The sequence below is a fragment of the Collinsella aerofaciens genome (assembly GCF_964243765.1).
Lineage (GTDB): Bacteria > Actinomycetota > Coriobacteriia > Coriobacteriales > Coriobacteriaceae > Collinsella > Collinsella aerofaciens_BU.
Window position 1 is genome coordinate 1 of sequence record NZ_CAXTGI010000006.1, and the last position, 57671, is coordinate 57671.

Genomic DNA, 57671 nt, shown 5'->3' on the forward strand with positions numbered 1-57671 from the left:
AAGCCGTTCCAGGGATTAGTTCTCCTTCCGGTAAGGGCCCAGGTAGACTACCTGGTCGATAGACGGCAGGTGCAAGGGCGGCGACGTCCTCAGCCGAGCCGCACTAATCGCCCGAGCTCTTCCGGAACCGCACCTCGCGGCCCGCGGGACAAGCGCTCATGCGCGGTCCGGGCACGAGGATGCCCCCGAGTCACCTTTCCTATGCGCCATGCGGCCCCCAGGGCACGTGAAGAGACACCGGACACCGTAACGGTGGGCGCCGCCCACCGGTCAGCGGCCAGAGCATGGGGGGCACGCCCGGTCCCGTTCCGAACCCGGAAGCTAAGCCCCATCGCGCCGAGAGTACTGCGGGGTCAGCCCGTGGGAGGCCAGGGCGCCGCTGACCGGTGGACGGCACCGAGCCGCCATTGGGAATGTAGAAGGGGGAGGCCTCGCGGCCTCCCCCTTTTTTGCGTTTGGTCGATATGAGCTAAACGCCTCTATGGCCTAATAGCCTTTTCTATTTGAAGAAAACAAAATAAATGACCAGCGCGATTGCCACGATGGCAATGATCAAGAGCGCAATTTGGAGACGGTGCTGTCTGCGCCGTCTGTTTGACGATGTAAATATCGATTTCCCCTGCTTAGGCGTCTCGAGATAGCGGGCGGAATGCGTTAGAGTTTGCTTGGGACGGGGCCCTCTACGATGTTGCTTTGTGGGTGTTTGTGTCTGCTCCTGGCTGCATGCGCTGTTTTTGGATAAGGGGGCATCTTTTAGATACACCGGATCGCTCGAGGCGACACCCATGTGTCTACGCGCTGAATGAGATTCTTCTAGGGTTTGATATCGATTGCGAGTTACATACTCAGGCTCTGCATCGCTAATGGGCTCTTGGGAAATATGGGGACGATGGTAGCGTATGGGCTGTGAGTAGGCAGAACTATCGTTCTGCAGCGGCTCAAACGAATTGTCGGAGGTCTGATCGTCCATGATGCCCTTAGGTTGTCATTAACAACGAGTATGCGCTCATTGTAAGCCCCCTGCTTCGTTTTGACAGGCGCGTATTTGGTATTCAGGGCTCTGTTCAAATAACCTTAACCTCGTTAAAACCTTAGTCAACCAGACTTAGATATGCTTATAGAAAGAGACTTAAAAAACTTTATAGCAAAATGTATATATACGTAATCGTTGGGCATATATTAGAGCGTCAAACGAAGTCCCTGCCACCTGGAAGATGGCTCGGCAGTCCCTTAAAGGAGTGGTAGTCATGGCAAGCATGGTTCCTTATCGTTCGGTCTTTGGTGTTCGTCCCTCTGCTAGCTCGTTGTTTGATCTCTTTGATGATATGAGCGACCTAGCGAACAGCTCGATTGCCTCTAAGGCGTTCCCCGTTGACGTTGAGGATAAGGGCGATGGCTATGAGGTCAAGGCTTATCTGACCGGCGTCGCCAAGGACGATATCGATGTCGAGCTTAACGAGGGCCGTCTGTCCATTAGCGTGAATGTCGAGGAAGACGAGGAGAACGAGGGTAAGAACTTCCTGCAGAAGGAGTTCAGCTCGTACAGCGCGACGCGCGGTGTGTACCTGAAGGATGCTTCGAGCGAGGGCCTTTCTGCAAAGTACGCTGACGGCATCCTTACCGTTACGGTTCCTAAGATTGTCGAGAAGAAGAACGTTACGAAGATTTCCATCGACTAACGCTATCGGCTATTAGCATCGGTGCCTGCGTTAAGGGGGCTGGGAAGTGATTCCCGGCCCCCTTTTCTATTTGGGCTGGCCTATTGAATGGTCATGGGCCGATATTGCCCGGCGGGACGTATTGTGAGTTTATGCAGCCCCTCAACGCGGGTGGCGGCGCTGCCAAGTTCGTTGTCGAGTGTTGCGCCGAGGGAGCTTGCGTAGCTTTTGACGGTCAGACTTGGGCGATTGTTGTCTTGGCTAATGTGCATCGCGATAAGTTGCTCGGTGCGATCGGTTACCAACGCGCGTGCGGCATCGGCGGCCTGATCGTTGGAGAGATGTCCTTTTACAGACAGGATACGTTCCTGAAGAAAGCGAGGATAGTCGCCTTGACGCAGCATGGTTACATCGTGGTTGCTTTCGAGTGCGAGAATGCGACAGTCCTTGAGCGTATCGATGGCATGCTTCGACAACTCGCCGGTGTCGGTGGCAAAGCCAATTGAATCACCCTGAGCGTCAAACCGGTAGCCGACGGGATTAACGACGTCGTGGGATGTCGAATATGTTTGAATGTGGACTCCGGCAATAGAGAGGGCGTCACCTGGGTCGAATTCCTCGACAGGTAGATGTGCGAGGCTTTCTTTGGACGTGAGCGTTCCTCTGCTGGAAAAGACTGGGCCATTCCAATGCTTGCACCATACCTCAAGCCCCTTGATGTGGTCGCTGTGTTCATGGGTGACAACAAGGGCGTACACGTCGTCTACCGACAGTCCGAGTTCCGCCATGCGTTTGAGCGTTTCGCGGCGAGACAGTCCGTCATCGACCATAATGAGCCCCTGCGGGCCCTCGATGAGTGCGCAGTTGCCTTTAGAGCCACTGCCGAGGATATGAAGGTGCAGACGAGACATAAGATTCCAAAGGATACAATGGGTGCGGACGAATAGAGGAGGAAGCAAATGCCTACGGTATCTCAGCATTATGGACACCATGCCGTGCCTGGGGCAGTCGATGAGACCCGGACGAGGCAGCAGGCTGCTCCTGTCGTGCTCATGGTATCAGGCGGCGCGGACTCGACGGCACTGCTTCTTATGGCGTGCACATCAAAGCTGGATATCCAAGACGGACGCGGTGTTGCCCCCATTGCTCGCGAGCGCCTGCATGTGCTGCATGTAAACCATCATCTGCGCGGCAAGGCGTCCGATGGCGACGAGGCCTTTGTGCGTGAGCTCTGCGCGAAATATGGTTTACCGCTGTGCGTGGAGCACGCTTATTTTGATGGGGAGTCGGGCAATATTGAGGCCGCGGCCCGCGAGGTGCGCTATGCCGCGGCGCGGAGGTATGTTCGCGAGCTCTGCGCCCAGACGGGGGCACCGCGAACGGCGGCTCGTATCTGCACCGCGCACACGTCTTCGGATCGCGCGGAAACGTTTTTGATGAACGCGATTAAGGGTTCAGGGCCCGCTGGCCTATCGAGCATTCCTCACCGGAGGAATATCGTGGTGCGCCCCTTGCTCGACCTAACTCATGGCGAGCTCGTGGGCTATCTACAGGTACATGGTCAGCCGTGGCGTGAGGACGAGAGCAATGAGGATATCTCGTATCTGCGAAACTACGTGCGCCATCGGGTAATGCCAGTGGTGGCACAGCGTAATGCGAGCGTGTGCAAGACGATTGGCGCCGCCTGCGAGATCCTTGGTGACGAAGATGCGTTTCTATCCCAGCTGTCGGCACAGGCGTTTCGAAGCTGCCTGCGCAAGGAGGCGGCGGGTGCGCTAGTGCTCGATGCCAGACGCCTTGCTGCGGCCGAGGTGGTAATCGCGCGGCGCATCGTGCGACTGGCGATCAAACGCATCGATCCGGACGCTCGTCCAGAGATGCGACATGTGGAGCGAGTCCTTTCCTGCGTTGCCGAGGGCGCAGGCTCGGTCACGCTTCCGGCGGGGATTGACGCACGCGTCGAATTTGGCATGCTGGCGTTTAAGGCTCCGGTGGCTCGCGAGGGCCTGGTCGCGGACTGGGTTACCGTACCCGGTCGTTTGCCGTTGGGCGGGGGACGTATGCTGGTCGCAGAGCCGATGGCCGTTGAACCGGGATGCGATATCGTGCGCCGCGCCCGTGAGCTTGCGGCTGCCGGGGAAGTGGCAGCTTTGGTAGACGCGGCTGCCCTGGGTTTTGCCGACAGCGATAGCGAGCGGATCCTGGCGGGCTCGCGTGGCGAGATCCCTGCCGAGGCGCGATTGGCGCGCCTATGGGTGGACGGTCCCGCACCGGGAGACGTGATGTGCCCGTTAGGAATGAGTGGCCGAAGCAAGAAGGTATCCGACTTGCTAGGAGAGGCTCGCATTCCCGTTTCCGAGCGCGCCGGCGTGCCCATGGTGAGGACGGCGCCGGGAGGTGCCGTGGTGTGGGTCGCCGGAGTTCGCGCGGACGAACGCTTTAAGTGCACGGCGGCGACGCGTGTGGCCTATCTGCTTCGCGTGGTTGACGCGGATTAGCCCCTCGTACCAGCTTTTCTGTGCGGCGTTGACGGTATTCCAGCGCTGATGATGCGCGGGCTGGAAAATATACCCCGTGCGCTGCTAGAATGTGTAGTTCGCGTCCATACGGCGGTGTGTGGGCGATTAAGCACAAGAAAGGGTTGTCATGGCTTCTCAACATCCGGATATCGAGAAGGTTCTGTTTACGCAGGAGGATATCGAAGGTATCGTTTCTCGCCTGGGCGAGGAGATTACGCGCGACTACGCTGGTAAGGATCTGGTGTTGATCGCGGTCCTGCGCGGCGCCGTTGTCTTTATGGGCGACCTGATGCGCAAGATCGAGCTGCCGACCAACATCGATTTCATGGCTGTTTCGAGCTATGGCGACGGTGTGAAGTCTTCGGGCATCGTGCGTATCATTAAGGACCTGGATATCGACATCCGTGGTCGCGACGTGCTGATCGTCGAGGACATTCTGGACTCGGGCCTGACCCTCAAGTACCTGATGAAGAACCTTGAGAGCCGCAAGCCCGCCTCGCTGGAGGTCGCTGCCTTCCTGTGGAAGGACGTTGAGGACCGCACCTCGGCCATCACGCCCAAGTATGTTGGAACCCATTGCCCCGATGCCTTTGTGGTGGGCTACGGCCTCGACTATGCCGAGCGCTATCGCAACCTTCCGTATCTGGGCATTTTGAAACCGGAGGTTTATTCGTAAGATGCCCGACGACCGTAACGACAACAATTCCCAGACTCCCCGGGAGCCTAAGATCCCGGGGATGCCCGGAGGCAAGAAGCCCACGCGTACGGGCTGGCTGTATTTTCTTTTGGCTTGCGCGCTTCTGGGCTATGCCTTCTTTAATATGGGCTCCGGTTTTGCCAGCTCCAGCAATACCGTTAAGCTCGCGACGAGCGAGATGGTCAGCGCCATTAAGCAGGATCGCGTCGAAGATTTGACCTATACGGTTCAAGACGGAAGCGTGGCGGGTCATTACTGGAAGACGAAAAAGGACAAGGGCGACACGAGCGAGCTCAGGAGCTTTTCCTCGACCTATGTCGGCTCCGATTCGCTTGCCGAGCTCATGGCGGAGCACCCCGACACCAAGTATATCGTCAACACCAATGACCCCGATTTTTGGGGCGACTTGGCGATGAGCGTGCTGCCGACGATCGCCCTGATCGCCATCATGTTCTACTTTATGCGCCAGATGATGGGCGCCAATAATAGGAACATGCAGTTTGGCAAGACCAACGCCAAGACTAACGAGGCTACGCGTCCCAAGGTCAAGTTCGAGGACGTGGCCGGCGTGGACGAGGCCGTCGAGGAACTCGAGGAGATCCGCGACTTCCTGAGCGATCCGGACCGCTATCGCAAACTGGGTGCCAAGATTCCGCGCGGCGTTTTGCTGGTGGGCCCTCCGGGTACTGGTAAGACGCTGCTGGCCAAGGCCGTTGCCGGCGAGGCGGGTGTGCCGTTCTTTAGCATCTCTGGCTCTGACTTTGTCGAGATGTTCGTGGGCGTCGGCGCCAGCCGCGTGCGCGACCTTTTTAAGGAGGCTAAGTCTCAGGCTCCGTCGATTATCTTTATTGACGAGATCGATGCCGTGGGACGTCAGCGCGGAGCCGGCTTGGGCGGCGGTCACGACGAGCGCGAGCAGACGCTCAACCAGCTGCTAGTCGAGATGGACGGTTTTGAGGAAAGCGAGTCGGTCATCCTGATCGCCGCAACCAACCGTCCCGATATTCTGGACCCGGCATTGCTGCGCCCCGGTCGTTTTGACCGCCAGGTCACGGTCGACCGCCCGGACGTAAAGGGCCGCGAGCAGATCTTGCGCGTGCATGCTGAGAACAAGCCGATGGACGAGGACGTTAAGTTTGAGAAGCTCGCCCAGATGACCGTTGGCTTTACCGGTGCCGATTTGGCGAACCTGCTCAACGAGTCTGCGCTGCTGGCCGCTCGCCGTCATCGTTCCGTGATCTCGATGGACGAGGTCGAGGAGTCGATGGAACGCGTGATTGCCGGACCGCAACGCAAGGGTCGCGTGATGACCGAAGCCGAGCGCACCACGATTGCCTACCATGAGAGCGGCCATGCCCTGGTGGGTCACATCCTGGAGCACTCTGATCCGGTTCATAAGATTTCGATTGTCAGCCGCGGCCAGGCTCTGGGCTACACGCTGCAGCTTCCGCAGGAGGACCACTTCCTCAAGACCAAGAACGAGATGCTCGACGAGCTCGCCGTGTTCTTGGGCGGCCGCGTTGCCGAGGAGCTCATGTGCGATGACATCACGTCGGGCGCGAGCAACGACCTGGAGCGCGCGACCAAGATGGCGCGCGAGATGGTTACGCGTCTGGGCATGAGCGAGGAGCTGGGCACGCAAGTGTTTGGCGAGGCGCAGCATCAGGTGTTCCTTGGTCGCGATTACGCCGATCACCAGGATTACTCCGAGGAGACGGCGCGCCGCATCGATATTGAGGTTCAGCGCATCATGCGCGAAGCCCATCGCCGAGCGGTCGAGATTTTGGATGTCCGTCGCGATCAGCTCGATCTGATGGCGAAGGTGCTGCTTGAGCGCGAGACCGTCGAGGGTGATGCCGTGAACGCCCTGCTCGACAACGAGTGGGATGCCTACCTTGAGCGCGAGGGCGATATCCTGGCGGCCAAGGAGGAGCGCAATGCCAAGGCGGCCGGCATGCCGACCAAGAAGCGCGCGCCTCGCATGAGCGAGGAGGAGCTGGCGGCTGATGCCGCGGCCTTTGCGCAGGCGGCCATGCAGGAGGATGCCGAAGCCGCATCCGATGATGCTGACGATGACCATGCCGTCGTCGATGCTGATGCCGACACCGACGCCGACAAATAGTCCTTCTAACGAGAGCCTCCGCGGGGAAACCTGCGGAGGCTTTTTCTTTTGAGCGATATGGGGCCGTCTGTTGATTGGGGACAGACTTAAATGAGCGTTTTCACGCATTTAAGTCTGTCCCCAATCAACACCCTGGAGGCTGCCCGGCGCTTACTGGTGAAGCCGATAAATTTTGGGCCACATTGCTGCGGCACTTTGCTCGGCTAAAGCGTACAATAGCGCCTATGCGAAAGGGGAACAGATGATCAACGAAACTATGTATGCTCGTGGTGCGGAAAGCTCCATCATCCGCGAGATCTTTAGCTATGGTCTAGAGCGCAAGGCGCAGATCGGTGCGGAGAACGTATTCGATTTTTCGTTGGGCAACCCGAGTGTTCCGGCGCCCGCTGCCGTGGCGGAGTCCATTAAGAAGGCCTTAGAGCTGCCGAGTGACCAGCTGCACGGCTACACTCCCGCGCCGGGCCTGCCGCAATGTCGAGCAGCCGTCGCCGAATCGCTCAACCGCCGCTTTGGCACGAGCTATGAGGGCAAGGACGTCTTTATGACGGTGGGCGCCGCAGCTTCGCTCACCTGTACTCTCAGCGCCGTTACGAACCCGGGCGACGAGGTTATTGTTATCGCCCCGTACTTTCCGGAGTATCGCGTGTGGATTGAGAAGGCCGGCTGCACGTGTGTCGAGGCGCTCGCCGATGAAGACATGTTCCAGCTGAGCGTGGACAACGTGCTCAAGGCGATCAGCGAAAAGACGGCGGCTGTCATTATCGACTCACCCAACAACCCGACCGGTGCAGTGTATACGCGCGATACACTGACGCGACTGGCCAATGTTTTACGCGAGGTCAACGCCAAGCGCGATCCCGAGAATCCGATTATGCTCATCTCTGATGAGCCGTACCGCGAGATCGTGTACGGTGCCGGGGTGCCTTGGGTGCCCTCGATCTACGAGCACACCATCGTGTGCTACTCGTATTCCAAGTCGCTTTCGCTACCGGGCGAGCGCGTGGGCTGGATTTTGGTTCCCAATACCAATCCGCAGGCTGCTCGCCTGATGCCGGCCGTTGCCGGTGCCGCCCGCACGCTGGGCTTCGTGTGCGCACCGGCCCTCTTCCAGCGCGTGATTATTGATTGCATCGATGAGCCGAGTGACGTTGAGGCCTATGCGCGCAACCGCACCGCGCTTACCGACGCACTAGCGGAGTACGGCTACACCTATGTTGAGCCGGATGGTGCGTTCTACCTGTGGGTGAAAGCGCTGGAGCCCGATGCAAACGCCTTCTGCGAGCGCGCGAAGAAGTATGAGCTGCTCGCGGTGCCTTCGGATAGCTTTGGCATGCCGGGCTGGTTCCGCCTGGGCTACTGCGTGAGCTATGAGACAATCGTCAACTCGCTGCCTGCCTGGAAGCAGCTGGCCGACGAATATCGTCGAAAGTAAAGCGCTCTGCTTACAATGTTTTACGTGAAACGGGGTTTGGTTTTAAGCCAGACCCCGTTGTCTATGCCGTTGTGTGATTGGGATGAAGCAGTTTTACGACTGCCGAAAGCTATGCGTACAATGAATATACGCGACGGCCATACTGGACAAGGAGACCCGATGCCCTACCTTCTTTCTTGTGATATTCATACTCATACGATGTTCTCTGCGCATGCGTACTCAACCATTGAGGAGAACATCTATTGGGCGGCAGAGCGCGGCCTTCAGGTGCTCGGTTCCGCCGATCATTTAAGCTCGATGGTTACGCCTTGTCCCAATGACCTGCGCAGTTTCCAATTCTTTATTAACCAGGATATCTGGCCGCGCATTTGGAGCGGCGTGCTGGTGCTGCGTGGTGCCGAGGCTGATATCGTTTCGCTGGACGGCAGCTTGTTTGGCGAAGACATTCCCGTTTCGCTCGATATCGCCGGCGATTCGTATAGTCGTGAGCATTCGCTGTTCGATTTGGTGACGCGTAATTTGGATTATTTGGTGGCAAGCGTGCATAACCCGCAGTTTGCCGAAGGCGCGACGCTCGCCCAAACGACCCAGATGTACATCAATGCCCTGGAGCACCCCAAGGTGTTCATGCTTGGGCATGCGGGTCGTTCGGGCGTGCCGTTCGATATCGATGAGGTGCTGTTGGCGGCCAAGGCCAAGCACAAGATCATCGAGATCAACAACCATAGTCTTGAACACGGTGTCGACACTGAGCATTGGGCCGTATGCCGCAAGATCGCCGAGCGCTGCGCCGAGCTGGGCGTGGGTATTGGCGTGTCGACCGATGCCCACATTGGCATGGCCATTGGCAAGCTCGATCACGCGCGCAAGATGCTCGACGAGATTCACTTCCCGCTGGATTTGATCGTGACGCGCGACCGCGAGACGCTGCTGCGCGAGATGGCGGCAGCCGGCGTGTGTGACCTGCGCAAGGGGATGTAGCGGAGTTCATAAACCAAGCGAAGGGGGCGGTCCAGACGGGCCGCCCCCTTTCTTGTCTCGAAAATCTACCGGGGTGGATTAGCGGCGCTCGAGGACCGCTACGGTTTCGGTGTGGTCGGTATGGGGGAACATGTCGACGGGCGTGATCTTGAGCAGGCGATAGCCTCCGTCGAGGAGCTGGTGCAGGTCGCGCTCTTGGGTCACAGGGTTGCAGCTGATATAGGTGATGCGGCGCGGCTTGAGTGCGCAGGCGGCTTCGAGGAACTCGGGGGTGGAGCCGGCGCGCGGCGGGTCGATGGAGAGAACGTCAACACGCTCGTTGTTATCGGCGGCATCGAGGATATAGTCAGTGGCATCGTCAGCCATAAACCATGCGTTACGGGTAAGGCCGTTGAGCTCGGCGTTGCGACGTGCGTCGGCAATGCCGGCGGGGTTGCGCTCTACACCGAGCAGCATAATGCCGGCACCTTTGTCCTGGGCATCTTTAGCTGCGCACAGGCCGATAGTTCCGCTACCGCAATAGGCGTCCATGAGTACGTCACCCTGCTGCAGATCCATACCGTCAATGGCGAGTTGATAGAGCAGTTCGGTCTGCTGCGGGTTGGTCTGATAAAACGCGGTGGGGGAGATGTCGAAGTCGCAGCCGAGCAGCTGATCGCGCATGCATTCGGCGCCATAGACGATACGGGTCTCCTCGCCCAAGATGGCATTGCCGGGGCGTCCGTTGACGTTTTGGGCGACGGTGACGATATGCGGATCGAGCGCCGCGACGGCCTCAAAGAACTCCCGCGCATGCGGCAAGTCGCGCTGAGCGGTCACGAGCGTGACCATGATCTGGTCGGTGCGCCAGCCGCAACGAACGACGGCATAGCGAAGCAAGCCAAGATGCTTGTCTTCGTTAAAGGCGGGAATATGCAGACGTTCGGCCTCGCGAGCGATGCCGTTGAGAATCTGACGAGCGCCCGGCGCCTCGACAGGGCATTCAGGAACAGCAACGATTCTGTGTGTCCCACGTTCAAAAAAGCCGCAGCGGACAGCGCCCTCTTTGCCGGGAGCAAACGGAGTGGCAGCCTTATGACGAAAACCACGCGGCGCAGGATACTTGCCCGGGTCGCCCAGGGTAACACCCATACCGCGAATGGGATCAACGGCAACACCCTCGCGCTCACAGAGCTCAGCAAACAGCTCCTCCATAGCAGCCTGCTTGGCCGCCAACTGCTTCTTATAAGGACGATTGAGCGCCGTGCACCCACCGCAAGCTTTCATGATCGAACAGGGAGACTTGGGGTCCACAACCTTACGCGCAGACGAAACCGGATCTTTATGCGAGCGCTTGGAGCGAGTCTGAGATGCCTTATCCTCGCTCCGACGAGAACTGGGGCGCTTGGCCTTAGCCTTGCCCTTGGCCGACTTACCCTTCGCATCCTGAGACGACTTGGATTTCGTAGAAGATTTTTTCTCCTCCGACCCCTCAGCCGCCTCGATCAAAGCACGACGAGCCTTACGCTCCGCACGAGATTCTGCCATCAATAACTCCACTAATTCATGAATTAAAAGCTGCAAGCATTGTACCGTGCCAAGCCAGCGGGCGATATGCAAGCGCCCATTTCCTGTCAGTGATAAGCCCGCGCCGGGCAACCCCAACCTTGTGCTCCATCAAGGTAAAGTGTATGATTCTGGACGTTACATGACTCACTTTACCTAACTAAAGTGCTATCGAGGGGGAATACCATGAATAGCGATATGTCTCGTCGTCAGTTTGTTGGTCTAGCCGGTTCGCTTGCCACGGTGCTCGGCCTTGGTCTTGTCGGCTGCGGCGGTGGTGCCGGCAAGGGCTCCGCTGCTGGTTCTGCCGCGGCCAAGGATGTGAAGGGCGCTGCGGAGTCCAAGAAGCTCGTGGTGGGCTTTGATAAGTCCTATCCTCCGTACGGCTTTGTGGGCGACGATGGCGAGTACACCGGCTTTGATCTCGATCTGGCCAAGGCTGTTGCCGATAAGCAGGGCTGGGAGGTCAAATACGAGGCCATCGACTGGGACGCCAAGGATACGCTGCTTAACTCAGGCGCCATCAACTGCATCTGGAACGGCTTTACCATGGAGGGTCGCGAGGACGACTACACGTTCTCCGAGCCGTACATGCTCAATGAGCAGGTGCTCGTGGTCAAGAAGGACGCGGGTATCAAGAGCTGGGACGATCTTGCCGGCAAGACCGTGATTACCCAGACTGATTCCGCTACGCAGGATGTGCTCGAGGGCGACCAGAAGGATCTGGCCGCGACGTTTGCCACGCTCGATACCATCGGTGAGTACAACACGGCGTTTATGCAGCTCGAGAGTGGTGCGGTCGATGCCGTTGCCTGTGACCTCTCGATCGCTCAGTATCAGCTGGCCGCCAAGCCCGATGCCTATACGCAGCTCGACAAGCCGCTGTCCAGCGAGCACTACGCCGTCGGCTTTAAGAAGGGCGACACCAAGTCGGCCGATGCTGTAACCGAGTCACTCAAGGCGCTCTACGAGGGCGGCACGGTCAAGGACCTGTGCGATAAGTATTCAAGCTATGGTCTATCTTTCGATAATTGGGTGCTCAAGTAATGTCTATTCAGGTCATGATGCAGATGCTTGGCCAGGGATTCTTGGTCAGCTTGCAGTTGTTTGTGCTGACGCTACTCGGGTCGATTCCGCTGGGAATCCCCGTGGCGTTTATGCGCATGAGCAAAATTGCGCCGCTTCGCTGGATCGCGCGCATCTATATTTCGGTCATGCGCGGTACGCCGCTCATGCTACAGATGTTTGCCATCTACTTTGCCCCGTACTACGTGTTCGGCATCTCGCTCACGCCCGATTCCAAATGGACGGCATGCGTCGTGGCGTTCATCATCAACTACGCCGGTTACTTTGCCGAGATCTATCGCTCGGGCTTGCAGTCCATTCCGCGCGGTCAATACGAGGCTGCCGAGGTGCTGGGCTATTCGCGCGTGCAGACGTTTCTGTATATCGTGATGCCTCAGGTCGCCAAGCGTATTCTGCCGGCGATGGGCAACGAGATCATCACGCTGGTCAAGGACACGTCGCTGGCGTTTGCCATTGGCGTGGGCGAGATGTTCTCGACCGCCAAGGCGCTGGTTGCCTCGCAGGTGAGCATGGTGCCGTTTGCGATTGCGGCGCTGATTTACTGGGTCTTTAACTTTGTGGTCGAGATGCTGTTGGGCGCCGCCGAAAAGAAGCTGGACTATTATCATGACTAACTCGGTGATGAAAATCGAAAGCGCTCGCAAGGCGTTTGGCGGCAATGAGGTGCTCAAGGACATCTCGCTCGAGGTAAAGCGTGGCGAGGTCGTGGCGATTATCGGACCTTCGGGCGGCGGTAAGTCCACGCTGCTGCGCTGTGCCACGCTGCTCGAGACGCTCGATGGTGGCTCGCTCTCGTTTGGCGACCTTGCCGTCGCGACGGATGCGGGTTCGGGCGCGGTGTACGCAAAGGGCGATGTGCCTAAACAGGCGCGCTCGCGGTTTGGTCTGGTGTTTCAGAACTACAATCTGTTCCCGCACTATACCGTGATGAAAAACATCACCGATGCTCCGATCCGCGTGCTTAAGCGCCCACGCGAGCAGGCGGAAGCCCGCGCACACGAGCTTATTGCACAGATGGGACTTACGGGTAACGAGAACAAGGTACCCTGCGAGCTTTCGGGCGGTCAGCAGCAGCGCGTGAGTATTGCCCGCGCCCTGGCGCTCGATCCGGAAATCTTGTTCTTTGATGAGCCGACCTCGGCGCTCGATCCAGAGCTGACGGCTGAGGTGCTGCGCGTCATCAAGGATTTGGCCGCGCAGAATATGACGATGGTAATCGTGACCCACGCAATGCAGTTTGCGCGCGATGTTGCCGACCGCGTGGTCTTTATGGATGGCGGTCGTATTGTCGAGGAGGGTCCTGCCGAGCAGGTCATCGATCATCCGCGCGAGCGGCGCACGCGTGAGTTCTTGAGCCGTTTCGAGGGATAGGCTCGGGTATTTACTCAACTATTAATTGAGGCGAAGCCGCCACAGGTCTTACGGTCTGTGGCGGCTTTTTGTTTACATCGACGGGGTTCAATAATTGCCTCACAAGCTTGTCTCTTCCTCTCGCCGCCTGTATCCATACGCGTGCCGAAAGGTCTGCATGGACAGGCGACTGCAAGGGTAGGGTGGTGGCATAGGACATTTGGAGGGTGAGTCGGCTCGGCTGCCGACCATGCTGCTCCCGGGACGGCACCGACCGCGAACTCTCCCCGTTGGCGTCGCGCATCGCGCGCGACCCTGCAAGGAGGTCATCATGGGTGCTCCCAAGACCGGCAATGTAAGGAACGTGGTGCTCGTAGGCCAAGGCGGGGTGGGCAAGACTTCACTCGCCGAGGCCATGCTCCACCTTTCCGGTAAGACCGCCCGCCTGGGCGGCCACGACGGCACCAAGCCCACGCTCGACTATGACCCCGAAGAGGTCAAGCGTGCGTTTTCCATCTCGACGACCATCGCGCCGATTGACTGGAAGGGCGCCCGCATCAACGTGCTCGATGCCCCGTGCTACCCCGATTTTATCGGCGACGCCTTTGCCGCGATGAGCGTCTGCGAGACGGCGCTGTTTGTGGTCGACGCCGAGGCCGGCCCGCAGCCTACGACGGTTAAGCTCTGGTATGCCGCCGAGGACCTGCGTCTGGCGCGCGCGGTGTTCGTAAACCGCCTGTCGCGCTCCGAGGCCAGCTTTGCGACCACCATGGAACTGCTGCAGGAGCGCTTTGGTACGCGACTGGGCGCCGTGACTCTTCCCTGGGGCGAGGGCGAAGACTTTGACGGCATCATCGACCTGGTGCGCATGAAGGCGCGCCACTGCAACGGCACCGAAGCCGTTGAGTCGGAGATTCCCGAGGAGTATCGTGCCCAGGCCGAGGAGGCCCACGACCATCTGTGCGAGTTGGTGGCCGAGGCCGACGATGAGCTGATGATGAAGTACCTGGAAGGCGAGGAGACGCTGACGCAGGAGGAGCTTGAGGGTTTGTTGTCCAAGGCGATCGCCGAGCGCATCTTTGTGCCGGTCTTTGCGGGCGATTGCATTAAGGAGCAGGGCGTCAACTCGCTGATGGACGACATCGCCACGTACTTCCCGGCGCCGACTGACTACGGCGAGATGCCGCTCATCGACGGCGACTCGCTTAAGATCTCGAGCGACGATGACCGCCCGGTGGCGTTTGTGTTTAAGACCCTGGCCGATCCGCAGCAGGGCCGCATCAGCTTTATCAAGGTACTGACGGGTACGCTTGAGCCGGGCCTCGAGCTGGTCAACGCGCGTACCCGCAAGAGCGATCGTCTGGCTCACCTGTATGTGATGTGCGGCCGCGACATGACCGAGGTCGGTCACGCCTATGCCGGCGACATTATCGTGGCGCCCAAGTTGGCGGCAGAGACGGGTGACACGCTCTCCATTACCGGTAAGGTCGAGGCAGCGGCGTTTAAGTTCCCCAACTCGCAGTACCGCATTGCCATCGAGGCCGAGAATCGCGGCGACGAAGAGAAGCTCTACACGTTTATCGAGAAGGCTTGCAAGGCCGATCCGACCATGAGCATCGACCGTGACGAGGAGACGGGCCAGACTATCATCTCCGCCGTGGGCGAGGCACAGGTTTCGGTGCTGCTCAACCGTTTGGAGGACCGCACCAAGGTCGTGGCCAAAAGCGTGCCGATCCGCATTCCGTATCGCGAGACCATCCGCCGCACGGCAAGCGCCCAGGGTCGCCACAAGAAGCAGACCGGCGGCGCCGGTCAGTACGGCGACTGCTGGCTGCGCGTGGAGCCGCTCATTGGGCCCGACGGCACGAGCGACGGCTATGAGTTTGTTGACGAGGTCGTGGGCGGCCGCATCCCGCGCTCGCTCATCCCCGCCGTGGACAAGGGCGTCCAGGAGACCATGAAGGACGGTATCATTGCCGGCTATCCGCTCACGGGCATTCGCGTCGCGGTGTACGACGGCTCGTATCACAGCGTCGACTCCAACGAGATGGCGTTCCGCGCGGCGGCTCGTATCGGCCTGCGCAAGGCATGCGCCGATGCCGATCCGGTGGTACTGGAGCCCATCGAGGAAATCACGGTGACTATCCCCGAGAGCTACGCCGGCGCCGTGATGGGCGACATCTCGGCCTCGCGCGGTCGCGTGACGGGCATGGAGACCGATGAGCGCGGCGATACCGTGGTCATTGCCCAGGCGCCGCTGGCCGAGCTGACGGATTATTCGACGCGCCTGCGCTCTATCACGCGCGGCACGGGCGACTTTACTATGAAGCCCGCAGGCTATGAGCAGGTGCCCTATGACGTTCAGGCCAAGCTGGTCGAGCGCTATGAGGAGGGCCGCGCCAAGTAACGTGTGGTTTTGCCTGCAATGTAGGTGCTGACGAAAAGGCCGCCCTGGGTAACCGGGCGGCCTTATTTGATTCCTGGGGCTGCAAATCGATTCATGTCGCGGTTGGGGGCTAGTCCCCCGAGGCCTGGTTGCGGCCGGTGGCGTAGTCAATCTGCACATGCGGCTGCAGGTTGTAGCAGTACACGTGGAAGCACAGGGTCTTGCCGTGATCCTCGACCGATTGCGCCTCAAGGCGCACGCCGCGGCAGACAAGTTCCTCCTCGTTGTACATGGGTGTGACGCGATAGAGCACATGGTTGCCTGTGTCGTGGATGTAGTCGATGATCTGCTCCTCAAACGGCAGCATGCCCGTTTCGTTGAGATAGCGCGTGCCGGTGAGGAGATTCTTGCGATTGGCGTTTTCGCCGCAGAGCGACCAGGCGATGAGGTGGCAACGGTTGTAGAGGCTTTGACCCGGAATAAAGTCGTAGCGCTGCTGGTGCCACCCGGCGGGATGGATACGCGAGATATCGCCGCGCTCGCCTTGGCCAAGCGATTCGGGACCCACGCAGGCGAGTGCCTTGCGGGTGCGGCCAAGGCTATCGAGCTTGGAGAACTTCTTAAAGCAGCCCTCTTCGGTAGCGCGCTCGTATTCATCGAGCGTGAATGACGGCGTGCCGAGCGGGTGTGTGCTGTCGGCGCGCAGGGCGACGTAGGGGTTGCCGGCGTAGTCGGGAATGCTGCTGAGATAAACACCGCGGGCGCGGTCGAGGTCGGGGTTTTCCACCTCGTCGATGGGGGTGGCGGAGCTGTCCTCGGCAACGTTGCCGTTAGTGTTGGTCGTGGCGGATTCGGAGCCATCGCCGGAGTCCGTGGAGCTCGCTGTTCCCGATTCGAGCCGGGCAACCAGGTCTGCTTCGTCATCGGTGCGGCTGGGGCTCTCGTTTTGCTTCTCGGCAAGAGTTGCCGCCTGCTCATCGCTTTGCGGCGAGAGCAGCTTGGGCGCCCTGTCGAGCGATCCCGTAAACAGCGCAAACCCCAGCACCACGGCGGTGCCGATGGAAAGTACTTGCTTGTAGGCGGACTTGCGCGACATTGAGGCTCCTGGATGGATGGTTGGGAACCTACCAGTCTAGCAGGAGCCGCCGAGGGTCGTTCTATCGAACAAATACTTAAGATTTGGGACAAACACTACTGATTAATTTGTCCCGCGGTCTAGATCGAGGTGGAGTCGAGCCAGTTGAGCTTGCACTCGAGAATGCGCTGCTCGCCGGGTTCGCTGCTGCCGTCAAGTAGGGCGAGCAGCATCTCGGCTGCTTCGCGACCTTCCTGGTCGACGGGCTCGATGATGGTGGAGACGGTCGGCGTGGTGAGATTAGTCCAGTCTTCGCAGTTGAGTCCCAAAAGGCCGATTTGCTGTGGGAGCAGATGGACCATGGGCTGAAGCGCCTTATAGACGCGCGGAAGTGCCCATTGGTTTTGCACGAAGATGAGCGTGCGCTTGGCGGGGTTGAACTTGTATTTAAAGTATTCGGTGAGCTCGGTGATTGACGGCTTGTTGTGGTCGATGGGGATGGCTTTGTAGAGCTGCCCATTCGCGGCCAGCGCCTCGGCATATCCCTGGAAACGCTCCATGCGGGTGCGCATTTCGGTCATGTTGGCGGCGATGGAAAAGAAGTCTTCGTAGCCGGCGTCGAGAAGCGCCTGCGTGGCATTGTACACGCCGTCGTAGAGGTTGGTCTTGATCCAGCTCGTGCCCGGGCTGTAGATGGCCGCGTCAAAAAAGACGACGGGCTTGCCGGCGCGCCTGATGCGGTCGTGGACGGCTTTGAAATTTGCCGTGGGTTGGATGATAAAGCCATCGACGCCCAGCGAGAGCATCTTGTCGACGTACATGAGCTCGGTGTCGGGGTCGAAGTTGCTCGTGCAAACGACCGTCTGATAACCCGCGGGGAGCATGACCTGTTCCATGCCGTTGAGGACGAGGCCCGCCCACTTGTTGGTGTTATCCAAAATGATAATGGCAATGACGTGGGTTTGCTTGCCGGTGAGCGTTTGCGCCTGCGCGTTGGGGACGTATCCCAGCTCTTTTATAACACGCGCGATCTTTGCCTGTGTTTTGTCGCTGAGCTTGTCTCGTTTGTCGTTGAGGTAATACGAGACGCTTGCCGTCGAGGTTCCCGCCTCTCGAGCGACGTCTGCGATCGTAACGCGCTGTTTTGCCACAGCGACTCCTTCCGACAGATGAGCATTTTCCAACATGATGACTTTGAGTCTTGGTGAGGGATGCGCTTCGGTGAGCGGCTTTTTCCTTTCATATGAGTATGCAACAAATGCGGCATACGGGTGGGGTCGAAATTTGTGACCGGCATGCGCATCTGCCGTCTACCGAGAAAATTAAATACTTCTTGACTTTTGAAATCGAGGGCAAAATCGCAGGATTCATTTTTGGTTAAACGCATAACTAAATCGCATAACCAACGCTCTGACCTGCGCGTTTACCGAAATAAGCTGGCATTAAGAAAAACGAGCACCTATATTGGTCTTGTCGAAAAGACAGCAAGTCCAAACGGCAGGGGATGCTCCGGAGGCCTCCGCAAACGGTGTCTTGCGCACGCAACTCTATGAAAAGAGGGAAGCAATGAAGATCGTAGGCGTTGCCGCCTGTACCGTGGGTATCGCCCACACGTATATGGCCCAGAAGGCGATTCAGGATGAATGCGCCGCCCGTGGCATCGAGTGCAAGGTCGAGGCTCAGGGTGGCCTGGGTATCGAGAATGAGCTCACGCAGGAAGACGTGGACTCCGCCGACCTGGTCCTGGAGTCCGTCGACGTGGGTGTCGAGAACGAGGACCGTTTTGAGCAGAAGATGGCCGAGGGCAAGTTCCTCAAGGTCGGTACTTCCGATGTGATCGCCGATCCGGTCAAGATTATCGACCAGGCTGTTGAGATCATCAAGGCGACGGGCGGTGCCGTTGACGCGCCCAAGGCCGAGGCCAAGGCAGAGAAGAAGGCCGTCTCCGCTGCCCCGCAGGCCCCGACACCGGCGTCCAAGCAGTCTATCTTTGCCGATCCGGGTAAGACACTGCTCAATGCATTCAATACCGGCGTTTCCTATTTTATCCCCATTGTCGTTATCGGTGGCGTGTTCCTCGCCTTCTCGTTGGCATCCGGTACTGCCGGTGCTAGCGGTATGGAGGTCACCAACCCGTTGATGGTGAGCCTTAATACCATCGGCATGGCCGGTATTTCCATGATGATTCCGGTGCTTGCGGCATACATCGCCTACTCGATGGCCGGCAAGCCCGCGCTCGCCCCCGGTTTTGTCCTGGGCTACTTGGTCAACAACGCCGTCGTCACTCCGAGCGGCAACAGCGTTTCGACTGGCTTCTTGGGCGCCATGATCATGGCTGTCATCTGCGGTTACTTTGTCCGCTGGATGAAGACCTGGAAGGTCAACAACACCATCCAGACCATCATGCCGATCCTGATCATCCCGATTCTGACCTCGCTCGTCCTGGGCATGGCCTACATCTACATCCTGGCCACGCCACTTGGCTTTGTGATGGATTGGCTCACCAGCGTGCTCGGTAGCCTGCAGGGCGGCTCCGCCGTCGTCTTGGGCCTGGTCATTGGCGTTATGACCGCCTTCGATATGGGTGGTCCCATCAATAAGACCGCTTCGACCTTTACTATGGCCATCATGGCCTCCGGCATCTATGGTCCCAACGGCATGTTCCGCGTCGCCGTCGCCATTCCCCCGATTGCCTGCGGTCTCGCTGCGCTCATCGCCAAGAACAAGTTCGATGACGCCGATCGCCAGATGGGTATCTCCGCACTGTTCATGGGCTGCATCGGCATTACCGAGGGTGCTATCCCCTTCGCGGTCAAGGACCTTGGCCACACCCTGCCCGGCATCTGCATCGGCTCTGCCGTGGGTGCGGCGCTCGCCGCCTTCCAGGGTATCGACTGCTACGTCCCGCACGGTGGCTTTATCGTCGCCCTTGCTACCAACAACGTCGCGCTGTTCTGCCTGGACATCGTGATCGGCTCCGTGGTCGCCGCCGCAATCCTGATTGCTATGAAGCCCGCGCTCGATAAGAAGGCCAAGTAAACCTCTAAGGACTCCGGTTGTGCGGAGGGATGGATTTGACTCCGCACAACCGCCCCTACACAACAAAATCCATCCGTACTGATAGGGCCCGCATCTGGGTCCCAGGGAACTTTTGTCAAAAATCCTCTGGAGAAGGAGAACAAAATGTCCAACCTCACCATCCGCCAGGCCGTTCAGGGCATGCTCAAGCTGCAGGATAGCGGTGATCACGCAACCATGGTCGGCATTGGCCCCATGAGCCCCAACCTGATTCAGGCCGTGTTCGAGCTTGCCAAGGACGAGGACTTCCCGCCCATGTTTATCGCCAGCCGCAACCAGGTCGATATGGACGAGATGGGCGCCGGCTACGTCAACGGTTGGGACCAGACGCGATTTGCCGCCGACATCAAGAAGGTTGCCGACGAGGTGGGTTACACCGGTCCGTACTACCTGTGCCGCGATCACGGCGGTCCGTGGCAGCGCGACGAGGAGCGTAACGCCCACCTGCCCGAGGACGAGGCCATGGAGCTCGCCCGCAAGTCCTTCGTCGCCGACATGGAGGCAGGCTTTGACCTGCTGATGGTCGACCCCACCAAGGACCCCTATCAGATCGGCAAGGTTATTCCGCTCGACGTGGTGCTTCGCCGCACGATCGATCTTATCGACTACCTCGAGCAGTACCGTCGCGAGCATAATCTGCCCGAGGTTGCCTATGAGGTCGGTACCGAGGAGACCAATGGCGGCTTGACCTCTACCGATAAGTACGAGGAGTTCATTTCTGCGCTGCAGCCCGAGCTCGAGAAGCGCGGCTGCCCCATGCCCACCTTTATCGTCGGCCAGACCGGTACGCTCACCCGTTGGACCGAGCAGATCGGTCACTATAACTTTAAGAACGCCCGCGAGCTCGCCGACATGGCCAAGCGCTATGGCGTGGGCCTGAAGGAGCACAACGCCGACTACCTGGATGACGCGACGCTGCTCGAGCACATTCCGGCTCACGTGACCGCTTCCAATGTCGCTCCCCAGTACGGCACCGAGGAGACCCGCGCTTACCTCAAGCTCTGCGCTACCGAGCAGATTCTGGTCGACAACGGCCTGTGCGACGATCCCTCCGACCTGTATCACACGCTGCTGGTCAAGGCTATCAAGACCGAGCGCTGGCGCAAGTGGATGACCGGCGACGATGTCAACCTGCAGGTTGACGACATTCTGGCCGACGACGAGCTCAGCCTGAAGATTCTGGATGTATCCGGCCACTACGCCTTTAACGATCCCGAGGTCAAGGATCAGGTCGAGAAGCTCTATCGCAACCTCGCTGCCCAGGACATCGACGGCAAGCGCTTTGTGATCGAGCACATCAAGCGCCCGATCAAGCAGTACGTCGTCGGTCTTAACCTCAAGGGTGTCACGAGCCGCATCGAGAAGGCTCTCTAAGTAGCTTTTCCTACACGACGCCGGGCCTGGGGCATGTCCCAGCTGCAGGCCCGGCACATAGGACAAAGGGACATCCCCTTTGTCCTATTTTTTGAGTTTTGGATTCCTCCGAAGGAGTTTGCACCATGAAGTTCTTTATCGATACCGCCAACCTTGACGAGATCGCCGAGGCCAAGAGCTGGGGCTGCCTTGCCGGCGTCACCACCAACCCGTCCCTGTACGCCAAGACCGGCGGCAAGCTGGCCGACTTTGAGCCCCACATGCTCAAGATCGCCGAGCTTTGCGAGGGACTGCCCGTGTCCGCCGAGTCCACCGCGACTACTGCCGAGGGCATGATCGAGGAGGGCAAGCGTCTCGCCGCCCTGGCTCCCAACATCGTGGTCAAGCTCCCCGTCTGTGAGGCCGGCCTCGCCGCCTGCCGCGCCCTGGCCGATGCAGCCGTGCGCGTCAACATGACGCTTGTTTTCTCGCCGACCCAGGCCCTCATGGCCGCCAACGCCGGTGCCCGCTACATTAGCCCGTTCGTCGGCCGCTTTGACGACATCGCCGAGGACGGTATTTCGCAGCTCGACAACGTTGTGACCTGCATTAAGAACTATGACTGGACTGGCAAGAACGTCGACGACACCGTCGAGATCATCACCGCATCCGTCCGCACGCCCAATCACGTGACCCAGGCGGCGCTGCTCGGTGCCGATATTGCGACCGTCCCCATGGCTGCTCTTAAGAAATGCCTGCATCACCCGCTGACCGACCAGGGCCTTGCCTCGTTCGAGGCCGACTGGAAAAAGGTCGTCGAGGCACAGTAACGATGGTTCTGCCGGCCCAGCATTTGTTATGCCGGGCCGGCGTGCTCAAGAGAGGAAACTCCATGACCGATCAGGAACTGGCCAAGATTGCCAATGAGGTTCGCCGCGGTATTGTCACGGGTGTCCACGCTGCCAAGTCGGGGCATCCGGGCGGATCGCTTGGCGCCGCCGACATTATGACCTACCTCTACTTTGAGGAAATGGATGTCGACCCGGCGAATCCGAGCTGCGCCGAGCGCGATCGCTTTGTGCTCTCCAAGGGACACTGCGCTCCGGCACTCTATGCCGTGCTCGCCGAGCGCGGGTTCTTTCCCAAGGAGGAGCTCGAGACGCTCCGTCATATCGGCAGCCGCCTGCAGGGCCATCCCAATATGAATGACACTCCGGGCGTCGACATGTCTACCGGATCGCTCGGTCAGGGTATCTCCGCCGCGGTTGGAATGGCGCTCGCCGCAAAGCACTGGGGTGACAGCTACCGTGTTTACACGCTGCTGGGCGACGGCGAGTGCGAGGAGGGCCAGGTGTGGGAGGCGGCCATGTTCGCTGGCAACCACGACTTGGATAACCTCGTTGCTATCGTCGATCACAATGGCCTGCAAATTGACGGCAGTATCGACGAAGTTAACTCGGCTATGCCGCTTGCCGACAAGTTCCGCGCCTTTAAGTGGCATGTGATCGAGCTCGCCGACGGTAACGACATGGCGCAGATTGCCGCCGCCTTTGCCGAGGCTCGCAAAGTGAGTGCCTCGCCCGTGGCCATTATCGCCGAGACGGTGAAGGGCAAGGGCGTCTCCTTTATGGAAAACCAGGTGGGCTGGCATGGCAAGGCACCCAACGATGAACAGTTTGAGCAGGCCATGGCCGAGCTCGCAGCAGCAGGGGAGGAGCTCTAATGGCAGACGTCAAGAAAGTTGCCACGCGCGTTAGCTACGGCGAGGCACTTGTCGAGCTGGGCAATGAGCGCGATGACTTTGTGGTCCTCGATGCTGATTTAGCCGCCGCCACGCAGACCGGTAAGTTTAAGGCTGCGCACCCTGAGCGCTTCTACGATGCCGGCATTGCCGAAAGCAACTTGATGGGGCTTGCCGCCGGCATTGCGACCACGGGCCACGTCGCCTTTGCGAGCACCTTTGCCATGTTCGCCGCCGGTCGTGCGTACGAGCAGGTGCGCAATTCCATCGGCTATCCGCACCTCAACGTCAAAATCGGCGCCACGCATGCGGGCATCTCGGTCGGTGAAGACGGCGCTACGCATCAGTGCTGCGAGGACATCGCGCTCATGCGCACTATTCCGGGTATGACGGTGATCGTTCCCGCAGATGACATCGAGGCTCGTGCTTGCGTGCGCGCCGCCTATGAGTTTGAAGGTCCGGTCTACATGCGCTTCGGCCGTCTGGCAACACCGGTCATCAACGACCGCGAGGACTATGAGTTCAAGATTGGTCGCGGCGTGGTCGTGCGCGAGGGGTCCGATGTGACCATCATCGCCTGCGGCCTGATGGTCGCCGAGGCGCTTGAGGCTGCCGAGGCGCTCGCTGCCGATGGTATTGACGCCGAGGTCATCAACATGCACACGATCAAGCCGCTTGATGAGCGCCTGGTGGTTGCCAGCGCCAAGAAGACTGGTCGTGTGGTCACTGCCGAGGAGCATTCGATTATCGGTGGTCTTGGCGAGGCCGTGGCCTCGGTGCTCGCGGAGCAGCATCCGGTGCCGATGCGTCGCGTCGGCGTGCGCGATGTGTACGGCGAGTCTGGCCCTGCGGTCGATTTGCTGCACAAGTACGGTTTGGACGCCGACGGCATCGAAGCTGCGGTCAGGTCTGTGCTGTAAGGAAGGTTTCCATGGGATTTGTATCTGCCAACCAAGTGACGATCGGGTATACCGCCGCCTCGCGCGAGGACGCCCTGCATTATTTGTCCGAGCAGGCCATCGAGCTCGGCTTTGCCGATGACGCATCTGCCGTAGAGGCTGCCTTTATTGCTCGCGAGAACGAGGCCGAGACCGGCCTTGTCGCCGGTTTTGCCGTTCCGCATGCCAAGAGCGACGCGATTCATACGCCGGGCGTTGCCGTGCTCAAACTGGCCGAGCCCGTCGAGTGGCCGAGCTTTGACGGCGTGCCCGTCGATGTCGCGCTTGCGCTGTACGTGCCCGCCGGCGAAGCTGGAACCACGCATCTGCGCCTGCTTTCCAAGGCTGCTGTGATGCTGATGGACGCCGGCTTCCGCGATAAGGTGCGCGCGAGCACCGATCCCGCTGAAATCGCGGAGCTTATTAACGCTGGGCTCGAGGGCTAGGTGTAACCTGCCCGCTCAATCAATCGATCCTTCTCCAAGGAAGGGGCCGCAACGCCATGCGACGCTGCGGCCCTGCTTGCGTTTCCCCAGATAAAACCTGCCAAAATAAACCTGTCCCTTTTTGGCAGGTTGGCGGGGCAATGCCCGCCAAACGAAGTTGCGGTGAAATAGTTCCTGTTGGGGCCGAGGGGCCGCAAAACAGGAACTATTTCACTGCAACTTAGGGTACGGTTGGCATGTGCGCGCTTTAAAGAGCGGAGCCCATGGTTGGAGAGATTACGCTCGTCTCTCTAAATGTCTCTCTAAAGAGAAAGTTGGTTAGAGAGATAGCCTCAGGCTATCTAGCAGTGAATTCGATACATCTCTCTAAATGTCTCTCTAAAACAAAGTGCTCATCTCTCTAAAGTTAGAGAGATATACTAAACTCTAGAGAGATAAATCTATTGTTTTAGAGAGACGGAATGCCAATGCTGCTGGATGAACCTCTTGGCCTTATCGTTGAGCGTCTTCGCAGACGGGGGACCGATGACGCATCGGTAGAAGTTAAAGCTTGCACGAATAAATTGAGTGTAGACGTATGGGAGACCGTGAGCGCTTTTGCGAACACCGCGGGTGGGCTCATTATTTTGGGCCTGAACGAAGTCGAAGGGTTTGTTCCTTCCGCTAATTTTGCTATCGACAGGGTGCGCGATCAGTTTGTTTCGGGCATCGGAGACGGAGGCTCAGCGGCGGTGGTGACCCATGCGCCGCGGTATGAGCTTGATCGGGGCGAGGTCGACGGGCTCCAGGTGCTTCTGGTGCGCATCTTTGAACTTGAGCTTAAAGCGAAGCCGTGCTATATCGGCGCGCGCGGCGTGCAGAATGGTAGCTACAAGCGCGTGGATGATAAAGATATTAAGATGTCGCCCGCTGAGCTATATGAGCTACAGAGCGCGTTGCTCCCGAGCGATGCAGACGGTACGGTGGTCCCGGAGGCAACAGTCGAGGATTTGGATCCAGATGTCGTGCGGTCTATTATCGCAAATCGTCGGCTGCAGACCCCGCGCGTTTTGCGCGGGGCCGATACGCTGGAAAAGCAGCTGGTCAGACTCAATATAACTACAAAGGATGGTGCCGTGAAGCTCGCGGGGCTTCTGTCGGCGGGAATTTACCCCCAGCAGTTCTATCCCAAGCTGATGATCGATGTCGCCGTTCATTCCGATGTGGAAAAATCTGCACCCGGGCAACCCCGGTTTATTGACCGCCAGTTGTGCGATGGCCCGATTCCGGCTTGCATCGAAGATGCCCTCGCCGCGATTGGACGAAACTTGCGCAAAACGGCGATAGTGCAAGGCGCTGGCAGAAGGGAGGATTGGGAAGTGCCCCAGGAGGTTTTGCGCGAGGCCTTGGCGAATGCCTGCATCCATCGAGAATACTCGCCCATGTTTGTGGGGCAGGCCGTGAGTGTCGATATCTATCCAGACAGAATAGAGATCAAAAACCCCGGCGGACTATGGGGTGGAAAGACGGTGGACAATCTTGCGGACGGGGAATCGCGCTGCCGAAACCCAAAGCTCATGAGCCTGATGGGGGCGACGCCGCTAGAGCATGCCGAGGGGGCTGTCGCGGAAAGCCAGGGATCTGGTATCCCGGCTATGATTCGTGAGATGGAGTCTCGTTCGCTTGGCAGGCCGAATTTTATCGTTAAGGCCGATTCGTTTACGGTGCTGCTTTCCCGGCACGGGGCGGAGCTTGCTGAGAACCGCTTGTGGATTCAGGGCCATGTGGGCACCGAGCTGACGGATCGCGAGGAAACATTGCTCATGTTTATGCGGGAACACGGGTGCGTATGCGATGTCCAAAAAATACGAGAGGCTTTGAAGTGGGATTCGGATGACATTCGCCTGATCTGCGGGGACCTTGTCGATAAACGTGTCCTGTCAAAATGTGGCAAAGACACGTTTGAAATTATCGATATGAGCAGGGAATCGTCAGCTTCGACGGCAGATAGGATCCTGGAGGCTCTCAGCGCCGGAACAGATATGACGGCGCGAGAAATAGCGGTTGCATCGGGGGTCAAGGTTTCGTCCGTCCGTTACCATCTGCCAAAAATGGCGGATAAAGGACTCATTGAAGTAATGGGTTTATCGACGAGCCGCAACCGCCGCTATCGGAAGAAGTAGATGCAGCCGAATCGCCTCTCTAGCGTCTCTCGAAGTTGGATGGATGCTAGAGAGGCGGTTGCCTCGCGATATTACCCTAGATAAAACCTGCCAAAATAAACCTGTCCCTTTTTGGCAGGTACGCCGTTTGTAAAACGGCGTAACCTAAAGGTTCATGTTGCCGTGGATGTAGGGGGTGACCTCGGGGGAGATGTGACCGCAGCCCAGCGCGCGCAGCGCGGACTCGATGGCGGCGGGCAGTGGGGTTTTGCCCTCGGCATCGACGGCGGTACCGCCGAGGGCGGCAATTTTGGCGACGTCTGCCGGCGCGGCCTCGATATGCATGCAGCCGCCGACGAGGCGTGCGCGCACCTGTGCCAGGCCAAGATCGTGCAGGTAATCCTCGCATGAACGGATTAAATCGACCTTCTCGCGTGTGAGCTCCTCGCCCGTGGGGATGCGCGTGGCAAGACAGGCGCCCGCCGGCAGGTTCCAAACGGGGTATCCCCAGGCGCGCAGCAACTCGCGTTCCTCGTCCTTGGTAAAGCCGACCTCCATGAGGGGTGAGCGCACGCCGAGCTCCTGGGCGGCGCGCATGCCGGGGCGGTAGTCGCCGCGGTCGCTTGCGTTGCTGCCGTCGATGACGGTGGGAAAACCCAGCGACCTGGCGTGGTTGACGATGGCGGTAAAGCCGGCGCGCTTGCAGTGGTAGCAGCGGTCAGCATCGTTGCAGGCTACCTGGGGAAGTTGCAGCTGGTCGACCGAAAGATTGAGCACGGGGAGCTTAAAATGCGGCCCCTCATCGGTTTGTCCGTCAACGGACCGCTCAAACGAAGCCTGCTCGGGTGTGCCGATGAGCGGCGTGGTGAGGTGAACGAGCAGCGTGTTGGCAGGCATGATGCGGGCGCAGACCGCGGCCAAAAAGCTGCTGTCGACGCCACCGGAAAAGCCGATGGCGACGCGTCCGTATGCCAAAAGCAGCTGCTCGAGCGCTGCGAGTTTGTCCTGAAGCTCCTCTGCAGGTGCGGTGGTGTCTGAAAACATGAAATGTTCCTTACCGTTGAGTACTCGATCGAAAACTATAATCCTACCGAGTAGCTCGCCATAAGACTTCTATCTATGTAACGAAAGTGCAATATGCTATATACGTTATATACAAGTTTGTAAAGTGCGGTAGAGTGGCAGTAACGCAATCCGGTGAGGGGACCGATATGATCAAGGCTGTTATTTTTGACATGGACGGAACGCTGGTCGATACCGAGCGTTTGGGCATCAAGGCGTGGAAAGCGGGCGCGGTCGAGCTGGGAATCGCGATTGATGATGCGCTAATCCATCAGTTTATCGGTCGCACGCTGCCCGATGTCATGGACATTCTTGAGGCGCATTACGGCAGCAGAGAAACCGCTGAGGCGATCTATCATCGCCACAAGGAGATTCGCGACGAGATAGTCAAGACCGATTTGGAGCTTAAGGCCGGTGCCGCCGAGTGCATAGACGAGCTGCTGGCTGCGGGCTATCACGTGGGCCTGGCGACGTCGTCGCGTCTCGTTACGGCCGAGCGCAACCTTAAGATGGTCGGTCTTTTTGACAAGTTTGAGACGGTGACCTGCGGCGAGGACGTCGTGCACGGTAAGCCCGACCCCGAGATGTATCTGCTCGCCTGCGAGCGCGCGGGCTTCGCTCCCGAGGAATGTGCCGTGGTCGAGGATTCGCGCAACGGCTGCGCCTCGGGCATTACGGCCGGCTGTCATGTCTTTGCCGTCCCCGATATCGTGCCGCTGCCGCAGGACGTGGTGGATGGCTGCGAGGCCGTGCTCGATACGCTGTTCGATCTGACGGCGGCGGTCAAGGCCGTGCTCTAGACAATTGCGGTGTTGAAACGAGCAATTACCCACGTTTGCGCTTAAGCAAAAGGGGCCCGGCAATGGTCGGGCCCCTTTTGCTTAAGCGGCGACTTGGCATACTTGCGCGCGTGCTATAGATACGCGCCCAGGTTGATGGCGGTGGCTTCGGCGTGGTTGCTTGCCTGGGTGCTGGCGCGTTCCAGCAGGAACGGCCGCACGAGTTCTTGGCGGTTGATGTCCTCGATGGCTGTGACCGCGGTGACGGTGCGCGCTGCAGAGCCGATGCGGACGTGCTTGGTCTTTGCCGGCGCCTTGTTCTCGATTTGCTCCATGAGCAATTGAACACCCTTGCGGCCAATTTCGTAGCCCGGCGGCGCCACGGTGGTAAGGGGGACCGACCCGCTCCAGGCAAGTGGATTGCCGTCGCAGCCGGCCACGCGGACCTGCTCGGGGACGGAGATGCCTTTGTCTATCAGCGCCGAGATAACGCCCGATGCCAGTACGTCGGTCAGGCCGACGACAAAATCGGGGCGTTCGTTCGCGGGGCGCGCGGCGATTTGGGCGCCGATGCCGTAGCCGTCGGCGGCGGTATTCCATTCGCCGGCGTCGATGACCTCAATTATGATATCGGGATGCAGGGCAAGTGCCTTGTGGATGCCAAGGACGCGCAGGGTGAGCTGCATAAATGCCGCTCGGCCCACAACGACGATGCGGTGTGCGCCGCGGGCGATGGCGAGCTCGGCGATAATGCGCCCCTGTGCCTCGTTGTCGGCGGCCACGTAGTAACCGGGTTCTGAACAATGGACGTCCAGATGGACGATGGGGACGGGAATCTTGGTCATGGCGGGGTGCCAATTGGGAGATGACATGGGCTGAACCATGACGCCGGACATTTGGGTGCCCATAAAATAGCGCAGGTAATGGTCCTCGAGAATGTCGTCGTTATCGGCGTTGGCGATGAGCAGGTCATAACCGTGCTTGCGGGCCTCGTTATGGGCGCCGCTGGCAATCTGGAGCGAAAAGCCGTGATCGAGACGGGGGAGGACCAGGCCAAAGGACTTGGTGGTGCCGCCGGCCAGCTGGCGAGCGCTTTGGTTGGGCAGGTAGCCCAAGCGATTGATGGTCTCGTTGATGAGCTTGAGGGTCTCGGGGCGCAGCTTTTCGGGATGGTTGAGCGCGTTGGAAACCGTGCCCAACGAAACCCCGGCCTCGCGCGCGACGTCGCTGATTTTTACCTTTGCCATAGCGGCCCCTTTGATGCGTTTCAAGTATAAGCCAGATTGTAGCATCCCAAACCTGCCAAAAAGGGACAGGTTTATTTTGGCAGGTTTTATCTGGGGAAACGCTGTTGCCAACGCGATCGCCACGAAGGGGACAGGCACCTTTGTGGTGGTTTGGACCGGCTGGACGTGTGTGCATCGAGTGGTATCTAAGTTGAGATACCACTTCTGGTATATCAGCTTGCGTTTGCGTGAGTACAATACTCGAACGTTATACGTCTCAGCGCCCCCTGTGCGTGGACGTCTTGCAGTCACGCGAACGAAGGGATTTATCCTATGTGCGGAATCGTCGGCTACACCGGCTCTGATATTGCAAAGAACATCCTGGTCACGGGCCTCAAGCGTATGGAGTATCGCGGCTATGACTCCTCGGGCGTCGCGCTCGAGGTGGGCGAGGGCGCCGCGGCGCACCTCGACGTCATCCGCCGCGTGGGCAAGGTCGCGGGCCTGGAGAGCGAGCTTTCCAACATCGACAGCGACGCTACCTGCGGTATCGGCCACACCCGTTGGGCCACCCACGGCAAGCCCTCCGTCGCTAACGCTCATCCCCACACCAGCTGCGACGGTCGTATCGCCATCGTCCACAACGGTATCATCGAGAACTTCGCCGAGCTGCGCGAAGAGCTGGAGGGCCGCGGCCACCACTTTAAGAGCGAGACCGATACCGAGGTCTTCGCGCATCTGATCGAAGAGGCTTATGCCGAGACGCACGACCTGATGGCCTCCGTGCGCGAGGCCTGCACCCACGTGGTGGGCGCCTATGGCTTGGCCGCCGTGTGCGCCGACGAGCCTGGCGTAATCGCCGTGGCCCGCAAGGATTCCCCGATCGTGGTCGGCATGGGCGAGACCGGCTCCTACGTTGCCTCCGATGTCATCGCGCTCATCGACGCCACCCGCGATGTCGTGGTGCTCGAGGACGGTCAGTTTGCCAAGCTCACGCCTGCGGGCGTCGAGTATACCGACGAGGCCGGCAATGTCATCGAGCCCAAGGTCACCCACATCGACTGGGACCTGGACATGGCCGAAAAGGGTGGCTACCCCGACTTTATGCTCAAGGAAATCCACGAGCAGCCGCGCGTCGTGCGCGACACGCTGGTCGGTCGTATGACGCCGGCCGGCGAGCTCGACATCGACGAGCTGGGCCTTTCGCTCGAGGAGCTCAACGATATCGATCGCGTCTACGTGATCGCTTGCGGCACCAGCTATCACGCTGGCCTCATTGCTAAGAATCTCATTGAGGGCTGGGCTCGCATCCCCACCGAGGTCGAGGCGGCAAGCGAGTTCCGCTACCGCAACCCCATCATCACGCCGACGACGCTCGTCGTGGCCGTGTCCCAGTCGGGCGAGACGGCCGACACCCTTGCCGCCATTCGCGATGCGCGCATCAAGGGCGCCAAGGTCTTCGGCATCACTAACGTGGTGGGCAGCCCGGTGGCGCGCGAAAGCGATGGCGTCATCTATACCAAGGCCAACAAGGAGATCGCGGTCGCCTCGACCAAGAGCTTTATCGGCCAGGTTGTGAGCCTGACGCTGCTGGCGCTGCTGCTGGCGCAGGTCAAGTACCGCCTGACCACCAAGCAGGCGCGCATGCTGTTCCGCGAGCTTTCCGATACGGCCGAGCAGATCCAGTGGATTCTGGACACGCAGACCGAGGCCGTGCACGAGGCCGCGCTTGTCTGCAAAGACGCGCAGTCCGCACTGTTCGTGGGTCGCGGCATGGGTGCCGCCATTTCCTACGAGGGCGCGCTCAAGCTCAAGGAGGTCAGCTACCTGCACGCCGAGGCCTACGCCGCCGGCGAGATGAAGCACGGTCCCATCGCACTGATCGATCCGGGCTTCCCCGTCATCGCGGTGGCCACCAAGAGTGCCACCTACGACAAGACCGTGTCGAACCTCATGGAGTGCAAGGCGCGCGGCGCCAAGGTCATCGTCGTTGCCACCGAGGGCGACGAGGAGATCAACAAGATCGCCGACTGCATCATTCGCGTGCCGGCTGTCCGCAACGTGTTCAGCCCCATCACGGCGAGCGTACCGCTGCAGTTGCTTGCCCGCGAGGTCGCCATCCTGCGCGGCTGCGACGTCGACCAACCTCGTAACCTGGCGAAAAGCGTTACTGTCGAGTAGCGGATGTTGCGCCAGGTATGTGGCGTTGCCGTTGTTGGTGCTACTTAACAGCCAAGGCCCGGCTCCGCATCAAGACGGAGCCGGGCCTTGTTGCATTTGCCCAGATAAAACCTGCCAAAATAAACCTGTCCCTTTTTGGCAGGTTAGCGAAGCTTGCTGGTCTCGAAGTACTCGGGGAACTGGTCCAGGACCTCGGTTTGGTTGCGGAACATCATATGCAGGTGCTTGCTGACCAAAAAGCTCGCCTCGATGGGGTCGCGACCGGCGATGGCGCGGCGGATTTGCTTATGCTCGTTCACGATGTCCTGATTGTCGAGAACCTGCGTAGCGGCACGCAGCCAGCGGAAGCGCTCCAGGTCGGCATTGGTCTCTTCGAGCCACGACCACACGGTGCTACGGCATGCGATGCTAAAGATCATGCGGTGCATGAGGTTGTCGCTTAAAAAGAAGCCGATGCGATCCTCTTCGGCCATCGCCTTTTCCTGCAGCACGATGGCGCGGTCGAGCTGCTCGACGCCTGCCGAGGTGGCGCGCGCGCAGCACTCTACAATCACCTGTTTTTCCAGGTGCTCGCGAATGTAGCAGGCACTCTCGGCAAGGGTGAGGTTGATGGGCGAGACATAGGTGCCGCTTTGGGGCACGGTGCGCACCAGGCCTTCTTGCGCCAAGCGCACCAACGCTTCGCGCACGGGGGTGCGCCCCATATCCAGGTCATCGCACAGCTGCTTGACGCCCAGCTTTTCGCCCGGCTTATAGTCCAGGTAGACGATTTTGCGTCGAATGGTGTGGTAGGACTGGTCCTGTAGGCTCGTTTCCTGTTCGCCGACGTGCATCGATTCTTCCATAGCGCCTCGCAACCACTCTCTCACACTCATATGTCAGTTGCTTATTATGCCGCGAATCAGCTCTCCGCGGTGGGCAATTCAATCGCTGCCCGAGAACTTTTGCGACATTTTTGTCTGCGTTTGCGCGGGATTGCGCTTAGCGTTGCCGTATCATAAGCCGTCGCAAACGTGAAAGAGAAAGAAGGAATCCCATATGCAACTGGCGAATACCGTACGCGAGCGCTGGAAGGGCGTCTTGTTCTGCCTGGTCATCGCTATCCCCGCAACGCTGCTCGGCAAACAAATTGAGGTGGTCGGCGGGCCGGTATTTGCCATCCTCTTTGGCATGGTCCTGGCGCTCGTCTTTCCCAAGAATCACCGCGAACAGCTTGCCGCCGGCGTCACCTATACGTCCAAAAAAGTCTTGCAGTACGCGGTTATTCTGCTTGGCTTTGGGATGAACCTCTCCCAGATTCTGTCCAAGGGCGCCCAGTCGCTGCCTATTATCGTGGCGACGATCTCGACCTCGCTTGTCATCGCCTTTGTGCTCTGCCGCGTTATGAACGTGCCGGGTAAGATCGCGACGCTTGTGGGTGTGGGTTCGTCGATTTGCGGCGGTTCTGCCATCGCCGCGACCGCGCCCGTCATCGATGCCGACGATCGTGAGATTGCCCAGGCTATTTCGGTCATCTTCCTGTTTAACGTTATCGCGGCGCTCGTGTTTCCGACGCTCGGCGGCATGCTCGGGCTGACCAACGAGGGCTTTGGCCTGTTTGCCGGCACCGCCATCAACGACACCTCATCGGTAACGGCTGCGGCGAGCGCCTGGGACAGTATGCATCCCGGCGCCAATGTGCTCGAAAGCGCCACAGTGGTCAAGCTCACCAGGACGCTGGCCATTATTCCCATTACGTTGGTTCTCGCATGCTGGCAGATGCATCTGGCGCGCAAGGCCGGCGGCGACGCCAAAAGCACGTTCTCACTTAAACGCGCGTTTCCCATGTTCGTGCTGTTCTTTGTGCTGGCGAGCGTGGTCACCACGGTGTTTCAGCTTCCCGCGTCCATTACGGCGCCCATCAAGGAGCTGTCGAAGTTCTTTATCGTGATGGCCATGGCGGCTATTGGCTTTAATACCGATATCGTCGAGCTGGTCAAAAAAGGCGGCAAGCCCATCGCATTGGGCTTTTGCTGCTGGATTGGCATTGCATGCATGAGTTTGGGGATGCAGCACGTGCTGGGAATCTGGTAGAGAAGCAGCCGATTTGCGTGCTGCGTGCTGACGTGTTGGCGCGCGCATGCCTGCGGTGGAGCGATAGGAGCTCTTGCGGGTATGGCTTGTCCGCAGGTTTATAAGTCCCGAAGAGCTCTTATCGCCCCGCCAGGATGGCGATGCGGGGCAACACCTATACTCGCAGGACGGCGCTTTCTGCCCTATAGTGTTTGGTGAGCAATATCGTTCAATTTTGAAACACTCGGTTGTGCGACCGTCGGTGGTTGCACGTCGCCGCGGACAGGGGCAAATCATGGATAGCGATGCCAAGCTGAACGTCTTGACCGAGGCCCTGGCTGCTGCCGGGGCCTCGGCATTGGCAATCGATGCGCGTGGGGACGTCGCGATTTCGACCATGAATGACGCGGCGCTTGAGCGGGATGTGGCGGCTTTTGTCGCTGAGCGCCTCGACCGTATAGGAGACGGCGCGCGTCTGGTTATGGGGCGTGCGGGTACGCGCCTGAGCCTGACCGTTCGCCCCACCGACAAAGAGGGCGGGGGCCTTTGGGTCGTCGTGGTCCGCGAGGTGCGCGGCGCCGCGGCACATGCGGGCATCGAGTGGCTCAACGCCGACGAAGTTGAGGCCCGCTACGAATCGAGCGCGTACGGCATCGTTGAGGGGGCGGCCTCGGTAGCTGAGCCGGTCGCCGAGAGCTACGCGCGCGGCGTGCCCCTTATGCTCGAGGGCGAGTTGGGAGCGGGTCAGGTCGAGATCGCCAAGCGCCTCTATCTGGACGGTCCTTTTGCCGATCAACCCTTTGTTGCCGTTGCGCTCGATGAGCTTACCGATCGCGGTTGGCGCCACGTGCTCAAAAGCGCCGAATCGCCGTTGTTCCAAACGGGGCTGACACTTTGCATTGCGGGCTGGAATGCGGTTGGCCCCCAGCGCCTTCGCGAGCTCGTTTCCACGATGGCCGACACCGCGTTGGCGACGCGCTGCCATGTGGTGCTGACGGCGAATGACATGCCGGGCGGCAGCGAAAGTGATCAAGCCGCCTTTGTGACCGAGCGTTTCGCCTGTGCGGTGAGCGTGGCGCCGGCAATCGTCGAGCAGGGAGCCGCGTCGACGAAGGTTGCGCGCTATTTGGAATATCTCGCTGGTGCATTTGGGACGGCAGCGCCCACGCTGTCTGCCGCAGCGACGAAGGCGCTCGATGCTTACCGCTGGCCGCGCAATTATCTGCAGCTCCGCGAGGTCTCGGAACGACTGTATATATTGGTGGGGGCGGGCACGGTGGATCGTGCTGTGGCGGAGGAAGTGCTAGCCCAAGAGGACGTGATTAAGACCGCAACCTTTGGCGCCCCGACACTCGAAAGCGACCTGTATATCCTGCGACCGCTGGCCGATACCGAGCGAGATATCGCGCATCTGGTTGTAAATCATCTCCATGGCAACCGAACCCGTGTGGCGGAGGTGCTGGGCATAAGCCGAACAACGCTGTGGCGCTTGCTGAAGGACGATGACCGTTGAGCGAGGCGCCCGTGACCGCGCGCGACGCGTGTGCTACAGTCCAAAGCGTTATTGTTTCGATTTGGTTACGGCGTGCGGGGGCGTATGGCTGAGACTACAAAACCGAGCCGCAGAAGGCGGAGTGCCGCGCCGGTCAACCGACGCACAACATCGGTGACGTGGGGCAAACACGCCTCGGGGTTTGATGGTTCGTTCAAGCGCACTAAATACGGCTATCCTTCGGCAAGCGCCCGCTTGGCCATGCAGGCAGAGTCCTCGTTGTGGGGCCGCAAACGCGTGGTGGGCTCAAAGCTCAAGCACGACGGAACGCTCGGTTACATCAGCCGCGGGGCGGCTCGTCGCAGCGGACTCAATCCGGCTGGTTGGCATCGTTATGTTCCGATCGCGGTCGTCATTGCGGTGATCATCATCGCACTCGCTGCGCTTGGCTACGCCGGCGGCGGCGCCAACTTGGACGCAATGTTTAAATCGCCCGAGCTCGCGCATGCAGGTACAGAAGTTGTCGAGGGCGCACAGACCCAGACGGGCGTTGCGCCCCAGCGCGGTATCGTTGCGGCAGCCTCCACCATCGCCGACGCTCAAAAGGACGAGGGCGAACAGGGCGACGGCGCCGAAACGACCCACACGGATGAAACGACGACAACTCCATCGGCAAGATAAGTTGCGAGCGGGTCCGCCGTTCGTTAGAACGGCGGAACTAATTTCAAGACTTTAGTCTGCTGGCCGCGCAGCGGCCAGCTTTAAACCACCCGCTACGCGGGTGGAGACAAACGGCTTTACAAAGCCACCCCTCCGACCGATATTGACGATTGTTCAGGCCGTCAAGAATTCGAGTCGAAGGGGTGGTCGCCATGGCCCAGAAGGCCTACAGCCTTTCCCACACGAAGTGGATGTGCAAGTACCACATCGTGTTCACGCCGAAGTATAGGCGCAAAGTGATCTACAACCAAATCAGGAGCGACATAGGGGAGATCCTCAGGAAGCTGTGCGAGTACAAGGGGATCGAGATAATCGAGGGGCACCTGATGCCCGACCACGTGCACGTGTTGCTGGCGATCCCGCCGAAGTACAGCGTCGCGAGCGTCATGGGCTACCTGAAGGGGAAGAGCTCGCTGATGATATTCGACAGGCACGCCAACCTCAAGTACAAGTTCGGCAACAGGAAGTTCTGGGCGGAGGGCTACTACGTGTCCACCGTCGGCCTGAACGAGGCGACGATCGCCAAGTACATCAGGGAGCAGGAGTCCCACGACATCGCGCTGGACAAGCTGAGCGTGAAGGAGTACGAGGACCCCTTCAAGAGGAGGTGATCCTGCCGGTTCGACCGGCGCGCCACGGGTCAAGATGCACTAGGCCTGGACGAAGTCCGGGCCCGCGCCTTTAGACGCGAGCCCGGGGCCCGTGGGTTATACCCTAAGAGCAAACCACCCTTTTTAAGGGTGGTTCTGATTTTCAAGACTTTAGTCTGCTGGCCGCGCAGCGGCCAGCTTTAAACCACCCGCTACGCGGGTGGAGACAAACGGCTTTACAAAGCCACCCCTCCGACCGATATTGACGATTGTTCAGGCCGTCAAGAATTCGAGTCGAAGGGGTGGTCGCCATGGCCCAGAAGGCCTACAGCCTTTCCCACACGAAGTGGATGTGCAAGTACCACATCGTGTTCACGCCGAAGTATAGGCGCAAAGTGATCTACAACCAAATCAGGAGCGACATAGGGGAGATCCTCAGGAAGCTGTGCGAGTACAAGGGGATCGAGATAATCGAGGGGCACCTGATGCCCGACCACGTGCACGTGCTGCTGGCGATCCCGCCGAAGCACAGCGTCGCGAGCGTCATGGGCTACCTGAAGGGGAAGAGCTCGCTGATGATATTCGACAGGCACGCCAACCTCAAGTACAAGTTCGGCAACAGGAAGTTCTGGGCGGAGGGCTACTACGTGTCCACCGTCGGCCTGAACGAGGCGACGATCGCCAAGTACATCAGGGAGCAGGAGTCCCACGACATCGCGCTGGACAAGCTGAGCGTGAAGGAGTACGAGGACCCCTTCAAGAGGAGGTGATCCTGCCGGTTCGACCGGCGCGCCACGGGTCAAGATGCACTAGGCCTGGACGAAGTCCGGGCCCGCGCCTTTAGACGCGAGCCCGGGGCCCGTGGGTTATACCCTAAGAGCAAACCACCCTTTTTAAGGGTGGTTCTGATTACTTTACATACACCACGTTGTCACGGCGAGGCTTGGCCTCGGGAAGCACGTCCTCGGCATAGCCAAGAATGCAGTTGCCGACGCCGCGCAGGCTTCCGTCGGCGGGCAGACCCCAGCTGGCCAGCAGCTCCAGGCCCTCGGGCGAGTCGAAGACCTCGTGCGCGCGGTGGATCCAGCACGAATCAACACCCAGGGCATACGCCGCGTTGAGCAGGTTGCCCATGGCAAGCGAGCCGTCTTCCAGATGTGTGGGCACGCTGCGGTCGACGAGCACTACCACAACGGTCTTGGCCCCGTAGAAGGGATCGCCATCGCTGCCCATAACCTGGGCGTTGAGCTGCGAGAGGCGCTCGACGGTCGCGGGGTCGGTGACGGCGACAAACGTCACCGGCTGGCGTCCCATGCCGCTGGGCGCGTACTGGCCTGCCTCGATAATGCGTGCGAGCTTTTCGGCTTCGACGGGGCGATCGCTATAGTTACGGCAGCTGCGGCGGTGGATGAGCGCTTCGATGGTCTCCATGAGTCCTCCTGACGTTGATTGAGATGCCACGTTCATACCCGTCGGCTCAAGACCGTAATCGCGCGAAGCTCTTCGAATGGCTCTGGCTACCAATGAGAAAAGTGGGTCTGCATAAAACTGCGGCAAGAATGTGACAAACCAGTGGGATGGTTAAACGTTTTATCCCGTCTACCCTGCGGTTTTTTACCACTTGCCTAAATGATGCCCGCATAACCCCTGATAAAGGTTTTACTAAAGAAGCACCAACGTTTATCAACGCGCCGTGGTGGCGCCGGGCCAGGAGGTAACTATCATGTTCCAGGCTGGAGATGTCGTCGAGACCGATTTCGAAGGATTTCTGAAGCTGCTGCGTTCCAAGACGCGCGCTTTCGTGTCGATCAATGATCACGAGTACTACATCACGCACACCGATGGCTATTGGCGTGTTCAGGATTGCGAGGCCCTCAACGATAAGGGCCACTTTACTGACTGCTCCGAGCTGGTCAACACAGTCTGCGAGGTCGTCGAGTTGCCTTGGATCTGCGGCAAGAGCCTGCACGATAGCTTCTCGGGCGCTACGGTCTACGAGGCCGTCGCCGCCTAGCAGCAAATAATCGATTTCCTCTCATGACCGCCGGCGCTGCCCCCGCGCCGGCGGTCTTTTTTGTCGATATGTTGTATAGCCTGTGCGCTGCGAACGAAGCCCTTGACGATAGTCAAAACTCGGACTAATCTGAAATCTCAATTAGTCAAAATTCGGACTATCGAATGGTGGGAGAGATGGATTGCGCGGTTACGTCGGTCGATTTTGACCGGATGCTCAACGGGCTCGACCGTATTTATTCAGAGTTCGCGCGCGCCTGCGGCCTTTCGGATTGCGCCTATTGGATGCTCGTCGATATCAGCACGGCGGATGAAGATGGTGCCGTGAGCCGACTCACGAGCGAATGGTTCTATAGCAAGCAGACCATTAATTCGGCAATTAAAACCCTGACGGCGCGAGGGCTTGCGACGCTGGAATTCGCCGAAGGCAGCCGCAAGAATAAGGTCGTTTGTTTGACCGATGAGGGCCGGCGGTTCGCCGAGCACTATGCGTTGCCGGCGGTTAAAGCCGAGCAGCGTGCCTTTGGCGCGCTCGAGCCCTGGGAACAGCGTGAGATTATGCGCCTGGTCGGCAAGTTTTCCCACGTGCTCAACGAGGAGTGCGAGGCGTTTAAACAGCAGATGTCCGCCGAGAGCCAAGTGGAAAAACAAGAAGAGGGGGAGACGTGCGACTCTTAATGAGGTTTATGAGGCCGTATCGCGGGCTGATTGCGGTGACACTGTTTGTGCTGCTGATAGATAACGTCGGCACGCTGCTGGTGCCTACGATGTTGGCGAATATGGTCAATACCGGCATCACGACGGGTGATGTCGACTACATCCTGCGCAACGGCCTGTACATGCTTATCGCGACCGGCATGGCCAGCGGCGGCGCGGTGCTGGGCTGCTATCTTTCGGCCCGCCTGGCGGCCAACGTGGCCTGTGACATCCGCAACGCCGTCTACGACAAGTCACTCGAGCTGTCTGCCAGCGACTTTGAGCGCTTTGGCACCGGCTCGATGATCACACGATCGCTCAACGACATCAACGTGATCCAGCAGGCGATTCTGCAGACGATTCAGCTGGTGCTGCCGGTGCCGTTTTTGGCCGTGGCGGGCATCATCTTCGCCTGGCATATCGATCCCGCCATGGGTACGCTGCTGGGCGCAGTCGTGGCGATTGTGCTGGTGGCGGCGGTCTTTACGGTCGCCAACGCAGCGCCGATTTTTATGCGCCTGCAGAGTTTTATCGACCGTATGAACGTGGTGTTGCGCGAGAACATCGTGGGCGTGCGCGTCATCCGCGCGTTTAACAAGGAGCGTCATGAGGAGCAGCGCCTGGACGAGGTGTTTAGCGATTACGCGGCCAATGCCATCAAAGTCAACCACCTGTTTGTGGGCCTCGATAGCTCCAGCTTCTTTCTGATGAACATCGCCGAGGTGGCGGTGCTGTGGGTGGGAGGCAACCGCGTAGGCGTCCATGCCATGCAAATCGGCAGCATCTCGGCCGTGCTGGAATACGCGATTCTGATCCTGTTCTTTGTGATGATGGCGCAGATGGTGATTCTGACGCTTCCGCGCGCCGCGGCGTGCCTCAACCGCGCGCAACAGGTGCTCCAGATTGAGCCGAGCATCGTCGATGGCGAGCGAATGCTCAACGCGGGCGCGTCCGACTCAAAGGACGGAGCAGACGCGGTCGCCGTGTTCGACCATATGTCGTTCCGTTTTGACGACGCCGACGAGGACACACTGTGCGATCTGAGCTTTGCCTGCCGCCGTGGCCAGACCACGGCAATTGTAGGCTCGACGGGATCGGGCAAGTCGACGGTGGCCAAGCTCCTGCTGCGCTTCCACGATGCCACCAAGGGTGCCATTCGCCTGGACGGCGTTGATCTGCGCGACCTTTCGCAAGACGAGATTCGCGGGCATATCGCTTACGTGCCGCAGAAGGCGTGGCTGTTCTCGGGCACGGTGGCGAGCAACCTGCGCTATGGCAACGAGGGTGCGACCGAGGCCGACATGCTTCACGCGCTGCGGGTTGCCCAGAGCACCTTCGTGCTCGATCAGCCGCAGGGGCTCGATACCCCGGTGGCGCAGGGCGGTACGAACTTCTCGGGCGGCCAGCGTCAGCGTCTGGCCATCGCCCGTGCGCTCATGAAGCACGCTGATCTGTATATCTTCGACGATAGCTTTTCGGCCCTGGACTTCAAGACCGACGCGGCCCTGCGCCATGCGCTGCAGGACGAGACGCGCGATGCCGCGGTGCTCATCATCGCGCAGCGTATCTCGACCATTCTGCATGCCGACCAGATCGTGGTGCTCAAGGATGGCGAGGTCGTGGGCTTGGGCACGCACGACGAGTTGATGGAGACCTGCGAGGTGTACCGCGCCATCGCGGAATCGCAGATGAAGGGAGGTGAGTAGCATGACCGAGGAGCTCAAGAAGCAGAGCGTCGTTGATGACGTCGCGGCAGCAGGGACGGCTGAGGAGGCGGCGGTCGCGCCCGGTCTGGATGATGCTGCCAAGGCTGCAGCCGAGCGCGAGGCTCGACGCCAAGCACTCTACGAGGAAAACGAACGCGCCGAGGACGAGCGCGCCCGTGCTGAGGCAGAGCGCATGCGCGATGTGGGCGACGAGGACGAGGATGAGAAACCCAGCGATACCTGGGCGACGGTGCGCCGTCTGTGGAGCGAGGCCGTCGGCGATCACTGGCGCTTCTACCTCGTGTTCGCGAGCATCGTGTTCTACGTCATCTTTAACACCGCGGCGCCGGCGTACAGCGCCCGCGTTATCGATGAGCTGTGGGGACACGTGAAGCTGGCGTTTGCCAACGACACCACCTTCAGTATCACTTGGGAGAACTGCGGCAGGACCATCTTCATCTACTTTATGATCTGGACGGCCGCCGCCTCGTTCTACGCGCTCCAGAGCTTTTTGATGTCGAGCGTGGCCGAACGCCTTAACCTGCGTCTGCGTAACCGTATCGCTCAAAAGCTCAACCGTCTGCCGCTTGCCTATTTCGACGCGCATCGCCCCGGCGAGGTCGTCAGCCGCGCGACCAACGACCTGGACAAGATGTCCGAAAGCATGCAGCGCGGACTGCTGCAGCTGCTGGTGTCGATCGGCACCGTGGTGGGCGCCGTGGGCGTGATGTTCGTGTTTAGCGTGCCGCTCACGCTGGTCTTTTTGTTCTTTACGGCGTTGTCGCTGCTGGTGACCAAAGTGGTCTCGCGTCGCACGCATGACGTGACCGGCGAGCGCCAGGAGTGGGTATCCAAGATTACGAGCGCGGTCGAGGAAGGCTATTCGGGCCGTTTGGTGATTCGCGCATTCAACCGCGAGCACCAGAGCTCTGCCGAGGTGCACGAGGCCTCGGGCGAGCTGGCCCGCGTGAGCACCAAGGCCGACTTTATGATCAACGCCGTCGGACCCGCGGTTCGCTTTATTGGTCGCCTGGCGCAGATCGTGATTGCGCTCGTGGGCTGCAGCATGCTGGTTGCCGGTCACATGACCGTCGGCGTGTTCCAGGCGTTCTTCCAGTTTATCTACGAGGCGTCCGAACCCATGACGCAGCTGTCGTTCACTTTCAACTCGCTGCAGAGCGCGCTGGCGAGTGCGGAGCGCGTGTTCGACCTGCTCGATGAGCCCGAGATGGAGGCCGATCCGCAGCCGGGCGAGGCTGCCAATCTGCCGGGTCGCGTGGAGGGCCGCGTCGCTTTTGAGCATGTGCGCTTTGGCTACACGCCCGAAAAGCCGCTCATGCGCGACGTGTCGTTTACCGCCGAACCGGGTCAGAAGATTGCGGTGGTGGGAACCACGGGTGCGGGTAAGACCACACTCATCAACCTGCTCATGCGCTTCTACGAGATTGACGGCGGGCGCATTACGCTCGACGGCGTGGATACAAGTCGCATGGATCGCGGCGAGCTGCGGCAGCAGTTTGGCATGGTGCTGCAGGATGCCTGGTTGTTCGATGGCACGATTGCCGAAAACATCGCCTACGGCTGCCCCGAGGCAACGCGCGAGGAGGTTGTGGCGGCGGCACGCGCCGCGCAGGTCGACTTCTTTGTGCGCACCATGCCGCAGGGCTACGACACGCGGGTGGCCAACGATGCCGAGAGCATTAGTCAGGGCCAGCGCCAGCTGCTGACCATTGCGCGCGTGCTGCTCAACAACCCGGCGATTCTCATCCTGGACGAGGCGACCTCAAGCGTGGACACGCGCACCGAGCTTGCCATCGGTCGCGCCATGGACGCGCTCATGCGCGGGCGCACGAGCTTTGTTATCGCGCACCGTCTGTCGACGATCGTGGATGCCGACCTGATCCTGGTCATGGATCACGGCAACATTATCGAGCAGGGCACGCACAAGGAGCTGCTGGCTGCCGAGGGCGCCTACGCCGACCTCTACCTGAGCCAGTTCGCATAATGTGACAAAGGGACAGTCCCGCATGTCACATCAGGAATAAAGCGCGCCGGGGATGGATTCCCTGGCGCGCCTTTGCGTTGACGTCAATGTTGTTGGTGACCGCCCGTTTCTAGCGCTCGTCCACGAGCTTGGCGACGAGGGCTTTGAGCTCGGCCACTTCTCGCTCGAGTTCCTTGACGCGACGGGCGTTCTCGGTGATGCCCTGGCGGTTGAGGGCGCTTTGCTCGGCGGCATCATCGGGCATGTATTCGCGGTGCTGCTTGGCGTCGAAGCTTTCCTCGAATACGCGGCAGCCGTTGCGCTTGATGATGCGGCCCGGCACGCCCACGACGGTGCAGTTGTCGGGCACGTCTTTGACGACAACCGAGTTGCCGCCGATTTTGACGTTGTTGCCGATGCGAATGTTGCCGAGCACCTTGGCGCCCGTGCCCACGGTGACGTTGTTACCCAGGGTGGGGTGGCGCTTGCCGGTCTCGTTGCCGGTGCCGCCGAGCGTGACGCCCTGGTAGAGCACGCAGTTGTCGCCCACGACGGTGGTCTCGCCAATGACGACGCCCATGGCGTGGTCGATAAAGAAATGCTTGCCGATTTGTGCGGCAGGGTGGATCTCGACGCCAGTGATATGGCGGGTGATTTGCGAGAGCACGCGGGCGAGTGAGCGATGACCGTGCTCCCAGAGCCAGTGCTCGGGCACGTGGTTCCACTTGGCATGCAGACCGGGGTACGAAAGGAAAATGACCAGGCCGTTTTGCGCGGCGGGGTCCTGCGCCTGGACGGTCTTGATGTCCTCGCGAATGGTATTGATAAAGCTCACCGGCCGCCCTCCCTTAGCGCCGCGACAATGCAATTCAATAAAGTATAGCGATTCGCTAGGGATTAGGAAGAACAATCTTGTTCGGCTTTGCGTGACAGATGTCAATTATGCAAACTTGCTGGTAATGGAGTCACGCTTTTGTAAGGTCGTGTGCGCGGCGGCGTCGCAACCGTATACTGGTCAACTTGGACGTGTCCGCGCCCACAACTGAGAGGTTTTACTTCATGGGTTTTATCAATTTTATCGCCGAGCTGCTTAAGGATCCGCGCACCGCGATCGCCAGCTGGATCGCCGCCGGCCCGCTTATGGCGTACGGCTGCGTGTTCCTGATTATCTTTATCGAGACGGGCGTGGTGTTCTTCCCGTTCCTTCCCGGCGACTCGCTGCTGTTTGCCTCGGGTTTCTTTGCCCACAACGGCGGCTTTAACATCGTGGCTCTGCTGGCCGTCGCATGGACGGCCGCCATCTTGGGCGATCAGTGCAACTTTATGATCGGTCATTTCTTTGGCCAAAAGATCATCGCCTCGGGCAAGGTGAAGGCCATGACGCCCGAGCGCATTAAAAAGTCCGAGGACTTCCTGGACAAGTGGGGCCACCTGGCCATCTTCCTGGGTCGCTTCTTCCCGTTTATCCGCACCTTTGTGCCTTTCATCGCCGGCATGGGCGGCATGCACTGGCGCAACTTTGTCATCTTTAACGTGCTGGGCGGCATTACCTGGTCGACGGTCTTTACGCTGCTGGGCTACTTCTTTGGCGGCATCCCCTTTGTGCAGGAGCACTTTGAGCTGCTGATTATCGGCATCGTTGCCGTGTCGATCATCCCGACCGTGGTCGGTTTGGTTAAGGCTAAGCTGGGCAAAAAGAACGCGTAGCTCGAGCCAGCGCGCAAACCGTGTCGTTGAGGCCCGTCACCCTTTACGGTGGCGGGCCTTTTTGCTTCGGTCAAATGAAAATACTTTACTTAGTTAAAGAAAAGCGTTTTATCAGACGCGTACGGGGAGTACAATCTCGTGCATGCGAATCGACGTGCCATCGGCTTCGATGCCGTTCGCGTGTCCCGTCCGGCTCTACGCTCCGGGCGCGTGACGTTGCGACGCGGTCGGCCTCGGTCCTTGCGTGCGGGTTCGCGAGTGTGCAACTGTGTATGTAAGGAGCGACACATGACTGTCGAGAAGAAGGATATCGATTGGGGTAGCCTCGGCTTTGGCTACATGAAGACCGATTACAGCTACGAGGCTCATTGGAAGGACGGCGAGTGGGACGAGGGCGGTCTGACTACCGACCACACCCTGCATGTCTCCGAGTGCGGTGGCATCTTCCATTACTGTCAGGAGGTCTTCGAGGGCCTGAAGGCTTACACCGCCGAGGATGGCAGCATCGTCTGCTTCCGTCCCGACATGAACGCTGAGCGTATGTACAACTCTGCCCAGCGCCTCGAGATGCCCCCGTTCCCCAAGGATAAGTTCGTTGAGGCCGTCAAGCAGGTCGTTTCTGCCAACGCCGCCTGGGTTCCGCCCTTCGGCTCCGGTGCAACCCTGTACGTGCGTCCGTTTATGATCGGCTCTGGTGACGTAATCGGCGTGGCTCCCGCTCCTGAGTACACGTTCCGCATTCTCGTGACCCCGGTCGGTCCGTACTTTAAGGGTGGTCTCAAGCCCGTCAAGCTGCGCGTTTCCGAGTACGACCGCGCCGCACCGCACGGCACCGGCAACATCAAGGCCGGCCTCAACTACGCCATGTCCCTCAAGCCCACGATGGAGGCCCATCGCGAGGGCTATGCCGAGAACCTGTATCTCGACTCCGAGTCCCGCACCTATGTCGAGGAGACCGGTGGCGCTAACGTCCTGTTCGTGAAGGAGGATGGCACCCTCGTCGTTCCGCAGTCGCACACCGACTCCATCCTGCCCTCCATCACCCGCCGTTCGCTCGTTCAGGTCGCCAAGGACCTGGGCATCACCGTCGACGAGCGTCCCGTCGAGTGGGCCGAGGTCAAGGCCGGTACCTTTGTCGAGTGCGGCCTGTGCGGCACCGCTGCCGTCATCTCCCCGGTTGGCGAGATCGACAACAAGGTTTACGGCGCCGACGAGACCGTGACCTTCCCGGCTGGCTACACCGAGATCGGCCCTGTGATGAAGAAGCTTCGCGAGACCTTGACTGGTATCCAGTCCGGTGCTGTCGAGGATAAGCACAACTGGGTTTACACCGTCGCGTAAGCTGCCATAGCTGTTCGGCCCGAGGGCAACCTTCCTTTCCGGCGCGTCCTCGGACATGAAAGAACCTCCGCTGCGCACTTCGTGCGGCGGAGGTTCTTTCGTCCTGCGGAGTACGCCGGGAGGGAACTTGCTCTCTGCCCTGCAGGTTCGGCGTTGTCGCAACACGCCATAATTAATCTGATTAAAGATGGTGCGCGGCCTATTGGCCGCGCGTTGTGCGTGGATAAGAAAAGGGTCCAAGGTTTGTGCCTTGGACCCCAAAGGGTTGATGAACTGGCTTAAGACTCGGCCGTGATTGTTAGAACTTGACGGTCGGGGCCTGGCGGGCTGCTTCGGCGGCCTCGAAGCCCTGGCGCTCCTTAAACTGGAAGATGCCGGCAAAGATGACAGCCGGGAACGTCTGAATGGCGTTGTTGTAGCTGAGCACGCAATCGTTGTAGCTCTGGCGTGCATAGCTAATCTTGTTCTCGGTATCCTCGAGCGATGCCTGCAGCTGCGTAAAGTTGGTGTTTGCCTTAAGATCGGGGTAGGCCTCGGCCACGGCGAAGAGCTGGCGCAGCGCACCGGTCAGCACGTTGTCGGCTTCCATCTTGGCCTCGGGCGTGGTGGCCTTGACGGCGGTGTTACGCGCGCTGATCACGGCGGAGAGCGTCTCCTGCTCGTGCTTGGCGTAGCCCTTGACGGTCTCGACCAGGTTGGGGATCAGGTCGTTGCGACGCTGCAGCTGCGTATCGATGTTCTGCCAGGCGTTATCGATGCGGTTACGCTTGGTGACCATGTTGTTGTAGATGCCGGCGATGGCGCAGACAATCACAATGACAACAACGATGCCGATGATGACGGTAATCATGATGTCTCCGTTTCGAATGGCCGCGGCGGCATGCGCCAGCTGCCGTTGGTATAACGCTACTAGTATACCCGCAACGTTTTGCCGTGCCGAACTTTCCGGTAAGCGTTATGTTTTCGGTGGGGTTGGCACTGGGGCAAAACGCGCGAGGTACAGGTGTAAGATATGCGACAGATTGACGAGTGTTGTCTTTGCCCTGAGGATGGCGATACCAGTGGACCTTCGCATCAAGAAAACCTATCGTGCCCTGTTCGATGCCTTCACCGAGCTTCTCGAGGAGCATCGTTTTGAGGACCTGACGGTTGCCATGCTGTGCGACCGCGCCATGATTCGCCGCACGACGTTCTACAAGCACTTTCGCGACAAGAACGATTACTTTGCCTTTTATATCGATGAGCTCATGTCCGGCTTGCCGCAAAAACAGCCCGATGAGGCCGGCGCAGTGTCTGCCGAGGACGTGCGCGCGCTTCGACATGCGATTTTGGACGATGCCATGGATTTGATTCTGGCGCATGAGCAGCTCATGGATAACATTTTGGCTAGCAGCATGTCGGGCATGTTGACCAACGTTATTTGCGACCGCATTGCCCGCTCCATCCGTGGGCGTGTGATGAACGTGCTTGCCGAGGATGCCCTGGCCCCCGTGTCACTCGAGACGACGTCTGAGTTTGTCGCCGGCGGTATTATTCGACTTTTCACGATATGGTGGGAATCGGGCCACGATCTTGAGCGTCAACCCGAGATGGCCGACGTGGTCGATGCGCTGTTCGAGCGGACCATGACGCCGGTGCATCACTAAAAGTGGCGGAGAGAGGGGGATTCGAACCCCCGGAACGCTCTCGCGCTCAACGGTTTTCAAGACCGCCGCATTCAACCGCTCTGCCATCTCTCCGTGAGTCGTAATGATAGCATCGTTTTGAATTTGCAACAGGGAAGGCGAACGATGACGATCACCGAAATCGACGAGAAGTTCATGCGCGAGGCGTTGGCGGAGGCGCGAGCCGCCGCGGCGGTGGGCGAGGTGCCCATCGGAGCCGTAGTAGTGCGCGACGGCGAGATCGTCGCGAGGGCGCATAATCGTCGCGAGCTCGACCAGGACCCTTCGGCGCATGCAGAGTTCGCGGCCCTGTGCGCCGCTGCCCAGGCGCTTGGCCGCTGGCGCCTTTCCGACTGTGCGGTCTACGTGACGCTCGAACCCTGCTGCATGTGCGCGGGGCTTATGGTCAACGCGCGCGTGGGGCGCTGCGTGTATGGCGCGAGCGACGCCAAGGCGGGTGCGTTGGGATCCCTATACGATTTGAATGCCGACTCGCGCCTGAATCATCGGTTTAACGTGACGGCTGGCGTGCTGGCAGACGAGTGTCGTGAGGTGTTGAGCGGCTATTTTAGTGGGTTGCGTGGCACCGATGGTACTGGCTGCGGTTGTGGGGCCGATCTTGAGGCACATGCCGCTCATGCCGAGGCGCTCGCGTGTACCGAAGATATTGCCGTTGAGGCGGTCGATTTTGGTGCCGCGTGCCGCCGGCCCCGCCGTGTGCTGCTGGCGATCGACTCCTTTAAGGGCAGCGTTTCGAGTGCGCAGGCGGAGGCGGCGGTTGCCGAAGGCGTGCGCCGTGTGTGGTCCGATGCCCAGGTGGCCACGTTGCCGCTGGCAGATGGTGGTGAGGGAACGCTCGATGCCGTTGCCGCGTGCGGCGGTGAGATTGTGACCTGCGAGGTCGCAGGCCCCTTGGGCGAGCGTGTGCCTGCCCGGATGCTGGTTGATGTCGAGCGCGAGTCAGCGGTCATCGAGATGGTCGAGGCGGCCGGCATTGGGTATTCGCCTTGCACGGAGTCGGCGGCGTTGGCGGCCACAACCTATGGCGTGGGCGAACTGATGCTTCATGCGGTTCGCGCGGGTGCAAAGACTATCTATATTGGCTTGGGCGGCAGCGCCACCAACGATGGTGGCGCCGGTATGCTGCAGGCGCTGGGCGCGCGTGTGGTCGATGATCGGGGCTGCGATGTCGCCCCCGGTCTTGCCGGCCTTGAGCAGGTGTCGAGCGTTGATTTGGCGCCAGCGCTTCGGGCGCTGAACGGCGCGCGTGTCGTGGTGCTTTCCGATGTCGAGAATCCGCTCGTGGGACGCCGAGGCGCCCTAGCGGTGTTCGGTGGGCAGAAGGGCCTGCCGACAGATGACGCCGAGGCGCTTCACAGGTACGACAGCTGGATGGTCGGCTACGGCCGTCTGCTCGACGCTGCGATTGCCGAGGCACGGGCTCAGGGGTTGCTGCGCGTGCCCGAGGGCGCGCGGACGTTTGGCTCGGTGCTCGGTGTGCCTGGTGCCGGTGCCGCCGGTGGTCTGGGAGCAGCGCTGTTGGCACTCGGCGCCGAGTTGCGCTCGGGCGTGGAGACGGTGCTCGATCTCGTGGGATTTGACGGGCGCGCGCGCGATGTCGACCTGGTCATAACGGGCGAGGGTAATATGGACGAGCAATCCGCCGCTGGAAAGGCGCCGGTGGGTGTGGCTCGCCGCGCGAAGCGATATGGCAAGCCGGTAGCCGCTGTCGTGGGCGGTCGCGCTGACAACCTGGATGCGGTGTATGGTCAGGGCGTCGACTTGGTGCTTCCGATCTGTCGCAAGCCCATGGACCTGGAGCGGGCACTCGATCCGCAAGAAGCCGCAACCAACCTCATCTGCGCCGGCGAAGCAGCCGCTCGATCCTACGACCTCGCCCGCCTCTAAGGCCTATCTCCCTATAAGTTGCGGTGGAATACGGAGTGTTTTTGCCTTTAAGGGACCAATTCAGTCCGTATTCCACCGCAACTTCGAGAATGGCCATTCGAGGTTGGCTGCCTTGGGTCTTGGGTCGGACCGTTTGCCACGAAATGCGGCCATCTACTACGTTAAACCGGCCACCTTCGACCATCCCGGAATTTGCAAAACAAAACCGCAGGTAGAAAGCTTGACGATTTTCGAAAAAGTCGGCTATGGTCGACCCCTGTGACCAAAACGTAGTAGATAGGCCCTTTTCGTGGCACAGCACCAGATCAGTCTATTTAGTACGGGGCTTCCTTGACTACTTTCGCCACCCTGATGCCCCACCAGTCAAAAAGTAGTCAAAAGCCCCGTCCCAAATTAGCTACCTTGCTCTGGCGGGCGGGAGCAGGTAAGATATACCGAGCGCCTAGCGCGTTCGATGGGTTCGGATGACGACATGTTCCGAATCTGGTCAGGTCCGGAAGGAAGCAGCCATAAGGAGCCTCTGTCGGGCATCCGAATCCATCGAGTGCGCAGGCGTTTTTTGGTGCCGCGGCTACCCGCGAGTGCCGGCAGGGCGCTTGGTGTCTCGCTGGTCCTCGGCTTCGCCTGCGGGATCGATCGACTACCAAGCGCCCTGCCGGCACTCGCGGGTAGCCGACCAAAACCGCCTGAAGGGTCACGTTTATCTGAATAATTTAATCCCGTGCCTTTTGCTGCTCGCTGGCGTTGTCTGGAGCGCGGTGGCTACGTGGTTCAAGAGGCGGCGGCATTACCATCTGTTTTTACAAGTAAAGAGGTCCGTTTCCCTGGGTTGGGGAAACGGACCTCTTTTGGTTTTGGGCTTGCAGATTGGTGAAGGCGGCGTTCGCTGGCGGCTACCTTGAGTTCTTGATGCGGCGCACACCCGCGGCGGTTATTCCGAGGCCTGCGGCGGCGATTGCTGCGAGTGCGATTGCGCTCGGCGCTGCGTCGCCCGTGTTCGCGAGCTTGCCGGTGGTCGTATTTGCTTGCTTGGTGGGGCTCGGTGAAGCGCCTTTGCCTGCCGTGGGCGAATTGGCGGGTTGTGTTGTCCCGGCGGGCTGCGTCGAGCCGGTGGGCTGTGTCGCCTCGGCCGGTTGCGCTGAGCCGGAGGGAGGCACTGTCTCGGTCGGTTTCGCTATCTCGGGCGAGGTGGCCTTGTCTGCCGCGGCCTTTGCCTCTTCGTATGCTTTGCAGGCGTCGTCATAGGCCGCTTGTGCCTTTTTCAAATCGTCGAGGAGCGCATCTCGCTTGGCTGTCTCTTCGTCGATATCGGTTTGACATTTTTCCGCATTGGCTTCGAACTTCGCGACGACACTTTTCTGGCTTTCGAGCCGGCGTTGGCAGTGGTGAAGATCATCTTCACAAGATTTTTCTCGCCTTTCTGCCGACATGATCTCACTTCGCAACTGCTTAATAGTTTCGTTAGAAGCTCCGTCGTCGATTGCCTTATTTAATTCTGCCTGAAGGCCGCTTGTCCGGTTGTGGGCCTCATCGTATTTGGCTTGGGCTGCATCGACGTTCGCTTGTAGGTAAAGAAGAGGTCCCCTTGAGTCGTCGGCTTCCTTCAGCATCCTGTCGCGGAGCGATTGCAAATCGGTAATCACATGCTCGATAGTCTCTAATATCTCAGGACCTGCGGCGTCTTTTGCGGCCTCGAGGTTTTTGAGCGCTTCCTGCATGGCTGCATACGCTCTTTCTTTTGCGGTGGCCGCATCTTCCGTCTGCAAGGCAACTGCACCGGTGGGGGAACTGGTTTCTGCCGCTATCGCCGTTGCGGGGGCGATTCCCGCGACAAGTGCCGCGGAAAGGGCGATGCCCACGGTTGCTCGTCTTGCTCTTCTTGCGAGAATGTCGTTCATCTCGGCACCTCATTTCAAGGGTTGGCGACTAACTTGGTAGCACTAATGTAAGTATATCAGGCGGTTTGCCCGCCATTGATCGGGCGTGCGCGTATACCCCTTGATTAACAGCCATTAAATCTATCCCTTAAGGAACGCGGCTTGCTAGTGTTGTCTGGGCATTGATGGCTGCGTGGTTCAAGAGACGGCGGCATTACCATTTGTTTTTACAAGTAAAGAGGCCCGTTTCCCTGGGTTGGGGAAACGGGCCTCTTTTTGTCTCTGGGTTTGTGGATTGGCGAAGGTAGTATGCTCTGGCGGCTATTTTGAGTTCTTGAGGCGGCGTGTGGCTGTGGCGGTTATTCCGAGTCCTGCGGCGGCGATTCCTGCGAGTGCGATTGCGCTCGGCGCTGCGTCGCCCGTGTTCGCGAGCTTGCCGGCGGTCGTATCTGCTTGCTTGCCGCTGCTCAAGTTCGCCTGCTTGGTGGAGCTTGGCGGGGTATTTTTGCCGGTCGCGGACGAGCCGGTGGGCTGTGTCGCCTCGGCCGGTTGCGCCGAGTTGGAGGGAGGCGTCGTCTCGGTCGGTTGCGTTATCTCGGGCGAGGTGGCCTTGTCTGCCGCGGCTTTCGCCTCTTCGTATGCCTTGCAGGCGTCGTCATAGGCCGTTTGCGCTTTTTTCAAATTGTCGAGGAGCGCATCTCGCCAGGCTATGAACTGGTCGGTATGGGCTTTATACTTCTCTGCAGCACGTTCACAGTCATTAACTTGTCTTTCCTGCCTTTCGAGGCGGCCCTTGACCTCGCGGAGCTCCATTTCGCAAAAGTCAACTCGCGCTTTTGCCGTTACGATCTCTTGGCGCAACTGCTTTATTTGCTGTTTAACAGTTTCGACAAGCTCCTCGTCGCCGAGCGCTTCGAGTGCCTTAAGCACCTCAAGTTTCTTGTCTAATTCTGCTTGGAGCTCGCTTACCCGGTTGATGGCCCCGTCGTATTTGGCTTGGGCTGCATCGATGTCCGCTTGCATGGTGGGAAGGAGTTCCCTCTCTTCGACGGCTTGCGCCGCCATCTTGTCGCGGAGCTCTTGAAAACGGGCAATGTCATCATTGAATCTCGCAATTTTCTCGGGACTTGCGGCGTCTTTTGCGGCCTCGAGGTTTTTGAGCGCTTCCTGCATGGCTGCATACGCTTTTTCTTTTGCGGCGGCCGCGTCTTCTGTCTGCGGGGCGCCCGAATTGCCGTTGGCGGCGCTCGTCTGCGAAACGGCCGCACCGGTGGGGGAACTGGTTTCTGCCGCGATCGCCGTTGCGGGGGCGATTCCCGCGACAAGTGCCGCGGAAAGGGCGATGCCCACGGTTGCTCGTCTTGCTCTTCTTGCGAGAATGTCGTTCATCTCGGCACCTCATTTCAAGGGTCGGCGACTAACTTGGTAGCACTAATGTAAGTATACCAAGTGGTCGACCCGACACTGGCTGGGTGTGCGCGTGCCTCTCCGCTTCTTTGGAAACCGAACCCCATTAGAAATGACGAGTTGTTTACGCTTCTTTTGGGGCGGCGGTACTATCATGATTCGAATTGAATGCGGATGATGATAGGGAGCTCCTTTTTATGATTGAGCTGCTCAGGCGTTTTGGTGGTAAGTTTCGCCGGTATATGGTGATTGGTCCTGCGTGCAAGCTGGTCGAAGTGATCTTTGACCTGCTGACGCCGCTGGTGATTGCCCAGATGATCGATAAGGGCATTGGCTCGCACGACGTGGACGCCGTCGTCCACTACGGCATGGTGCTTGCCGCCATGGCCGTGATCGGCATCTCGTTTACGCTCGTCTGCCAAAAGATGGCGGCGCTCACCTCGCAGGGCATGGGTACTGACATTCGCGGCGCACTCTACCAGCACATCAACAAGCTGAGCTATGCCGAACTCGATCGCTTTGGCACGCCGTCGCTCATCACGCGTATCACCAACGATGTCAACCAGGTGCAGCTTGCCGTGGCGCTGGGCGTGCGCATGCTCATCCGCTGGCCTTTCCTGGCGGTGGGCTCCATGGTCGCGGCCCTTGCCATCGACCTTAAGCTTGGCGTGATTTTCTTGATTTGCACGCCCGCCATTGGCCTGGTGTTTTGGTTTGTCATGGCGCGCTGCATCCCGTACTACAAGCAGCTGCAGGCAAAGCTCGACCGCATTGCGCTCATCTGCCGCGAGGGGCTTTCGGGCGCCCGCGTGGTTCGTGCCTTTGTGCGCGAAGATCACGAGCGTAAGCGCTTTGCCCAGGCCGCCGATGACCAGGCCCATACCGCCATCGCGGTGGGCAAGCTCTCGTCGATCCTTAACCCCGTCACATTTTTGGTGATGAACCTGGGCGTGTGCGCCATCCTGTGGGTGGGCGGCATCCAGGTCAACGTGGGCGAGCTTACGCAGGGTCAGGTTATGGCGTTTGTGAACTATATGACGCAGACCCTCACCTCTATCGTGTACGTTGCCAACCTGGTGGTGGTCTTTACCAAGGCGAGCGCCAGTGCGTCGCGTATCAACGAGGTGCTCAATTGCGTGCCGAGCATCACCGACGAGGGCAATCAGCCGGCCGCGCTGCCCAAGCCGAGCGATCTGGCGGGGGACACCGCTCCGGTTTCCGCGCTAAGCTTTGACCATGCGAGTTTTTCGTTTGGCGCGGGCGCGGCAAACGCCGTAAACGACGTGACGCTAGAGCTGCCGCTGGGCAAGACGCTCGGCATTATCGGCGGCACGGGCAGCGGCAAGTCCACGCTCGTCTCGCTTATCCCGCGCCTGTACGATGCGGGCACCGGCAGTGTGAGCGTGATGGGTGCCGACGTGCGCACTTGGCCGCTCGACCAGCTGCGCCATGTGGTCGCGACCGTTCCGCAGCGCGCGTCGCTGGTGAGCGGCACCATCCGCAGCAACCTGACCTGGCGCGACGAGTCAGCGACCGACGAGGAGCTTTGGGCGGCGCTCGATATGGCGCAGGCCAGCGAGTTCGTGCGCAACAAGCCGCAGGGCTTGGATGCCCCGGTCGAGGCGGGCGGCAAGAACTTTAGTGGTGGCCAGCGCCAGCGTCTGACCATTGCGCGCGCCCTGGTGGGCTCGCCGCAGATTCTGATCATGGACGACTCCGCCTCGGCGCTCGACTTTAAGACCGACGCGGCGCTTCGTCACGCCATTCGCGAGCGCAGCGGTCGCGGTGCTGCCGAGGGCGGGCTGCCGCTGACAACCGTCATCGTGAGCCAGCGCGTCTCGACCGTGCGCGACGCCAACATGATCTGCATACTCGACCACGGCTCGGTTGCGGGTCTGGGCACGCATGACGAGCTGTATGCAAGCTGCCAGCTCTACCGAGAGATCTGCCAGTCGCAGCTTCGCCGCGAGGAGCTCGAGGGCCGGCAGGGGAGTGCGACACCCGCGTCCGCCCCAACCGCCCCCGCATCCGTCTGCGCAAAGGAGGGCTGCTAAATGAATCCGTACACTTCTTCCGGTTCGGTCGCCACGATGACGGCCAACGTGTCCGGCAACGATAACCTCAACGATTTGGGCGACGGCCCGCGCCAGCCCGGCGATCCCGAGCGCTATCCCGTGGGCGCGGTGACTCGCCGTCTGCTGGGCTATGTTCGCCCGCACCGCATTTCGTTTGCGGCGGCGTTTGTGAGCGCCGCCGTCTCGGTGATCTTGCAACTCTACACGCCCATCCTCATCGGCGAGGGCATTGACCTCATCGTTGCCGCCAGGCAGGTGGACTTCGATGCGCTGCTGCCGCTTGTCACCAAGCTCGCGATTGTCGTCGTAGGTGCTGCGGCTTTCCAGTGGCTGCAGGGCTATTGCGTTAACCGCCTGTCCTACGAGACGGTGCGCGACATGCGCGTGGAGGCGAGCGACAAGCTCAGCCGCATGCCGCTCAGCTTTATCGACAGCCATGCCCACGGCGACCTTATGAGCCGCGTGGTCAACGACGTCGATCAGGTGGGCGACGGCCTGCTGCAGGGCTTCACGCAGCTCTTTACCGGCGTCATCACCATCGTGGGCACGCTTGCGTTTATGCTCTCCATTAACCTGGCTATGACGCTTGTGGTGGTGCTCGTCACGCCGCTTTCCATCTTTGCGGCCGGCGCCATCGCCAAGCTCTCCAACAAGAGCTTTACGGCCCAGCAGCGCATCCAGGGCCAACTTGGCGGTCATATCGAGGAGTATGTGGGTGAACAAAAGCTCGTGGACGCCTTCGCCTACGGCCCGCACGCTCAACAGTGCTTCGATGTCCTCAACGCCGAGCTCTATACGGCAGGTGAGCGCGCACAGTTTATGGGCTCGCTCTCTAACCCCGGCACGCGCTTTATCAACAACATCATCTATGCCGTGGTCGCCGTGATCGGCTGCGCGGGCGTGATCACGGGCGTGCCTGCGGCACTCACGGTGGGCGGCGTGCAGATCTTCCTGTCCTACGCCAACCAGTACACTAAGCCGTTCAACGAGGTCACGAACGTCATTACGCAGATCCAGACCGCGTACGCCTCGGCGCGCCGCATGTTTGCGCTGCTCGATGCGCGCGAGCAGGAGCCCGACGCGTCGGACGCCGTAGAGCTTGCCGCGCCGCAGGGCGAGGTCGCCTTTGAGCACGTGGACTTTAGCTATGTGTCCGACCGCAAGCTGCTGCAGGATATCTGCATCGAGGCCAAGTCGGGCATGCGCTTTGCCCTGGTCGGTCCCACGGGCTGCGGCAAGACGACGCTCATCAACCTGCTGCTGCGTTTTTACGATATCGATGCCGGCCGCATCGCGGTCGATGGCAAGGCTTCGTGCGGCTACACGCGCTCGAGCCTGCGCCGTGCCTTTGGCATGGTGCTGCAGGATACCTGGCTGTTCGAGGGCACCGTGGCGGAAAACATCGCGTACGGTTGCCCCGATGCCACGCGTGAGCAGGTCATCGAAGCCGCCAAGCGCGCGCACGCGCATAAGTTTATCGTGCAGCTGCCAGGCGGCTACGATACGGTCATCGGCGAGGACGGCGGCACGTTTAGCCAAGGTCAAAAACAGCTGCTGTGCATCGCGCGCGTCATGCTCACCGACCCGGCGATCTTGCTGCTGGACGAGGCGACGTCGAGCATCGATACGCGTACCGAGCTGCAGGTGCAGGCGGCATTCGACGAGCTCATGGCCGGTCGCACGAGTTTTGTCGTGGCGCACCGCCTGTCGACGATCCGCAACGCCGACTGCATTCTGGTGATGCGCGACGGTCGGATTATCGAACGCGGCACGCATGACGAGCTGCTAGCGGCAGGCGGCTTCTACGCTGAGCTCTACCGTAGCCAGTTTGCCCAGTGAGCAAGCCCGTGGGGCAAATTAATCAGGTTTGTTTGTCCCATAGAGCGATCGTGTTATATAGCGTTCTACCAGCGCGTGAAACAATTTGACGGTATTTCGTGAAACAAATTGACGATATTATATGAAACAATTTGACGGCGTTTTGTGAAACAGTTTTTCGGCCATTCGTGAAACGTTCTGCGGCGGTTTCAATCCGAAGTACATACTGTTCGAGATCTGTCCAAAGATGTCGCCTGCGTCGCCAATCGGCAGAAGGTGGTTTACATCTGTCACGTTAGTACTAAGATATTCATCTAATAAATTGCATTAATGGCTCGAGTTTCGGGGGAAACGAGGCAACGTGACTATGACATGCTCTATGGTGGTCAACAGCAAGAGCGGTAATACCAGGATGGTTTCGGGGGCGATTAAGCGCGTGCTGCAGGCTGCGGATGTCGAGTTTATTCACGCCGCGGCGTTGAGCGATGATGCAGATCCGGAGCAGGTCGCGCACGAGGCCGAGGGTGCCTGCGCTGCCGATACAGTGCTCGTTGGTTTTTGGTGCGACAAGGGCGCCTGCACGCCCTCGGTGGCGGCGCTGCTTTCTGCCCTGCACGGCAAGCGCGTCTTCTTGTTTGGCACCTGCGGCTTTGGTGCCGACCAGAGCTATTTTCAGCAGATTATCGACCGCGTGTCGTCCAATTTGGCCGAGGATGCCGAGCTTGCGGGCTGGTCGATGTGCCAGGGCAAGATGGGTCCCGCGGTCAAGCAGCGCTACGAGGCCATGCTCGAGCAAGATCCCGACAACGCCCGATTTAAGATGCT

General features: G+C 59.7%; 48 protein-coding genes, 1 tRNA gene, 2 rRNA genes and 1 other RNA gene (1 of these 52 running past the window's edge). 38 read left to right on the forward strand and 14 right to left on the reverse strand.

All coding sequences use genetic code 11. The annotated features are described in order from the left end of the window. Together ACESSC_RS05455 and rrf are read left to right on the forward strand one after the other, a co-directional pair. Positions 1–128 (forward strand): 23S ribosomal RNA (locus tag ACESSC_RS05455); the annotation flags it as partial. Positions 129–269: 141 nt separating this feature from the next. Beyond that, positions 270–385: ribosomal RNA gene (gene rrf / locus ACESSC_RS05460) — 5S ribosomal RNA — on the forward strand. Positions 386–499: 114 nt separating this feature from the next. On the opposite strand, the gene ACESSC_RS05465 is transcribed toward rrf, so the two are convergent. Further along, positions 500–970 carry a hypothetical protein gene (locus tag ACESSC_RS05465; RefSeq protein WP_373161715.1) on the reverse strand — a complete coding sequence of 157 codons (471 nt, stop codon included), beginning with the start codon at positions 968–970 and terminating at the stop codon, positions 500–502. A 277-nt stretch (positions 971–1247) separates the two neighbouring features. Between ACESSC_RS05465 and ACESSC_RS05470 the strand changes: the two genes are divergently transcribed. Continuing rightward, the gene (locus ACESSC_RS05470; protein WP_035138719.1) at positions 1248–1679 is read left to right on the forward strand and encodes an Hsp20/alpha crystallin family protein; all 432 of its coding nucleotides are present in this window, start codon (positions 1248–1250) and stop codon (positions 1677–1679) included. Positions 1680–1759: 80 nt separating this feature from the next. Here ACESSC_RS05470 and ACESSC_RS05475 read toward each other — a convergent pair whose 3' ends face one another. After that, positions 1760–2569, reverse strand: a complete 810-nt coding sequence (locus tag ACESSC_RS05475) for an MBL fold metallo-hydrolase (RefSeq protein ID WP_118081752.1) — start codon at positions 2567–2569, stop codon at positions 1760–1762. A 48-nt stretch (positions 2570–2617) separates the two neighbouring features. Here ACESSC_RS05475 and tilS point away from each other — a divergent pair, with 48 nt between their 5' ends. The 5 genes from tilS to ACESSC_RS05500 all read left to right on the forward strand — a co-directional run bounded on the left by tilS (position 2618) and on the right by ACESSC_RS05500 (position 9409). Next, positions 2618–4156, forward strand: coding sequence for a tRNA lysidine(34) synthetase TilS (gene tilS / locus ACESSC_RS05480; protein ID WP_250787217.1), 1539 nt, complete (start codon positions 2618–2620; stop codon positions 4154–4156). 148 nt (positions 4157–4304) lie between these two features. After that, positions 4305–4853: a hypoxanthine phosphoribosyltransferase gene (hpt, locus tag ACESSC_RS05485; protein WP_118081750.1), complete on the forward strand. Its 549-nt coding sequence runs from the start codon at positions 4305–4307 to the stop codon at positions 4851–4853. 1 nt (position 4854) lies between these two features. After that, positions 4855–6996, forward strand: coding sequence for an ATP-dependent zinc metalloprotease FtsH (gene ftsH / locus ACESSC_RS05490; RefSeq protein ID WP_373161717.1), 2142 nt, complete (start codon positions 4855–4857; stop codon positions 6994–6996). 241 nt (positions 6997–7237) lie between these two features. Next, positions 7238–8428, forward strand: a complete 1191-nt coding sequence (locus tag ACESSC_RS05495) for a pyridoxal phosphate-dependent aminotransferase (RefSeq protein WP_373161719.1) — start codon at positions 7238–7240, stop codon at positions 8426–8428. Between the two features lie 159 nt (positions 8429–8587). Then, a complete protein-coding gene (locus tag ACESSC_RS05500) occupies positions 8588–9409 on the forward strand; it encodes a phosphatase (RefSeq protein WP_117629855.1) in 822 nt (273 codons plus the stop codon). 78 nt (positions 9410–9487) lie between these two features. Here ACESSC_RS05500 and rlmD read toward each other — a convergent pair whose 3' ends face one another. Next, entirely contained in the window at positions 9488–10936 is a 1449-nt protein-coding gene (gene rlmD, locus ACESSC_RS05505) for a 23S rRNA (uracil(1939)-C(5))-methyltransferase RlmD (RefSeq protein WP_373161723.1), read from the reverse strand. A gap of 204 nt (positions 10937–11140) precedes the next feature. Here rlmD and ACESSC_RS05510 point away from each other — a divergent pair, with 204 nt between their 5' ends. From ACESSC_RS05510 to ACESSC_RS05525, 4 genes are all read left to right on the forward strand, one after another. Next, positions 11141–12001 carry a transporter substrate-binding domain-containing protein gene (locus tag ACESSC_RS05510; RefSeq protein ID WP_373161725.1) on the forward strand — a complete coding sequence of 287 codons (861 nt, stop codon included), beginning with the start codon at positions 11141–11143 and terminating at the stop codon, positions 11999–12001. Next, complete coding sequence (locus tag ACESSC_RS05515; protein WP_006235606.1) at positions 12001–12654, forward strand: amino acid ABC transporter permease; 654 nt, start codon at positions 12001–12003, stop codon at positions 12652–12654. Before ACESSC_RS05510 ends, ACESSC_RS05515 begins: the two co-directional genes overlap by 1 nt. Continuing rightward, the gene (locus tag ACESSC_RS05520) at positions 12647–13411 is read left to right on the forward strand and encodes an amino acid ABC transporter ATP-binding protein (RefSeq protein WP_373161727.1); all 765 of its coding nucleotides are present in this window, start codon (positions 12647–12649) and stop codon (positions 13409–13411) included. Before ACESSC_RS05515 ends, ACESSC_RS05520 begins: the two co-directional genes overlap by 8 nt. 310 nt (positions 13412–13721) lie before the next feature. Then, a complete protein-coding gene (locus ACESSC_RS05525) occupies positions 13722–15797 on the forward strand; it encodes an elongation factor G (RefSeq protein WP_118081728.1) in 2076 nt (691 codons plus the stop codon). A gap of 109 nt (positions 15798–15906) precedes the next feature. Here ACESSC_RS05525 and ACESSC_RS05530 read toward each other — a convergent pair whose 3' ends face one another. Then, entirely contained in the window at positions 15907–16872 is a 966-nt protein-coding gene (locus ACESSC_RS05530) for a DNA/RNA non-specific endonuclease (protein ID WP_373161730.1), read from the reverse strand. Between the two features lie 119 nt (positions 16873–16991). After that, positions 16992–18002 (reverse strand): LacI family DNA-binding transcriptional regulator, encoded by a 1011-nt coding sequence (locus ACESSC_RS05535; RefSeq protein WP_346972564.1) that lies wholly within the window; start codon positions 18000–18002, stop codon positions 16992–16994. Positions 18003–18417: 415 nt separating this feature from the next. Between ACESSC_RS05535 and ACESSC_RS05540 the strand changes: the two genes are divergently transcribed. The 7 genes from ACESSC_RS05540 to ACESSC_RS05570 all read left to right on the forward strand — a co-directional run bounded on the left by ACESSC_RS05540 (position 18418) and on the right by ACESSC_RS05570 (position 26569). Continuing rightward, positions 18418–19890, forward strand: a complete 1473-nt coding sequence (locus ACESSC_RS05540) for a PTS fructose transporter subunit IIC (protein WP_271744609.1) — start codon at positions 18418–18420, stop codon at positions 19888–19890. Between the two features lie 144 nt (positions 19891–20034). Further along, on the forward strand, positions 20035–21303 hold the full coding sequence (locus ACESSC_RS05545; protein WP_373161734.1) for a class II D-tagatose-bisphosphate aldolase non-catalytic subunit: 1269 nt from the start codon (positions 20035–20037) through the stop codon (positions 21301–21303). Positions 21304–21428: 125 nt separating this feature from the next. After that, complete coding sequence (locus tag ACESSC_RS05550) at positions 21429–22112, forward strand: transaldolase family protein (RefSeq protein ID WP_373161737.1); 684 nt, start codon at positions 21429–21431, stop codon at positions 22110–22112. Positions 22113–22174: 62 nt separating this feature from the next. Continuing rightward, positions 22175–23005, forward strand: coding sequence for a transketolase (locus tag ACESSC_RS05555; protein ID WP_117817835.1), 831 nt, complete (start codon positions 22175–22177; stop codon positions 23003–23005). Next, positions 23005–23943, forward strand: a complete 939-nt coding sequence (locus tag ACESSC_RS05560) for a transketolase family protein (RefSeq protein ID WP_161162226.1) — start codon at positions 23005–23007, stop codon at positions 23941–23943. Before ACESSC_RS05555 ends, ACESSC_RS05560 begins: the two co-directional genes overlap by 1 nt. 11 nt (positions 23944–23954) lie before the next feature. Next, entirely contained in the window at positions 23955–24407 is a 453-nt protein-coding gene (locus ACESSC_RS05565; RefSeq protein WP_373161740.1) for a PTS sugar transporter subunit IIA, read from the forward strand. A gap of 461 nt (positions 24408–24868) precedes the next feature. Beyond that, the gene (locus tag ACESSC_RS05570) at positions 24869–26569 is read left to right on the forward strand and encodes an ATP-binding protein (protein WP_373161742.1); all 1701 of its coding nucleotides are present in this window, start codon (positions 24869–24871) and stop codon (positions 26567–26569) included. Positions 26570–26713: 144 nt separating this feature from the next. On the opposite strand, the gene larE is transcribed toward ACESSC_RS05570, so the two are convergent. Next, positions 26714–27592, reverse strand: coding sequence for an ATP-dependent sacrificial sulfur transferase LarE (gene larE, locus ACESSC_RS05575; RefSeq protein WP_373161744.1), 879 nt, complete (start codon positions 27590–27592; stop codon positions 26714–26716). A gap of 167 nt (positions 27593–27759) precedes the next feature. Between larE and ACESSC_RS05580 the strand changes: the two genes are divergently transcribed. Beyond that, positions 27760–28410, forward strand: a complete 651-nt coding sequence (locus ACESSC_RS05580; protein ID WP_373161747.1) for an HAD family hydrolase — start codon at positions 27760–27762, stop codon at positions 28408–28410. A 113-nt stretch (positions 28411–28523) separates the two neighbouring features. On the opposite strand, the gene ACESSC_RS05585 is transcribed toward ACESSC_RS05580, so the two are convergent. Continuing rightward, positions 28524–29636 carry a LacI family DNA-binding transcriptional regulator gene (locus ACESSC_RS05585; protein ID WP_373161749.1) on the reverse strand — a complete coding sequence of 371 codons (1113 nt, stop codon included), beginning with the start codon at positions 29634–29636 and terminating at the stop codon, positions 28524–28526. A 312-nt stretch (positions 29637–29948) separates the two neighbouring features. Between ACESSC_RS05585 and glmS the strand changes: the two genes are divergently transcribed. Further along, a complete protein-coding gene (glmS, locus tag ACESSC_RS05590) occupies positions 29949–31796 on the forward strand; it encodes a glutamine--fructose-6-phosphate transaminase (isomerizing) (RefSeq protein WP_373161750.1) in 1848 nt (615 codons plus the stop codon). A 143-nt stretch (positions 31797–31939) separates the two neighbouring features. Here the strand turns inward: glmS and ACESSC_RS05595 are convergent, their stop codons facing one another. Continuing rightward, positions 31940–32641, reverse strand: a complete 702-nt coding sequence (locus ACESSC_RS05595) for a GntR family transcriptional regulator (protein WP_373161752.1) — start codon at positions 32639–32641, stop codon at positions 31940–31942. A 193-nt stretch (positions 32642–32834) separates the two neighbouring features. Here ACESSC_RS05595 and ACESSC_RS05600 point away from each other — a divergent pair, with 193 nt between their 5' ends. From ACESSC_RS05600 to tnpA (ACESSC_RS05620), 5 genes are all read left to right on the forward strand, one after another. Continuing rightward, complete coding sequence (locus ACESSC_RS05600) at positions 32835–33869, forward strand: YeiH family protein (protein ID WP_373161755.1); 1035 nt, start codon at positions 32835–32837, stop codon at positions 33867–33869. 274 nt (positions 33870–34143) lie between these two features. Further along, entirely contained in the window at positions 34144–35361 is a 1218-nt protein-coding gene (locus tag ACESSC_RS05605; protein WP_373161757.1) for a helix-turn-helix domain-containing protein, read from the forward strand. Between the two features lie 84 nt (positions 35362–35445). After that, a complete protein-coding gene (locus tag ACESSC_RS05610; RefSeq protein ID WP_373161759.1) occupies positions 35446–36021 on the forward strand; it encodes a hypothetical protein in 576 nt (191 codons plus the stop codon). Positions 36022–36212: 191 nt separating this feature from the next. Next, the gene (gene tnpA / locus ACESSC_RS05615; protein ID WP_055250296.1) at positions 36213–36671 is read left to right on the forward strand and encodes an IS200/IS605 family transposase; all 459 of its coding nucleotides are present in this window, start codon (positions 36213–36215) and stop codon (positions 36669–36671) included. 290 nt (positions 36672–36961) lie between these two features. After that, a complete protein-coding gene (tnpA, locus tag ACESSC_RS05620; protein ID WP_117776947.1) occupies positions 36962–37420 on the forward strand; it encodes an IS200/IS605 family transposase in 459 nt (152 codons plus the stop codon). A 139-nt stretch (positions 37421–37559) separates the two neighbouring features. Here tnpA (ACESSC_RS05620) and ACESSC_RS05625 read toward each other — a convergent pair whose 3' ends face one another. Continuing rightward, positions 37560–38081, reverse strand: a complete 522-nt coding sequence (locus tag ACESSC_RS05625) for a nitroreductase family protein (protein ID WP_373161762.1) — start codon at positions 38079–38081, stop codon at positions 37560–37562. Positions 38082–38373: 292 nt separating this feature from the next. On the opposite strand from ACESSC_RS05625, the gene ACESSC_RS05630 reads away from it, so the two are divergent. The 4 genes from ACESSC_RS05630 to ACESSC_RS05645 all read left to right on the forward strand — a co-directional run bounded on the left by ACESSC_RS05630 (position 38374) and on the right by ACESSC_RS05645 (position 43070). After that, positions 38374–38664, forward strand: coding sequence for a CDP-alcohol phosphatidyltransferase (locus ACESSC_RS05630; RefSeq protein ID WP_118260475.1), 291 nt, complete (start codon positions 38374–38376; stop codon positions 38662–38664). Between the two features lie 176 nt (positions 38665–38840). Further along, positions 38841–39341: a MarR family winged helix-turn-helix transcriptional regulator gene (locus ACESSC_RS05635; protein WP_373161764.1), complete on the forward strand. Its 501-nt coding sequence runs from the start codon at positions 38841–38843 to the stop codon at positions 39339–39341. Next, positions 39341–41065, forward strand: coding sequence for an ABC transporter ATP-binding protein (locus ACESSC_RS05640; protein ID WP_373161766.1), 1725 nt, complete (start codon positions 39341–39343; stop codon positions 41063–41065). The genes ACESSC_RS05635 and ACESSC_RS05640 overlap by 1 nt, the downstream gene beginning before the upstream one ends. 1 nt (position 41066) lies before the next feature. Continuing rightward, positions 41067–43070 carry an ABC transporter ATP-binding protein gene (locus tag ACESSC_RS05645; protein ID WP_373161767.1) on the forward strand — a complete coding sequence of 668 codons (2004 nt, stop codon included), beginning with the start codon at positions 41067–41069 and terminating at the stop codon, positions 43068–43070. Between the two features lie 109 nt (positions 43071–43179). Here ACESSC_RS05645 and cysE read toward each other — a convergent pair whose 3' ends face one another. Further along, a complete protein-coding gene (gene cysE / locus ACESSC_RS05650; RefSeq protein ID WP_195521049.1) occupies positions 43180–43884 on the reverse strand; it encodes a serine O-acetyltransferase in 705 nt (234 codons plus the stop codon). A gap of 224 nt (positions 43885–44108) precedes the next feature. Between cysE and ACESSC_RS05655 the strand changes: the two genes are divergently transcribed. Beyond that, complete coding sequence (locus ACESSC_RS05655; protein WP_117582947.1) at positions 44109–44756, forward strand: DedA family protein; 648 nt, start codon at positions 44109–44111, stop codon at positions 44754–44756. Positions 44757–45044: 288 nt separating this feature from the next. Continuing rightward, positions 45045–46097, forward strand: a complete 1053-nt coding sequence (locus tag ACESSC_RS05660; RefSeq protein ID WP_099432362.1) for a branched-chain amino acid aminotransferase — start codon at positions 45045–45047, stop codon at positions 46095–46097. Between the two features lie 298 nt (positions 46098–46395). Here ACESSC_RS05660 and ACESSC_RS05665 read toward each other — a convergent pair whose 3' ends face one another. After that, positions 46396–46947: a LemA family protein gene (locus ACESSC_RS05665; RefSeq protein WP_082421874.1), complete on the reverse strand. Its 552-nt coding sequence runs from the start codon at positions 46945–46947 to the stop codon at positions 46396–46398. 211 nt (positions 46948–47158) lie between these two features. Between ACESSC_RS05665 and ACESSC_RS05670 the strand changes: the two genes are divergently transcribed. Next, complete coding sequence (locus ACESSC_RS05670; protein ID WP_373161771.1) at positions 47159–47743, forward strand: TetR/AcrR family transcriptional regulator; 585 nt, start codon at positions 47159–47161, stop codon at positions 47741–47743. Positions 47744–47746: 3 nt separating this feature from the next. On the opposite strand, the gene ACESSC_RS05675 is transcribed toward ACESSC_RS05670, so the two are convergent. Beyond that, positions 47747–47836: transfer RNA gene (locus tag ACESSC_RS05675), tRNA-Ser, on the reverse strand. A 51-nt stretch (positions 47837–47887) separates the two neighbouring features. On the opposite strand from ACESSC_RS05675, the gene tadA reads away from it, so the two are divergent. Together tadA and ffs are read left to right on the forward strand one after the other, a co-directional pair. Continuing rightward, complete coding sequence (gene tadA, locus ACESSC_RS05680) at positions 47888–49669, forward strand: tRNA adenosine(34) deaminase TadA (protein ID WP_373161774.1); 1782 nt, start codon at positions 47888–47890, stop codon at positions 49667–49669. Between the two features lie 451 nt (positions 49670–50120). After that, positions 50121–50216, forward strand: an RNA gene (gene ffs, locus ACESSC_RS05685) — signal recognition particle sRNA small type. A 346-nt stretch (positions 50217–50562) separates the two neighbouring features. Here ffs and ACESSC_RS05690 read toward each other — a convergent pair. Together ACESSC_RS05690 and ACESSC_RS05695 are read right to left on the reverse strand one after the other, a co-directional pair. Then, entirely contained in the window at positions 50563–51567 is a 1005-nt protein-coding gene (locus ACESSC_RS05690) for a hypothetical protein (RefSeq protein ID WP_373161777.1), read from the reverse strand. Positions 51568–51867: 300 nt separating this feature from the next. Next, positions 51868–52935 (reverse strand): hypothetical protein, encoded by a 1068-nt coding sequence (locus tag ACESSC_RS05695; protein WP_373161780.1) that lies wholly within the window; start codon positions 52933–52935, stop codon positions 51868–51870. Positions 52936–53150: 215 nt separating this feature from the next. Between ACESSC_RS05695 and ACESSC_RS05700 the strand changes: the two genes are divergently transcribed. The 3 genes from ACESSC_RS05700 to bilS all read left to right on the forward strand — a co-directional run. Further along, positions 53151–55007 (forward strand): ABC transporter ATP-binding protein, encoded by a 1857-nt coding sequence (locus ACESSC_RS05700; protein ID WP_373161782.1) that lies wholly within the window; start codon positions 53151–53153, stop codon positions 55005–55007. Continuing rightward, positions 55008–56867 (forward strand): ABC transporter ATP-binding protein, encoded by a 1860-nt coding sequence (locus ACESSC_RS05705; RefSeq protein ID WP_373161784.1) that lies wholly within the window; start codon positions 55008–55010, stop codon positions 56865–56867. 346 nt (positions 56868–57213) lie between these two features. Beyond that, positions 57214–57671 carry the 5' portion of a flavodoxin family protein BilS gene (gene bilS / locus ACESSC_RS05710; RefSeq protein ID WP_373161785.1) on the forward strand. Its footprint extends 94 nt past the window's final position, so the window shows 458 of its 552 coding nt (coding positions 1–458); it begins with the start codon at positions 57214–57216; its stop codon lies beyond the right edge, outside the window.

Coding starts and splice junctions, on each gene's coding strand:
- ACESSC_RS05655 (WP_117582947.1), top strand. CDS start 44,109: ATGGGTTTTATCAATTTTATCGCCGAGCTGCTTAAGGATCCGCGCACC.
- ACESSC_RS05475 (WP_118081752.1), bottom strand. CDS start 2,569: ATGTCTCGTCTGCACCTTCATATCCTCGGCAGTGGCTCTAAAGGCAAC.
- ACESSC_RS05630 (WP_118260475.1), top strand. CDS start 38,374: ATGTTCCAGGCTGGAGATGTCGTCGAGACCGATTTCGAAGGATTTCTG.
- larE (WP_373161744.1), bottom strand. CDS start 27,592: ATGTTTTCAGACACCACCGCACCTGCAGAGGAGCTTCAGGACAAACTC.
- ACESSC_RS05520 (WP_373161727.1), top strand. CDS start 12,647: ATGACTAACTCGGTGATGAAAATCGAAAGCGCTCGCAAGGCGTTTGGC.
- tnpA (WP_117776947.1), top strand. CDS start 36,962: ATGGCCCAGAAGGCCTACAGCCTTTCCCACACGAAGTGGATGTGCAAG.
- ftsH (WP_373161717.1), top strand. CDS start 4,855: ATGCCCGACGACCGTAACGACAACAATTCCCAGACTCCCCGGGAGCCT.
- ACESSC_RS05555 (WP_117817835.1), top strand. CDS start 22,175: ATGACCGATCAGGAACTGGCCAAGATTGCCAATGAGGTTCGCCGCGGT.
- ACESSC_RS05595 (WP_373161752.1), bottom strand. CDS start 32,641: ATGGAAGAATCGATGCACGTCGGCGAACAGGAAACGAGCCTACAGGAC.
- ACESSC_RS05560 (WP_161162226.1), top strand. CDS start 23,005: ATGGCAGACGTCAAGAAAGTTGCCACGCGCGTTAGCTACGGCGAGGCA.
- ACESSC_RS05700 (WP_373161782.1), top strand. CDS start 53,151: ATGATTGAGCTGCTCAGGCGTTTTGGTGGTAAGTTTCGCCGGTATATG.
- ACESSC_RS05635 (WP_373161764.1), top strand. CDS start 38,841: ATGGATTGCGCGGTTACGTCGGTCGATTTTGACCGGATGCTCAACGGG.
- tilS (WP_250787217.1), top strand. CDS start 2,618: ATGCCTACGGTATCTCAGCATTATGGACACCATGCCGTGCCTGGGGCA.
- ACESSC_RS05470 (WP_035138719.1), top strand. CDS start 1,248: ATGGCAAGCATGGTTCCTTATCGTTCGGTCTTTGGTGTTCGTCCCTCT.
- tadA (WP_373161774.1), top strand. CDS start 47,888: ATGACGATCACCGAAATCGACGAGAAGTTCATGCGCGAGGCGTTGGCG.
- tnpA (WP_055250296.1), top strand. CDS start 36,213: ATGGCCCAGAAGGCCTACAGCCTTTCCCACACGAAGTGGATGTGCAAG.
- ACESSC_RS05510 (WP_373161725.1), top strand. CDS start 11,141: ATGAATAGCGATATGTCTCGTCGTCAGTTTGTTGGTCTAGCCGGTTCG.
- ACESSC_RS05605 (WP_373161757.1), top strand. CDS start 34,144: ATGGATAGCGATGCCAAGCTGAACGTCTTGACCGAGGCCCTGGCTGCT.
- ACESSC_RS05585 (WP_373161749.1), bottom strand. CDS start 29,636: ATGGCAAAGGTAAAAATCAGCGACGTCGCGCGCGAGGCCGGGGTTTCG.
- glmS (WP_373161750.1), top strand. CDS start 29,949: ATGTGCGGAATCGTCGGCTACACCGGCTCTGATATTGCAAAGAACATC.
- ACESSC_RS05690 (WP_373161777.1), bottom strand. CDS start 51,567: ATGAACGACATTCTCGCAAGAAGAGCAAGACGAGCAACCGTGGGCATC.
- hpt (WP_118081750.1), top strand. CDS start 4,305: ATGGCTTCTCAACATCCGGATATCGAGAAGGTTCTGTTTACGCAGGAG.
- ACESSC_RS05465 (WP_373161715.1), bottom strand. CDS start 970: ATGGACGATCAGACCTCCGACAATTCGTTTGAGCCGCTGCAGAACGAT.
- ACESSC_RS05565 (WP_373161740.1), top strand. CDS start 23,955: ATGGGATTTGTATCTGCCAACCAAGTGACGATCGGGTATACCGCCGCC.
- ACESSC_RS05705 (WP_373161784.1), top strand. CDS start 55,008: ATGAATCCGTACACTTCTTCCGGTTCGGTCGCCACGATGACGGCCAAC.
- ACESSC_RS05645 (WP_373161767.1), top strand. CDS start 41,067: ATGACCGAGGAGCTCAAGAAGCAGAGCGTCGTTGATGACGTCGCGGCA.
- ACESSC_RS05525 (WP_118081728.1), top strand. CDS start 13,722: ATGGGTGCTCCCAAGACCGGCAATGTAAGGAACGTGGTGCTCGTAGGC.
- ACESSC_RS05545 (WP_373161734.1), top strand. CDS start 20,035: ATGTCCAACCTCACCATCCGCCAGGCCGTTCAGGGCATGCTCAAGCTG.
- ACESSC_RS05500 (WP_117629855.1), top strand. CDS start 8,588: ATGCCCTACCTTCTTTCTTGTGATATTCATACTCATACGATGTTCTCT.
- ACESSC_RS05515 (WP_006235606.1), top strand. CDS start 12,001: ATGTCTATTCAGGTCATGATGCAGATGCTTGGCCAGGGATTCTTGGTC.
- ACESSC_RS05610 (WP_373161759.1), top strand. CDS start 35,446: ATGGCTGAGACTACAAAACCGAGCCGCAGAAGGCGGAGTGCCGCGCCG.
- ACESSC_RS05530 (WP_373161730.1), bottom strand. CDS start 16,872: ATGTCGCGCAAGTCCGCCTACAAGCAAGTACTTTCCATCGGCACCGCC.
- ACESSC_RS05665 (WP_082421874.1), bottom strand. CDS start 46,947: ATGATTACCGTCATCATCGGCATCGTTGTTGTCATTGTGATTGTCTGC.
- ACESSC_RS05625 (WP_373161762.1), bottom strand. CDS start 38,081: ATGGAGACCATCGAAGCGCTCATCCACCGCCGCAGCTGCCGTAACTAT.
- ACESSC_RS05660 (WP_099432362.1), top strand. CDS start 45,045: ATGACTGTCGAGAAGAAGGATATCGATTGGGGTAGCCTCGGCTTTGGC.
- ACESSC_RS05495 (WP_373161719.1), top strand. CDS start 7,238: ATGATCAACGAAACTATGTATGCTCGTGGTGCGGAAAGCTCCATCATC.
- ACESSC_RS05550 (WP_373161737.1), top strand. CDS start 21,429: ATGAAGTTCTTTATCGATACCGCCAACCTTGACGAGATCGCCGAGGCC.
- ACESSC_RS05695 (WP_373161780.1), bottom strand. CDS start 52,935: ATGAACGACATTCTCGCAAGAAGAGCAAGACGAGCAACCGTGGGCATC.
- ACESSC_RS05570 (WP_373161742.1), top strand. CDS start 24,869: ATGCCAATGCTGCTGGATGAACCTCTTGGCCTTATCGTTGAGCGTCTT.
- ACESSC_RS05640 (WP_373161766.1), top strand. CDS start 39,341: ATGAGGTTTATGAGGCCGTATCGCGGGCTGATTGCGGTGACACTGTTT.
- ACESSC_RS05580 (WP_373161747.1), top strand. CDS start 27,760: ATGATCAAGGCTGTTATTTTTGACATGGACGGAACGCTGGTCGATACC.
- ACESSC_RS05540 (WP_271744609.1), top strand. CDS start 18,418: ATGAAGATCGTAGGCGTTGCCGCCTGTACCGTGGGTATCGCCCACACG.
- rlmD (WP_373161723.1), bottom strand. CDS start 10,936: ATGGCAGAATCTCGTGCGGAGCGTAAGGCTCGTCGTGCTTTGATCGAG.
- ACESSC_RS05600 (WP_373161755.1), top strand. CDS start 32,835: ATGCAACTGGCGAATACCGTACGCGAGCGCTGGAAGGGCGTCTTGTTC.